Origin of the sequence: Streptacidiphilus sp. MAP5-3, assembly GCF_041262505.1 — a bacterium.
Taxonomy (GTDB): domain Bacteria; phylum Actinomycetota; class Actinomycetes; order Streptomycetales; family Streptomycetaceae; genus Streptacidiphilus.
The window spans coordinates 282879-340549 of sequence record NZ_JBGCCL010000004.1 but is presented as its reverse complement, the minus strand read 5'-3'; the positions used below and the strand labels follow the sequence as shown (position 1 = coordinate 340549).

Genomic DNA, 57671 nt, shown 5'->3' with positions numbered 1-57671 from the left:
GTGACGTTCCCGTTGTCGGCCTGCCCGGATTCGACCTGCCCGATGCCGGCGAGCACGGTCCACTCCATGCGGCAGCCCGGATCACTGGCAGCGACGGAATGCTGGGCAGACCGATAGGCGTCCCAGACGATCAGCGGAATCCGCGAGCCATCCGCGACAGTCGCGCCTCCGGCCGCGCCGGCCACCGCTGTCGAGGCGGTTGTCGCCGCGCCTGGGGCAGCAGTCGGGGACGGCGGAAGCGCGGAGTGCAAGGGGAGGCTGCCGCCGGTGGCCGTGGTGGGGCGCATGGACGCGGGGGTCGCGGCCGCCGCGGTAGCCGGGGCGGGTTGGCCGGTGAGGACGGAGAGGACGACCGCGCCAGCGAGCGCGGCCGCGGAGCACCAGAGCCGCGCCTGGTCCGGGGCGCTCCCGTGCCGCGTGAGCCGGACGGTTCGGCGGTGTGGCCGGTGGGTGTTCACGTGTTCCTGTTCTCCGTTGTACGGGGCGTCAGTTGTCATCTGGTGCCGCGGCGCTGCTTCCCTTGGCACGTTGGCTCAGGGGCAGCACGCGGCGGCGCTGCCCCTGGCGTCGGGGGGTGTCAGCCAATGGCGATGACGGGGTTCTGGGCGGGGTCGATCCAGTGCATGATGTCGTTCATCGTCGTGGCGGGGACGGCGACGCAGCCGGCGGTGGGTCCGGCCTCGGGGCCGAGGTCGTGGAGGAAGATGCCGGCGCCGCGCGTGTGGACGGCGGGGTCCATGTTGAAGTTGATGACCAGGGCGTTGTGGTACTGGGTGGGGTAGTTGATGAGGTGTTCGCTGCCGTCCGCGCCTTGCTCGGTGAGGTGGAAGCCGCCCTGGGTGTCGGTGCGCATCTGGTTGTAGTAGGCGGAGGTGGGGTCCTCGACCCACCAGTCGTGCGTCGTGACCTGGTGGTAGGGCATCTTCGTGCCCGGGTTGACGCCAACGCCGAAGCCCTGGGTGATGGTGTAGGTGCCGGTGGGGGTGGTGTCGGTGCCCTGGACGCGGGTCGCGCCGTTGGTGATGCCGTTGGCGCCGACGCGGGCGTAGATGGTGGTGTAGATGCTCTTCCAGGTCGTGCCGGTCTTCTGCCACAGCTGCACGGTGGCGTAGGAGCCGCTGCGGGCCTTGACCGTGATGACCTGAGTGGCCTTGCCCACGTTCACCGGCACGGGGAACGGAGAGGCTGCAGATTGTGTGGCCGAGTTGGCGACGTAGGAGCCGGCCGGCAGGACGAGCTTCTCGCCGGTGTGGAGCACGTACGGCGAGGCGATGTGGTTGAGGCTGGCGATGGCCTGGTAGCCGCCAGGGACGTGGTCCTTGTACGCGATCCCCGAGAGGGTGTCACCGGAGACGACGGTGTAACTGGACACCGGCGTGGTGCCCGCCGGGGTGGCGGCCTGGGCGGCGGTCGCCGAACCCAGCGCGGAGGCGGCGGCCGCGGCGCCGAGCGCGGTGGTGGCCGCGGCACGCGCGGTGGTGGAGGCGCGCGGCTTGGCGTGACGGCCAGTGGAACCGGACATGAGAGTAGGCCCTTTCTGCTCTGGGCTGGAACGGGTGGTGCGGCCCGGCGTCGTGCCGGGCCGCACCACAGTGGTCACGGTGTGATGGCTACTGGATCTGCTGGTACAGGGCGGTGACCTGGTTCGGCGTCAGGGCGTAGTTGAAGTCCTGGACGTCGCTGACCGATCCGGGGACGAAGTCGGTCATGGTCGCGTCGTACTGCGCGGCGCCGACGAGCAGGGGGCCGCTCGCCGCCCAGGCGGTGACTCCAGCCTTGGTGGCAGCGAGGTGGCCGTTGACGTACAACTGCGCCGTCTTGGTCGCGTTGTTGTACACGCCGACCAGGTGTGTCCAGGTGTTGGCGGTCGCCCCTGCGGCGAAGGCGTCGGCGAAGGCCGGGCCAGTGATGTCGGAGGTGGTTGTGTTCATGCCCCACCCGGGTGTTCCGCCGTTGTAGTTGTACTGCAGGTAGAAGGGGCTGTCGTTGGTCCCGTTCTCCGAGACGATGGTGACGTTGTGGTTGGGCAGGGACGGCAGTTTCACCCACACGGAAACGGTGTAGCTGGCGGTGGTGTTGATGACGCCGGTGTTGCTGGTGGTGGCGTCGCCGGCGGTGCCGTCGAGGGTCAGGACTTCGCCGCGGGTGGCGTCGCTGGTCCAGGTGGCGCCGGTGCCGCTGAGGTTGAGCGGGTTGTTGCCGGTGTTGGGGTTGTTGATGGCGTTCGGCGTCAGGACCTGGTTGACGCCGTCGGTGTCTGCTGTGTCCTGGGCGACGGTGACCGTGTTGCTGGTGTTGCCGTCGTTCAGTTGCCAGGTGTCCTGGGGGGACAGGATCGTGTTGCCGAGTGCGCCGTAGCCTGCCAGCGAGAGGTTGACGTGGTCGCCGCCGTCGGCGCCGGAGGCGAGCTTCTCCACCCCGGCGTTGTTCGGGTCGGGGACCGCGACGGCCGCGTCGTAGTCGGCGAAGTACACCGCCGGGGAACTCCACGGAGTGCCGAGGTTCATGCCGCCGAGGAACGCGTTGACGTCCATGCGGTTGGCGTCGACGGTGGACAGGGTGCAGGGGTCGTTCGGGGTGGCGCCGTCGCCGGTGAACCCGTCGCACGGAGTCAGCGAGGTCAGCACCACGTTGATGCCCCAGTTCTGGAGCTGCTGGACCAGGGCGGTGTAGCCGTTGGCCTCGAGGTCGTTGTTGGTGTCGCCGGCGAGGAGGTCTTCCAGGCCCTCGCTGATGACGACGGTGTTGATGCCGGGCTGGTCCAGGATGTCGCGGTCGATCCGCGACAGCGCGGCCGGGCCGCCGATGGTGGTGCCGTTGTAGGTCTCCGGATAGTCCTTCATCAGCTGGTTGGACTCGATGCCCTCGGCCAGCACGCCGAACGGCTGCGCGGTACTGGGCATCGCGGAGGAGAGGGCGTCGGAGACGCGGTAACCGTTGGAGTTGGGCAGCGTGGTGCCGGGCTGGAACGGGTCGGTGAGGTTGTCGCCGAGGACCGCTTCGGTGGGCACGTTGCTGCCCTGCACGTCCAGGCCGGTCACCAGGTCGGTGAAGCTGCCGTACGACGCGGCGTTCGTGGTGAACGGCGTGGCGCTGGTGCTGGTGGTCAGGTCCCCGGAGCCGACGCTGGTGATGTACTCGAACGAGCCGTTGCTGTAGGAGTGCTGCACCAGGTACGGCACGGAGTTGACGAGCTGGTAGGACACCAGCAGGTACTGGCCCGCGGTCACGTTGAAGTTGAGCGGGTCGCTGTAGATCATGCCGCCCTGGGGTATCCAGTAGCTCTGGCTCCCGCTGAAGGTCAGCGTCGTCGGAGTCCCCGACGGCACGGCCCCGATCGCATTCGGGGTCGAGCTGAGCGCGATGGTGGCGTGGCCGATGTCCAGGGCGCTGGTGCCCAGGCCGTTGTCCAGCTTGATGCGGACAGTCGAGCCGGACACGGACGGCTGCAGCGCGATGCGGATGGTCTGGTTGCTGTAGCTGCCGTTGTTGAGGTTGTAGTTGCCCTCGTTCGGGTTGCCCCACGCGCCGGTCCAGGACTGACCCGAAGACGCCGCGGCGTAGGTGCCGTTGGACTCCGGAGTGCCTGCGGTGGTGTTGCGGGTGGCCATGCCGAAGATGTGCAGCGCGTTCTCGCCGCCCGCCACGGCCTGGCCGACATCCGGAAGGGTGACCGAGGAGATGGTCAGGCCCTGGGTGACCGGCACCGCAAAGGGGAAGATCTTCGGGCCCAGGCCTGCGCCCTGGGTCAGCTGGCCCGACGGGTCGTTCCAGTGCGGCAGGGAAACCGCCGACAGGGACTGCGGACCGCCGATCCAGTCCGGCACGGTCAGCGTGAACGGGGTGCTGGTGCCGTTGCTGTAGTTGACGGTGCCCGTTGCCGCGCACACACCGTCCGGGGTGGTGCCGGTGAAGCAGTACGAGCCGGACACGCCGGTGCCCGCGGGCACGTAGGGGGCGGTCGCGTCACCGGAGATGGCACCGGGGTCGGACATGGTGGCGTTGGTGGTGGTGGCCAGGAAGACCAGGGCGTTGCCGCTGCCGGAGAAGGTGACGGTCTGGTTGGCGGCCAGCACGTTGTCCTTCTGGCCACTGCCGTAGGCGGGCAGGGCGAAGGTGGCGCCGTCGACGGTGATCTTGTCGCCGCTGCCCCAGCCGGCGTTGGTCAGGTCCGTTGCGGAGAAGCTGTGCACGCCGTCCGCGCCACCCAGCGACATGTTGCTGTCCGGGGTGATGGCGGTGTTGTCGTAACAGGCCGAGAGGCTGGTGCAGGTGCTCGCGGCGTGACCGGCGGCCAGGAACGGGTAGGCGGTGTCACCGGAGACATCACCTGCCGCGTCCACCGAGTACACGTACAGGGTGTGCGGGCCCGGGGACGGCGGCGTGACCGTGACAGTGGCTGCGTTGCTCGACGCCGTCACGGTCTCGCTGGCCGGCGGGTTGCTGGTGGCCGGCAACTGGTCAAGGCTGTAAATGAACTTGGTGGCGGTGGTGCCGTTTCCGGCCACCGAAAACTGCCCGGCAGTGCCGGCCGCAGCGCCGACGACGCCGTCGTTCTGGTCGGTGTTAGGGAAGGTGTTGTTGACCGAAGACACCGTCGGGTCGTCCGGCGCAGTGGGCTCGGCCGTGAAGTGGCAGGTCGGCGACTGCGCGTACGTCGTCGGGTCCATTCCGTCGGTGATCATCACCTGCCAGTCCACCGTCTGACCGTTGGTCAGCGAGGACACGAAGCTCGACGGCAGGGAGACGCTCGCGTACGTGCCGGAGGCCAGGTTGTCCGCGCTGGTGGCGGTGTACCTGGTGGAGGAGCCGTTGACCCAGTACTGGAAGGTGGCCTGCAGCTTGTCGCCGTTCGGATCGGTCACCTTCGCCTTGAGCGACGGCGGCGTCGAGGCGATGGTCTTGCCCATGTACGGACCCGGAGCTGTGGTCGAGCACGCGGCGTCATCCGCGCCTGCCACAGCCGACATGGTGTTCGCGGTCGGCGGGTTCGGCGGGTTGTTGAAGAAGATCTGCAGCGTCGGGTTGTGCGTGAACCGCTTGAACCCCAGGTCGTTCCACGAGGACTCATCCGAGTCCTCACTCAGCGTCACCGTGAACGTGGACGCGTGCGCCGCCGCCTCACTGCGGATCGCAGGGAGCACGTTGAAGCCCGCGGAAGGCTGGCTCTGGTTCGGGCAGTATTGCGGGTTGTAGGACGGGCCGACATTCGCCGAGGTCGAGTAGCTGTTGTAGCCGGGGCGGTTGCTCCAGTCCGTGCCCGAGCCCATGCCCTTGGACCAGTGCAGGTTCACCGTCGCCGACGCCGAGCACGAGGCCGAGTAGTAGTCCAGGGTGTCGACCTCGGCGCTGTTGATGTCCGCGCCCCAGATCGTCTTGGACAGGTTCCACTGGTAGACGGCATGCTCGTCACCGGTGTTGCATGCGCCCTCCGGCCAGCCGTTGTACCCGACTCCCAGGTAGCCGTTGTCCGCCAGACTGCTGGTGCTGTTGGTGAACGAGTCACCGGAGCAGCCCTGCTTGACCTCGTCGAACATTGGCGACCCGTAGCTGACCGGGTGCCAGTTCACCGACGGGTCCGCATAGACCGGCCACACCGTCGACTGGCTCGCCAGCATGCCCGCGTCCGGTATCAGCGTCACCGAACCCGAAGACACCCGGGTTCCCACGCGCGCCATACGAGCGGCCAGTCCTGGCTGCCCGGCCGTGGACGGGTCAGCCGCGACCTTGGCGCCACGCGGTGTGCGGGAGGCAGGAAGAACCATGTTGGAGTCCCACTGCATCGGAGTCGCCCCGTCGGCGATCACCTGCCCCGCGGTGTTGGTCAGCTGCAGTCCGCCGTCGGCCGCGGAGGAGAGGCGGCCGCCGTGCACGACCGTGCCCAGACGGAGCCCCTTTAGCGCGGGGTTCGCCGCGGCCTTCGCGGAGTGGATGACTAGAACATCGCTCAGACCGCCGTCCGGCGTGGCGGAAACCTCCAGGTCGACGCCGGGGAGTACCGACGGGTAGGTTGCCGTGGCCCCCTTGATCACCGGCGAGGGAAGCGCCGTTGGCCACGTCAACGAGAGCGAGGTACCGCCCGAGCGCGTCACCGCCAGCGGACCGGAACCACCACTGGAGAACTCGACCGACCCGTAAGCCGTCGCACCAGGAGCCCACATCCCGTCACTTCGCCGCGTCAGCTTCAAGTCCACCGGGACAAAGCCGCCGTCGCGTGCGACACGGACTGGCAGGGGGTTCGCCGACAGCAGGAACTTCCCCGAAGGCTCCGCCAGGACAGCCGTAGTAGGCGTCGTCAGCGAATCGACCGTCACCGCCGTCCCTGTGCGCCGGGCCTGAGCGGCGGCCTGGCTCATGTGCACCTGGTCCGCCGCCGTCAGACCAAAACCGCTCGGAAGCGGCGTCAGGCCCTTGTCCGAAGGCTTCCCTGCCGCCACCGGCTGGGTCGAACCACTCGACTCGCGTGTCTTGGAATTACTGGGAGTTGACGCGTGCGCGGGAACCAGACCCGCCGCGCTCACCCCCAACGTGACCAACGCGACCAGAGCCGCATGGCTCCGGCGACGCGCCACCTTGGTGCGCTGTCTCAACATTCCCTTGCTCTCTCTGAGGTTCCCCGGTCGAAGCCGGCTGCACCGAACTTAAAGGGATGCTCAAGACAGGCGCTAGATGACCATGTTCCGTAGCGGAGAAGGAATGTCATGGCCGGTCAGAACATGTACTGATGTGTCCAAATCATGAAGACGGTAAGGAGTGTTCGGCTCATGACTGCGCAGTGAAGGGCGCGGGGTAGCTTCATGCGGCCCCATGATCAAACCATCACAGTGCGGAGCGAGAAACACGTGAGACCACCAGGCCGCATACGCGCAGCAGCCACAGGCGGCTGGAGGGCGGGACTCAAACCCGTCGCCGCCGTCATCGTCACAGTCCTAGGTGCGAGCGTGCTCACGGCACCCGCGTTCGCCCAGGCAAGACCCATACCCGGGCTTCCCCACACGAAGCCCGTACCCGTCACCGCCGTAGCAACGCACTACCACCCGGCGCGCAGACTGGCGAGCCAGCAGATCCCCCGGCCCGCCTGGCCGACCGGAACCGCTTCGGTGAGCTTTCCCGCCCAGGCCGCCTCCGCCTCGGGCGCCCACACTGACTCCGCGCGTGTGAACTCAGGCAACACGGCTGCCCACCGGGCCGGCACCCTCCCGGTCTGGCTTAGCAGCACAGTGGGTGCGACCGACACGGTGTCGGTACTGCCCCAGTCCGCGGCACGCGCGGCCGGCATCAACGGCGTCCTGCTCACCCTCCGCGCGACCAAGCGTCATGCCTCACATGTCACCCTGGGTTACGGTAGCTTCGCCGATGCCTTCGGTGGGGACTGGGCCTCACGGCTGCGGCTGGTCGAACTGCCGGCCTGCGCCGTGACCACTCCCCAACTCCCGGCGTGTCGCATCCAGACGCCGCTGGCCAGCACCGACGCGGTGAAAAGCCAGCAGGTTTCGGCGAACATCGCCCTGCCCCCCGCTGCGGCGGGCGTCAAGCCCCCGTCTACCGGGGTGCACGCGGCCGCGACCATGGCGGGGGCGGCGGTTGCTGCGCCGATGGTGGTTCTTGCAGCGGACTCCTCCTCAGGCGGGGGCGGCGGCGATTTCACCGCCACCTCGCTCAAGCCGTCAGGTTCCTGGCAGGCTGGTGGCAGCTCCGATGCGTTCACCTGGTCCTACCCCATCAGCACCCCCAGCGTCCCCGGCGGGCTCGGGCCGAAGCTGTCCCTGGACTACGACTCGCAGTCGCTGGACGGGCTGACCTCGTCGACCAACAACCAGGCCTCAGTGGTGGGTGACGGGTTCTCCATGGCCGAGGGCTTCGTTGAGCGCTCCTACCAGTCCTGCCACCAGAACCCGGCGGGCGCCACCCAGACCTGGGACAACTGCTGGTCCTCGGACAATCAGCTGACCCTGTCGCTCAACGGGCAGACCACCACCCTGGTCAAGGACGACACCACCGGTGTCTACCACCCGGAGAACGACACCAACGAGAAGGTCAGCTACCTGACCGGTGCCTCCAACGGTGCACAGAACGGTGAGTACTGGCAGGTCACCACTGCCGACGGCACCCAGTACACCTTCGGCCTGAACAAGTTGCCGGGCTGGGCCGCCGGGGATGCGACCACTGACTCGGTGCTGACCGAACCGGTCTACTCGACCGCGTCCGGGCAGGGCTGCTACAACGCGACGTTCGCCAACTCCTGGTGCCAGGAGGCCTACCGGTGGATGCTCGACTACGTCAAGGACGCCCGTGGCGACACGATGTCCTACTTCTACACTCCGGACACCGCCTACTACGCCGCTGACCTGGGCAAAACCGCGACCACTCCTTACACTCGCGACGTCTCCCTGTCGAAGATCGAGTACGGTCAGCGCGATGGATCGGTGTACAGCACCAGCCCTGCCGGGCAGGTGCTGTTCACCTACAACGGCCGGTGCAACACCTCCTCCACCGGCTGCGCGACTTCGACACTGACAACCTCAACGGCCTCCAGCTGGCCGGACGTTCCCTATGACCAGTACTGCGCCAGCGGTGCCTCGTGCTCAGTCCAGTCTCCGACGTTCTGGTCGGAGAACGAGCTGACTGGCATCCAGACGCAGGCCTTGGTGGGGACGACGGAGACGAACGTCGACTCGTGGGCGATGACGTACTCATTCCCGGCGACGGGGGATTCGACGACGCCCTCGTTGTGGCTCTCGTCGATCATTCGCACAGGGCAGGACACCAGCGCCGGTGGTTCGACATCATCGATTCCGATGCCGCCGGTGACATTCTCGGGCACGCCGCTGGCGAACCGGGTGAACCTCTCCGATGGCTACCCGCCGATCACGCGTTACCGTCTGAACACGATCACCACCGAATCCGGTGAGGTGATCAGCGTTGGCTACTCCGCGCCGGCGTGCGGGACGTCGACGCCGAGCGACCCGAGTCAGAACACCACTCTGTGCTATCCGGACTACTGGACGCCGACCGGGCAGCAGAGCCCGGTCGAGGACTGGTTCAACAAGTACATCGTCACGGGTGTGACGGAGCAGGACCCGACCGGTGGCGGCGTCAACGACACGATCGCCACCACGTACACCCCGATCGGCAACCCGGCGTGGCATTACGACGACAACCCGCTCACCCCGTCCAACAACCGGACGTGGGACCAGTGGCGCGGTTTCCAGGGCATGAAGGTCACGACCGGTACCAGCCCTGACCCGGTCACCGAGACCGACAGCTACTACTTCCGTGGCATGGACGGCGACACGCTTCCCAACGGGGCCAAGCGCTCGGTCACCGTCACCGACACGCGCGGCGACCCTGCCGTCACCGACTCGAACCAGTACGCGGGCATGCCCTACGAGACGGTCGTCTACGACGGCTCGGGCAGCGGCAAGGTCGTCACCGACACCGTCAACGACCCGTGGACCTCGGCCGCGACGGCCAGTCACACCACCACGGTGTCCGGGCTTCCGGCGCAGCAGGCCTTCCACACCGGCACCGCCGACACCAAGGTCTACACGCCGCTCGCGTCCGGTGCCACGCGTGAGACCGAGACGGACTACACCCACGACTCCTATGGTCGCGTTACCAAGACCAACGACCTGGGCGACGTCTCCACCTCGGCCGACGACCTGTGCACCACCACCACGTACGACGACAACACCAGCGCCTGGATCCTCGACACCCCTGACGAGACCCAGACCGTCTCCGTCAACTGCCCGACCACGCCGACCCTCCCGGCCGACGCGGTCTCAGACACCCGCACGTACTACGACGGCTCCAGCACATTCGGCGCTGCGCCCACCGTGGGCGACGCCACCATGACCCAGGACGTGACCGCCTACACGGGGAGCACGCCGACCTGGACCACCATGGCGACGATCGCCACTCGGGACGAGTACGGCCGACCGACGTCCACCACCGATCCGGACGCGCGGAAGACCACCATCTCCTACACGCCTGCGACTGGCGCCGCGCCCACCAGCATCACGACGGTGGACCCGCTCGCACACGACACCGTCTCCAACTTCGACCCGCTTCGCGGTCTGCTCACGTCCACCACGGACGCCGGCGGCTACGTCACGTCCGCCCAGTACGACGCGCTCGGTCGCACGACCGCGGTCTTCAAGCCCGGCATCACCGCTGCGCTCAGCAAGTACAGCTACACGGTCTCCAACTCCGCCCCATCCGTGGTCACCACCTCGGCACTGAACAACGACGGCACCACGTACCGGGTCGCGGAAACCCTGTATGACGCGATGCTGCGCCAGAGGGAGACGCAGACGTCCACCGAGGACGGTGGCCGGGATGTGACCGACTCGGTCTACAACACGTTGGGACAGGTCGCGAAGACCACCGCGCCGTACTACACCACCGGTGCCCCTACCTCCACGCTCGTGCAGGCGCAGGATGGACAGGTACCGTCCGAGACCGGTTACAGCTACGACGGTGCCGGACGAAAGACCGCTGCCACCGCTTACGGACTCGGCACCCAGACCTGGCAGACCACCTACATCTACGGCGGCAACTTCACCACGACCGTTCCCCCGGCCGGGGGCACGGTTCAGACGGTGATCACCGACGCCCGAGGACACACCACCGACCTCTACCAGTACCACGCGGGCGTTCCGGCAGACCCGGTCAATGACCCGGCGTCCGATTACTCCGACACTCACTACACGTACACTCCGGCCGGGCAGCAGGCCGGGGAGACGGACGCTGCGGGAAACACCTGGACCTGGAGCTACAACCTCCTCGGTCAGCAGACCACCGCTACTGACCCTGATACGGGTAGCACCAGCAGTACCTATGACAACGCCGGACAACTCCTGTCGAGCACCAACGGCGACGGCGGTCAGACCAGCTACACCTACGACCTGGACGGTCGCAGGACCGCCGCCTACGACACGACCGGCGGAGCCGGCCAGAGCACCAGCGACGAGATCGGTGCCTGGACCTACGACACCCTGAAGAAGGGCTACCCCACCTCTACGATCTCCTACCAGAAGGGCACGACTAGCCCTTCCGAGACCAGCGCGGTGCTGGGCTACGACAGCTTCGCCGAGCCGGCTGCCACCAAGATCACGCTGGCGAACCTTCCCACCAATGAGGCAGCGCTAGCGCCGACCGGCGGCTACACCACCAGTTACGAGTACAACAGCGTCGGGAATCTGATCACGCAGCAAGACCCGGCCGCCGGCGGCCTGCCGTCGGAAAACATCGACTACGGCTACGACAACTACGGCCAGCAGACGAGTGTGACCGGTACCGGCGGAGCTTCTTGGGACTACGCCTCCGCGATCGGCTACGACGAGTTCGGCCATGTCGCCCAGTACACCATGGGCCCCTCCACCAACTGGGTCGACCTGACGCTCGCCTACGACCCTCAGACCAACGCCGTCACCGGTGCCCAGACCACGGACTCCACCAGCAAGACCGTGGTCGACAACACCACCTACACCTACGGCAACAATGCGGTCTCCAAGGGCGCCGGGCTGCTGACCTCCACCACCGATAGCCAGAACGGCGGTGGAGTCACCGACACCCAGTGCTTCACCTACACCGCCCAGCAGCAGCTGAGCCAGGCGTGGACCGCCACCGACAACTGCGCCGCCACCCCGGCTGTGGGCAGCAGCAGCACTGTCGGCGGTCCGAGTCCGTACTGGCAGTCGTGGACCTACACGGCCGACGGACAGCGCTCCACTCAAACCGACTACGACACCAGCGGCAACACCGCCAACGACACCACCACCACCTACAACTACCCCGCTGGCGGGTCCTCCACGGACCAGCCGCACACCCTGACCAGCACCACCGCGACCGGCCCGGCAGCCAGTGCCGACACTGCCAACTACACCTACGACGCCGCCGGGAACACCAGCAGCATCAGCGGCGGTGCCGCCGGTGAGCAGAGCATGGTCTGGAACGACCAAGGAAAGCTCGCCTCCGACACCACCGCTTCCGGCAGCACGACGTACCTGTACGCCACCAGCGGCAACCTGATCCTGCGGACCGATCCGGGCAATGCCACCTTGTTCCTCGGCGACACACAGATCGTCGAGACCTTGACCGGCAGCGCCCTGACCGCCACCCGCTACTACACCGCCAATGGCACCGTCATCGCGGAGCGCTCCAACACCGGTGACGTTCAGTACCTGATCCCCAACCGCCAGGGCACAGACACACTCGCCATCGACTCGACCACACAGGCAACCACCCGCCGCCAGTACACGCCGTTCGGCCAGACTCGCGGTACTGCCCCCACAACATGGCCGGGCGACGACGGATACGTCGGCGGCACAACCGACCCCGCCACGAATCTGGAGAACCTCGGGGCCCGCGAATACGACCCCGCCGACGGCCGATTCATCTCCGCTGACCCCATCCTGGAGACCACAGGCCCCACCCAGCTGTCGGGCTACGACTACTCCGGCAACGATCCTGTGACAGGTAGCGATCCAGCAGGCCTGATGTACTACGAGGACGGCATCGGTGCCGGCTCTGCTCAGGCCCTGGAACACCAGTTGGCGGAGATCGCTGCAGCAGCGAAAGCTGCTGCAGCACCCCCTGTCTACGTGCGGATCAGCCCCACCGTCTTCGTGCAGGACGACGGATCCGGCCTGGTGGCTCACCTCCAGAAGCTCTGGACCATCCAGTACAAGAAGGACTTCGGCTGGCTGGAAGGAGGCCCGCGGAACCTCACTCCTCTCGACGATGCCGATATCTGGAACGGCATATGCGACTCGAATGCGGGCCTTTGTGACAGCACGATCAAGGCCATCCTTCAGAATCAGCACTTCAGAACGGCGGGGATGGAAACCGGTTCACCGGGAGCTGGCGATTCAACGCTGCTGTTCGGGACATGCGGGTTCACCGGCGGTTGCAACGGGCAGTCTCACGGCATCGCCCTCACGCCCGTCGGGCGGCTGTCTGTAGCAGGGCAGACGTTCGAGATAACCGCCGGCGAGTGCATGAATAGTTTCTCCCCGGACACCAGAGTTCTCATGGCGGACGGGAAATCCAAGCCGATCGCCTCCATCGAGGTCGGTGACCGGGTGAAGTCCGCCGACCCGACGACAGGAAAGCCGCAGGGAAGTCGAACGGTCCAGGCCGTTCTCATCCATGACGACAGCAATCTCCTCACGGTGGAAACCCGCGATGCGCACGGCAGGGTGGCAGCTCTGAAGACCACAACGGAGCACCCGTTCTGGGACCCGACGGAGCACCTGTGGGTCGACGCCGGCCAACTCCAGGCCGGTGAAAGCCTGGAGGCGTCGTCGCCCGGTCAGGTAACCGTGGTTTCGGTTCATGCCACGCCCGGGTCCGCCGATCGTTTCAACCTCACCGTTGCCCAGTTGCACACGTACTACGTCGAGGCCGGGTCCGTTTATGTGCTCGTCCACAACGCCAAGTGCAAGAACGGGGCGGCGCCCCCCGGTGAGATGACGCTGTACCGATTCCGCAGCGGGCCGGAGACGACGGATGCGCTGCAGGAAAACGCTGCCGCTGCTGCTGCTACCGCGGACGGCGCGTCCGAGGCGGGTGCCAACTTCCCGTTCGGTATCTCGGTGTCGAGCGGACTGCCTTCCGGGTTTAAAGCGAGTGGCGACTACCGTGTCACCACGGTGCAGGAGCTGCTCGACGCCGGATTTACGGTGATCAAGACCGGAAAGAACGGCTCCCATTACACGGTCGGCCTACCTGACCCGGTGACCGACGAAACCACGGATATGCTGAACGAGATATTCGGCGAGCCGATGTCGAAGTAGGAAGGGGTTATTTGTGGATCCCGATGAAAAGACCGAACTGGCCCGATCGATCTCCGACCGGCTCACCCCGCTCAAGGAGCGGGTGGAGTGCGCTCGACGGCTGGCGCTCATGGACCCCGAACAGGCCCTGAAGTCAGTGATCGAGGTCACCGAGAATGACGAGGAGGAACCGGAGACGCTCAGGGCAATGGGGAGGCAGTTGGCCCTCATTGCTGAAACTCACCGCTATCCCAGCGAGTTCGAGACTCGTGATGTCGCGGACATAGCCTACGAGGCGTACTGCAACCCCCGCGATTGACGCTGGTGCGCGAGGGTGTCCAGAAGAGGACACCCTCGCGCGAGCAGCAGGACCAAGGCGAGCCGCGCGTGCTGCCGATCTTGAAACAGCCGTGGGTTCCGAAGCGAGCCGTGACGGCGTACGGAGCCCGGATCCACTGAGCATTGAGGGGTCTTGGAGAGGGCAGAGCCCCAGAGTTCCGCAGATGTCCGGTGCTCGCCTGGAAGACGCCTTCGCGCCGCTGGTGGTATGTGGTGGCATAGCATCAACTGGCCTCACATGCCTCTTGAGTCGTGGGGGGCCACGCGTGTTGGTCTCGTTCTGCATTCGAGATCCCTGGAACTCGCTCGCTTTCATCGGCGGCAAGCCCCACCCTGGGGAGCACCTCACGGTGACCGCGGCGCGGGAGGTCGAAGAGGAGACCGGGCTTCTCGTCGCACCAAGCGACGTGCAGCTCCTGGCCATGGTGGTGGACGAGCGCGGCGAACTGCCGCGCGCCACCGTCGTTGCTTACGTCAGCCGCTTCACCGGCACCCCGCAGGCGAAGGAGCCGCATCTGATCGAAAGTTGGGACTGGCACCCGATCGGAGCGCTGCCCTCCCCGCTGTTCCAGCCCAGCCTCGACGCGCTCGCCACCGCCTTCCCCCACGCTTACCAGTCCACGAACGCCGCGCACGCGTACCCGCTCGCCTCCCGGGCTGCCCTGATGCAGACCGCTCGGCAAGACAGGCAGGAATACCCGTCTGCGGGTCGGGCACCGCGCGAAGGCGGCTGCCAGTGTGGCCGCCTCCGCTACCTGGCCACCGGAAGTCCCGACTGGCCGCACAGCTGCTCATGTCGACATTGCCGTCACCTGTCGGGCGCGACGGAGATGACGTGGGTCAGTTTCGAACTGTCGGAGTTCGCCTGGACTGGCCCCGGTGGCGAGCCGGCCTGGCACGCCACGTGGTCCGACTCCAGGCGCGGACGCTGCCTCGATTGCGGAAGCCAGGTCTGCGCCCTCGACGACGGCGCGACGAGCATCGCGGTCACCCTCACCTCTCTCGACGACCCGAACGAACTCATGCCCGTGCACCAGTCCTTCCGCGACGATGCCCTGCTGTGGCGCGAGCCTCTCCCCACGGTGCCCGAGACATGAGCCCCACGACGCCGGCACAGCAGCCGGACCCAACCGCAGCAGCCCCCATCCGAGGTACGGCGGACGGACCATCGGTGATCCGGGGCTGGACGACCGTCACGTCACGAGAACTCCACCCTGGACGGATCAGCCTGCACCGGGACGAAGTCGTGCGCCCCAACGGCACCGCGGGCTCCTACAAGTACATCGAGCTGCCCGATGGAGTGCGCATCGCCGCGCTCGACGACGAACACTGCATCGCCCTGCTAGAAGAGGACGTCTACGTATGCGGCCATCGCCTCCTCATGCTGCCCGGCGGCGGTTGCGAGAAGGGCGAAGCGCCCGAACAGGCAGCGGAGCGAGAACTCGCCGAGGAAGCCGGCATCACCGCCGGCAGAATCCAACTACTCACACATATGCGGCGCATGCCCGCCAATGCCCGGACCACTGAACACCTCTACCTGGCCCGAGACCTCCACCTCGGCGCTCCCGACCGCGAGGCCAGCGAAGAGGACATGACCCTGCACTGGACGCCCCTCGAAGAAGCCGTTGCCATGTGCGGGGACGGACGGATCGCCGAGGCCGGCACCCTCGCCGCAATCCTGCTCACCGCCCAGCTTCTCTCCCGTGAGCGAGAGCCGCAGCCAACCGACACCAGGGCGGAGCGACGCAGTGGATGAAAGCGCAGCCCGGCACCAGCCAGGAAGTGTGCGCACAGAAAGTCGCGATGCCCCACTCAGCATCAGGTCCGCGCGGGCGCAGGAGACCGGGCAGCCCACCGTCCCGAGCGGGCAGCACGAACGCGACCCTGCCTGCACCTGCGTGCAACCGGCTCGCGAGCCATCGGACGAACTGGCGGACACGGCGGAGCAGCTTATGACCAGCACAACCACCGGGCAGCACATCGAGGAGACGATCCGGCGCTACCTGGACCGCCACCCATCCGACCGCGAAAAGCTGGATCCGGTCCTCGCTCTCATCCAGGGCGGGATCGACCTCGGCGACCGGAACGACCCGCGTCAACACGCCACCGCGGGAGCCGTTTTGTTCAATCGGGAGGGCAAGATCCTCCTGGTCCACCACAAAGGACTGGACATGTGGGTGCAACCGGGCGGTCACGTCGAGCACCACGACAGCCAGCTCACGGACGCAGCTCTGCGCGAGCTGACCGAGGAAACCGGCATCACCCGCGACCTGGTCAGGCCCCTACTCAACAGTCCCGTGCAGATCGACACCGGAAACTATCCGGCCGCTCCTGGCCACCCGGCACACCTGCACGTCGATTTCCGCTACGCGTTCGTCACGGACGCCGACGTGACGAAGCTCCAGGCGGAGGAGATCGCGGACGCCCGCTGGTACGACCTGGACGACCCTGAGGTGGCGAGGGCGGGCCTGACCAACTTCACCGCTCTCCTCCACACCATCGACACCGACCACTGACCAGCCCCTTCGGCCGGGCCGCCCGACTGCCCGGCGCCATCTGATCGAGATCGGAGCGGACTTGAGCCAGGACACCACCGCCGCAGACAGCCCCGACATCCAAGAGGAGGTGGACGAGGCGCTGACGTTCGTGCTGCAGGGAGAGGACCGTGTGGGCAACGCCCGGTCGATGACCACGGCTGGCATGGCCCGCCGCCTTCCGGCGCTCGTGCGCGAAGCCCTGTCGCTGGCCTGGCAGGTGGATCGCCGGTCCGTGGTCGCGCTACTGCTGTGCCAGCTCGTCTCCGCGATCTCGGCGGCCTTCGGGCTGCTGGCGACGAACCAGACCATCACCGCGCTCATCGCCTCCGGACACATCACCCAGCGGCTGCGCCAGGCCATGCCCGCTGTGGCAGTGCTCGCGGCGATGGCCGGACTGCGCGCGCTGCTGGGCATCGCGATCAACTCGCTGTCGAACCGCATCTCTCCAGCGGTAACCCGTCGAGCCCAGTTCATGCAGCTCGAAGCTGCCACGAGCGCTGAGCTTGCCGCTTACGACCACCCCGGCTTCAACGACCGCTGGGACCTGGCGGACCAAGGCGCGAGCGTCGCAGCCGACATGATCGGCCAGTCCCAGAACCTCATCGCATCGGGCGCGTCGCTGGTCGCGGCGGCGGTGGTCCTGGCAGTCATCCACCCACTGCTGCTGCCGCTGACCGTGATCGCGGCGATCCCGCAGGGCTTCGCGGCCGTCCGCGCGGCGCGCGTCTCCTACGAGTCGATGATCGATACCCGGGTCCAGCGGCGGGTGATGAACCTGCTGCGCTGGTACCTCGGCGACAAGTGGCAGGCTGACCAGGTCCGCTCCGACAGCATCGCACCCTTCCTGCTGACCAAGTACAGCGCCGCCTCCACAGACGTGGAACGACGGACCAACCTCGCGGTCTGGCGGTCGGCGAGGATCAGCCTCCTGGGCTCACTCGCGTCCGGGCTGACCTCCGGTGCCGTATGGCTGGCCCTCGCACTGCTGCTGTCGGACGGTCAGATTGGCGTCGCCAGCGCCGGCACCGCTGTGTTCGCACTCCAGCAGGCATCCCACGGCCTGCAAGGCATCGTCGGGTACGGGGCCCAGATCTTCCGCGACGGCCTCTACTTCGACCACTGGTCGAACTTCGTCACCGAAGCGTCCGGCATGCGCATGAACCGCGGAAGCCGCACCCCGCAGGCCCCGAAAGTGGTGTCGGCGAGGAAGGTGTCATTCACCTACCCCACCTCGGACAAGGAGACGCTGCACGAGGTGTCACTGGAGATCAGGGCCGGTGAGATCGTCGCGCTGATCGGCGAGAACGGCTCGGGCAAGTCCACCCTGATGCGCTTGCTGTGCGGGCTGAACCTGCCCACCGCCGGAGTAGTGGAGTGGGACGGTGTGGACACGCGCGAGATGGACCCCAACGCGCTGTGGCAGTACGTCGCCGTGGTGCCACAGAACTTCGCTCGCTGGCCGCTCTCCGCGCGGGAAAACATCAACCTCGGGCAGCCGCACGACGACGGCGACGCCTCGGTGTGGCGCGCCGCCCGCGCTTCCGGGGCGGATGAGGTCATCAACTCCCTGCGGTCCGGTATGAATACGCTGCTGGCCCGCGAGTTCTTCGGCGGGGTCGCCCTCTCCCCGGGACAATGGCAACGCCTCGCGGTTGCGAGGTCTCTACACGTCAAGTCGGGTCTGCTGGTCCTGGACGAGCCGACCTCCGACCTCGACCCGAAGGCCGAGCACCGGATCTTCACCGGCCTGCGCGAGTCTGCCGGGGACCGGCCGGTCATCCTGGTCACCCACAACTTGGCCAACGCCTCCGTGGCGGACCGGATCGTCTGCATGCAGGACGGGCGCATCGCCGAGCAGGGCCGTTTTTCTGACCTCGTTGAGCGTCCTGATGGGATTTTCGCGCGACTTTGGGCACTTCAGAACGATAGGAACATCCCGGGACCGAGGTACCGGGCCGAGTGAGCCACGGCAGGTAGCCCGGCCCTAGACGGGACAGGCCGCACTCCTGCACGCCGTGCAACTTGCACAGCAACCGGCGTCCCCCCAAGACCGGCGCCACCGCTGCACCGGGCGCACGCCGGCCCGAAGCTCTTGGACAACCTCCCCGTTGGAGGTGGCCGGCGGCGAACCCTCGGCAGCCTCCGACGAGATCACGCCTTGAAGGTCAGTAACGCTCGTACCTCGGAGGCCGATCCGAGTGCGGGGTGGCCCGCACTGTATTCCGGGCCACCCCCAACCGCTGGGGGTGGAACGGACGGTTCGGAGCTGCGCGACAACTGGAACAGGACGCGGGCTACCTCCGCGTGTGCGGAGCGAACGTCCTCATGGACCTGGACGAAGCTGGGAACGTCGGGCTACCTCCGCATGCGCAGAGCCGACCGATCCCCGGGCATCTCCACGAGCGCGTGGGACGGGCTACCTCCGTGTGTGTGGAGCGGACAGCGGCGCGTACTTCGAGAGCGCGAAGGACGACGGGCGACCTCCGCGGGTGCGGAGCGGACCACACCTAGGTCTCCCCGCGCCGTGGGACGTTCGGGCTACCTCCGCCTGTGCGGAGCGGACCAGTCCGACGAGATCAGCTTGCTCCTCACCGACGGGCAACCTCCGCGGGTGCGGAGCAAACAACGGGTCGGCGAACGCTAACGACTACGACGGCGGGCGACCTTCGCGTGTGCGGAGCGGATGTCCAACCACGGGTTCGACGCCGGGGCGCCCACGGGCTACCTTCGCATGTGCGGAGCGGACATCCCCGCCCGGGTGCCGATCTTGATGAGGTACGGGTTACCTCCGTTTGTGCGAAGCGGACCTGGTGGTGATCGGCTGGGGCAGCGGGCGACCTCCGCGTGTGCGGAGCGAATTTCGCTGTGCCGAAGACGTTTCGCGCCTGTTCCGGGTCACCTCCGCATGTGCAGAGCGCACTGCTCGAAGGTGGCCACGACCTGGACCTCCCACGGGCTACCGCCGCGTGTGCGGAGCGGACCTGATCCCTCCGTCGGTCCAGGACGCCTGGTCCGGGCTACCTCCGCATTCGCGGAGCGGACCTTTCCGCCGCCGCGTACGCCTCGCCGTACGCCGGGCTACCTCTGCGGGCGCGGAACAGACCTCAGCGGAGCGGCGATCCAGATCCGCGACTCCGGGCGACCTCCGCGGGCGCGGAGCGGACCGGCAAGTGGCGCTCGGCCGGCAGGTCGCCGTCGGGCTACCTCCGCGTGTGCGAAGCGGACATGATCGAGTCGAGTAGGGCGATGTACTGCTCCGGGTTACTTCCGCGCGTGCGAAGTGGACGCCCCCGGTCCACACGCACCGGTCGCACATGACGGGTTGCCTCCCCGTGTGCGGAGCGGACGACGGCGACGAACGTGTCCCTGGTGCCGTTGACGGGCGACCTCCGCAGGCGCGGAGCACACGGGTCACAGTCCGCCACGCGCTCGTAGGCAACCGGGCTACCTCCGCATGTGCGGAGCAGACCCGCTCGCCCGGCTTCGCCCGCCGCTACGGCGGGCAACCTCCGCGGGTGCGGAGCAGACCGTTCCCGACTGGAGACGGCCCCCCTTGAACAACGGGCAACCTCCGCGGGTGCGGAGCAGACCCTTCGCTACCTGTGGAGATGGGGAGCTTTGCCATTTTGTTATCAATGATCGGTGGGTGGTGGTGAGTTTATCGGTGTGGCCTGGCAGCGCTCTTAGCGTTCGCGGATGAGGCCGTCGTCGGGGTGGAGGTGGATGCGGTGGCCGGATGGTGCGGTCCACGGTGTATTGGCGGGGCCGTGGGGGGTGAGGGCGATGTCCCGTAGGGCTGGGGTGTTGGCCCAGGGGGTGGGCGGGTTGGTGTCGGGGCCGCGTCCGCGTGTCCAGTCGGCGTGTACCTGGATGGTGGACGCGATGATGCTGCGGGTTTGGTCGCGGTCCGGGCGTGCCGGTAGTGGCTCGGGGCCGGTGGCGGTGTTGTAGACCAGGCCGTCGGGGGTGGGGTGGACGGGTAGGACACGGATGGTGTCCGCGCCGAGCCGTGTGGAGGCGAGGTCGGGGTCGGTGAGGTCGGTCAGCGGGTGCAGGTCCTTCACGCGTTGGGGCGGGGGAATCATGGCCATGTCGGCGACGGCGGACATGGCCTGTTCGGTGGCTAGGCGCCAGCTGTCGTCCGCTTGGAGGATGGCCTGCTCGAAGGCGGCTCCGTAGACCTCCTCAATGAGCTGGGTTACATCGCCGGGGATCGCGATCGGCCCGGTGAGTCGGGCGAGTTGGTCACGGGTGCGGCGTAGCAGGGATGCGTCGTAGACCTCGCCCCATTCGCGGGGCGGAAGCGCGCCGGTGGGTGTGAGGACGTGGAGCACCGGTTCCCGCGCCCACGCCGGGCGGTGGGGGCGGGAATGGCGATGGCAGCGGCCGACCCGTTGCAAAGGCAGCGCGATGGGCGCGAGGTCGGACAGGAGAACGTCGAAGTCCACGTCCAGGGACTGTTCGATGACCTGGGTGGCCACGACGACGAACGGGAATGCGGGCCGGGGTTGGGGGTTGGCGGGGTCGGGTCCGCAACCCGCCCACTGTTCAACCAGGTTGGTGATCTGGTCGCGCTGCCAGGCTGGCATGCGAGCGTGCAGCAGTACCGTCCGCACGCAGGGGTAGGCAGCCTGGATCGCGCGGCGGGTGGCCTGGGCGGTGGCGACGGTGTTGCACACCACTGCCGCGCAACCATCCCCGCTGTCCGCGAGGGGCTGCAGTGCCGTGACGATCTGCTGGGTGCGCCCGCGCTGGTCGCGGTGCGGGAGGGTGTTGACGGTGATGTCGCGGGCACGGCTGGTCGGCAGCACCGGGCTGGCCGTCACCTCGCCCGTGGTTGCGGAGACGTGCGTCCAGCCCGGATAGGCGGGTACCACGCTGCTCGGCGCGGTGTGGCCCGCGCCGCGCCGGTACGCGTCCGTCAACTGCCTTGCGGTGCGTCCGGCCAGCGTTGCTGAGAGCACCACGACGGGGATGCGCAGGTGCCCGCACCACTCCAGCAGGCGGCATGTCAGGGCGTGCCCGTAGGCGTCGTACGAGTGGGCCTCATCCACGATCAGGGTTTTGCCCGACAGGCCCAGCCAGCGAAGGACGTTGAAGCGGAGAGGCAGCGCTGCCATCGCGGCCTGGTCCCACGTGCCGACCGCGACCCCGGCGATCAGGCCCCGGTGTCGGCCCCGCAGCCACTCCGTGGCCTCCGTCGACACGCACCCGTCCGCGACGATCTCGTCCTGCTCCGGGTCGTAGTCCGCGGTCAGCCAGGCCATGGAGTGCAGGAGCGTGACAGGCGTCGCCGTGACAGCCTGCCGGGCGGTGAACGCTTCGACGCGCCGCCACATCGCCGTCGTGGTCGCCATCGTCGGCAGCAGTACCGCCAACCCTGGCGCGCCTGATACTTGGCCGAGCAGCCGCGCGGCCAAAAGCGCGGACTCGGTCTTGCCGTCGCCGGTCGGGGCCGTCACCAGTACCATCCCCGGCCCGTCCACGAGCTCCGGCAGTCGGCTGGAGATGTCCGCCTGGAGGGCGTGCGGTTTCCGGATGTGGGGGAACAATTCCGCGAACGTCGCGGCGCTGCGCCAGCGCGGTGTGACCAGGCCGGCGTGCTCCACGATCCACCGCGCGCGCCGGCGAAGCTCCGCCGCGTGCCGGACAATGTCCCTGTCCCACATGGCCAGGCGGCCCGCGATCTGCCTGGTGTTGGACGCGAGCCAGTCCGCCAGCACGATCAGCCCCGTCACCTCCAAGCAGGCACCCGGCGGCGCGAGTTGCTGAGGCGCAGCCGGGCTTCCGCACACTTCCCAAACCGCCCGGACGTGCGCGCGCCGCTGGCCTACCCACCCCTGCGCCGCGCCCAAAGCTGGGACAGTGCCTGCCGGGTCCTTCGCCTCCACCGGGCACAACGCCACCCCGTACGTGCCGTGGTGACCGCCGAGGATCTGGGCGACCTGGTGCGCGACGGACCGCAACGGCCGATCATGCGAGGGATACCCGAGCTCGGCCAGCAGTTGAGGCAGCAGTAGATGCGAGGCGCGTTCGTGCCGAGGACCACCCTCGTGCATCCAGCCAGTCGCAGCCTCGAACCCCACTTCGCGCAGCAGGCCCACGTCCGCGCCCGCTGCGCTGGCTTGGAACGGAGGGGTGCACTTTCCCGTGTCGTGCAGCCCGGCCCAGAACATCACCAGCTGCCGTGCCAGCTGCTCGTCGACCGCCCAGCCTTCGGCGATTGTCCGCCGCTGCCCCGGCGACAGGTACACATCCCACAACGCGCCCGCGATCATCGCGGTATCCACCAGGTGACAGATCAGGGGATAAGGGCCAACAAGTCCCCTGAGCTTGCCCCACACACGGGGGTCCAATGCGTTGGACACAGAACTCCTCAAGGATTGGGTGCAGAAGAATGCTCCGCGTGCCGAGCCAATCGCCGACTTTCCTGCGCGGCGTACTGCGCCGCTGGGGTTACCTCCGCGGGTGCGGAGCCGATTCCTGTGCGGTGCCGTTCGTCTTGCGACGGTTCGGGTCCGACCGTCGCCTGGGGAGCCGACCAGTACTACGGGTCACCTCCGCGCGTGCGGAGCCGATTCCTTGCTGACCTCCGGGCTCGCGAGCAGGGCCGGGTCACCTCCGCGCGTGCGGAGCCGATTTCTGCAGGCTGTTGCTCAAGGCGACGCCGACCGGGTCACCTCCGCGCGTGCGGAGCCGATGCGGAGAACCGCTCGTCTTGAGTACGCAGGACCGGGTCACCTCCGCGCGTTCGGAGCCGATGCTGATCTGCTGGACCCCTCTGGGACGGCCACTGGGTCACCTCTGCGCGTGCGGAGCCGATTACCCGTTAAGGACGTCATCGGCTCCGGGGTTCGGGTCACCTCCGCGCGTGCGGAGCCGATGCTTCCTGACCTGGGGTGTTGTTGGTAGTTTGCCAAGTCGTGATCTAGGCGGGTGCGATGGACAGCAGGCCTGCGCCGTATGCGCGTCCTTGGCCGATGCCTCCCAGCAGGGCTGTCCGTAGCGCGGTGGTGTCGGTGACGGTGGCGATGCCTTCGAAGCGGGTCAGGGAGTGCTGGAGCCGTCCTGTATCGCGGTAGCCGATGGCGGGGGTCTGTGGGGTGTCGATGACGAGTTGCACGTCCAGGCCTGCTCGCTGTGCCTGCCGTTCCCACCAGGCGATGGCCGGTTCCCCGCTGATGGGGACGCGGCGGCCCCGGCGCCGCTGGCCGGACCGCGGGTGGCCTTCGGGGTACCGCTCCTCGTTGAGGACGGAGCGGGTCGGGGCGACGTCGATCCGGTAGCGCAGGGTGCGGCCGTCGGCGACCCAGTCGAGGACGGGGGTGAGGTCGCGGGTGTCGGCTGGGCGGGTCAGGTAGTCGTCAGGGAGGCGGCTGGTATCCGGGGCCAGCACGGACTGCACGAGGATCGTCGTGTCGGTCTGGCTCCGCTCGACGCGGTGCAGCACGCCGAGGGCGGAGCGTGCCTGTTCGCCGTGGCGCAGGACGTCGGGGTAGAAGTCCATGAGTCGCTGGTGCATGGCCTGGGCGTCCCGCAGGTCCCGCATTGCCTCGCGGGAGCGGGGGTTGATGCACAGGCGGGCAAGGTGAGCGGTGGCCGTGGCGGTGGTGGTCATCGTCTCTCCAGGGGTGGAGTCGGGCTTGTGAGGGGTGGCCCCCCGCGAGGGGCGGGGGCGGGCAGCAGGTGTCAGGCGGTGACGCGGAGCCGGTCCCGGTAGGCGGTGATCTCGGTCAGGTAGTGGGTGCCGTAGCCCGCGCACAGCTCGGCCGGGAGGGCGCGTTGTTCCTCCCAGAGGGCGCGGCTGCCGAAGTTCCGCGAGCGGTCTGGGGCGGGTACGTCCTCGACCACCCGTGAGGGCGGCATGCCCGAGCCGGGTTCTGCCTCGTGGATGAACCCGACCTGCACCACCTCGGCCTGTTGGTCAGGGGTGCGGTGGAGCGGGACGAGGTCGAGTGCGGCGACGGGGTCGGGGTGGGTGGTGATCAGCAGTGGGGCGGACGGCGGGCAGGACCTGCGTCCCAGGTAGGGGTGCCAGACGGGGGAGCGCAAGGCTTGCGCGGCGAGGGCGATGGTGGTGTCGGGGCCGGTCACCGCGACGGTGAACGCCGCGTCGGACAGGTACCACCGGTGCGACACCAGCGTGGCGGTGGCCTCCTTGCGCCGCTTGCCCTCGGCCGTGATGACTGTGCGCTCGCGCGGGTAGCCGCCGCCCACGGTGTGGTAGTCGCGCAGTTGGCGGCCTGGCCGGTCCACGCGCACGGTGTAGGCCAGTTCGGCGAGGTCGTCGACGGGTTGGTCCCGGTCCCGGCCGAGGGCGCAGGCGAGCAGGCCGGTGAGGGCGGACCGGGTGGGGTGTGGGTGCGTCAGCCGGGTGGAGAACTGGGACGGGGCACCCCAGGACTGGATGGGGCTTGCCAGGTGGAGGAGGAGTCCGCCCATCAGATCGTCGCCTTGGCCAGCGAGTCGGTCAGCCGCGACGTCAGCCCACCGAGGCCTTCTGTGCGTTCGCCGAGGTGGTCGGTCTCGACGGTGGTGATGTTGGTGTGTGCCGCGAAGGCGATGGGCTCGGTGCCGTAGAACGCGTTGGTGGCCTCTACGTGGCGGTCGAATGCGGTGATGCTGGGTTCGAGCCAGCCGGACCCGTTAGGGGCTGTGACGGGCTTCTCGAACGCGTCGCACAGGTTGACCGGCGTGTCCGTGCGCAGCACGGCGTAGACGAGGGCCGGTGCGGTGAACGGTGCGGTGCCGTTCTTGCGTGCCGTGGGCGTGGTGGTGGCGAACGCCCGCGCGAACTGAACTGCGAGCTGCTGTGCGGCCTCAGCGTCCTGGTCCAGGTTCCGGGTCAGCTCGGGCAGGTTGACGCTCGCAAACCGGTAGAACGTGCCGGAGGTCAGCTGCACGGTGCCCATGTGCGCCGAGCCCGACTCGTCCTGTTGCCCGTGGGTGATGTCGTCGACGGCCGTGAAGAAATCGCTCTGCACGGCTGTCGCGTGCGTGGTGACCTGGTGGGCGACCTGGATGGCACCGTCGACCAGGCTGCCGGGCTCGTTGGCGAGCATCCGGCCGAATGCCGCGATCGAGCTGGTGCGTCCCCGCAGGATCTCCAGCACGGCCTGGCCGGCAGCCTTGTTGAGCTTCTCCTGCGCCTTCTTCTCCTCCGCTGCCGTGGTCGCGACTTCGATCAGCGCACGGTGCTCCACGGCTAGGTCCGCCAGCGCGCCTACAGCGGACTTCGGCACGAGGAGCATGCTGTTCGTGTCGTTGGTCTTGGCCTCGATCTTCACGCCGTCGACCCCGCAGGCCAGCACGATCATCCGCCCGGCGCGGTCCGTCCATCCGGCGTCGGGGATGCGGCGTTGCAGCTCCGCCGATACGACCTCCGGCAGGCGGCGGGTGCGGATCGCCTGCTCGCCCAGCCGGGACTCCACGGCCACGCGGTTGTGGCGCTTGGTGGACTGCGACGACACCCGCCCGCGCGTCACCCCGCCGAACGTGGCGGACTTGGGGGTGTTGAGGTCGTCACGGTTCAGGCAGGACAGCGGGTAGGACTGGATCACGCTCAGGTCCAGGTACAGGCTCATGGTCAGTTCTCCTTGGAGGGTTCGGTGGTGGTCTGGTAGTAGCTGCGCATCCAGGCGCGGGCGGTGTCCTCGGGCCAGCGGTCCCACCGGATGAGGTCGTGCAGCAGTGTCGGCCAGGTGACGGGCACGTCCTGGCCGCGCAGGAACCGCACCAGCGCGGCGGTCTGCGCCTCGATGCCTGCCGTGTCCTGGCGGGCCAGCAGCGACAAGCGGTCTTGCGCGGTCTTGGCCTGCATCACCTTCGTGTCGACGGCACGGTTCAACGACCAGCCGAGGTTGCGCCACCCGTCGGCGGGGTCCGGGCGAGTCAACTGCCGTGGCGGGGCGGCCTCTTCGCCCAGGCGCGGGTTCGGGGCTTGCTCCGCGTAGAGGGCGGCCACCAGCAGGTGGGCCCGTTCGCTCGCGTGGGATGCCTGCCGGGGGATGCGAGCCAGCACGTACTCGTACGCCCGGTACGGACGGGCAAGGTCCGTCAGGGCCGACCGGATAGCGGCCCGGCCGCCGGGGTCGCCGCACTTCTGGTGCACGTGCAGCACGAACCCGCGCTGCACGGCCAGCCGGTCAACGACCGCGCTGGCAGGAGGGGACTCAGTAGACATGTCTCTCCAGCTAGAGGGGGGATGGGCGTCCTTGGCGGGCAGAGCTGGTGGCCCGCGCCACCCAGTGGGCGTGCGGGGCAGGGCCGCTCTGCGGGCGCGGAGCGCCTCTGTGTTGTGCGGTGCTGTCACGCCTTCGCCGGCTGCTTGCTGGCCTTGGGCAGGGCGAGCATGACGGCGCGGGCCAACTCGACGGCGTGCATGCCGCGTGTGGTGGACGCGGTCTCGGCGGTCGTGGCGTCGTAGACGGCGGTGGCGATGCGCTGGAACCGGGGCCGGGGCCGTTCGGCACCAGTGGCGTTGACCACGGCCCAGAACTCGGCCTCGGCCTGCGCCCAGTACAGGGACGTCGCGGGTTCGGTCCACGGGCAGTCGGTGGAGGCGTTGGTGGCCTCGCGCCACGCCTGGCGCAGCGCCGACCGCATGCGGGCGGCGACCGCTTCGGCGTGGGCACGGGCGGTACTGATCACCGCCGCGCCGTCGGGGTCGGTCTCTTCCAAATGCCCGAGGACCGGCGGTGTGGTGGCGCTATACCAGGCGGTGTTGTTGACCTGGCCGTCCTGGTCCAGGCCCAGCGCACGGACCCGCAGGCGCGCGGTCGTCTCGGTAGGCAGGTCCGCGATCGCCTGGAACGCGGCGGGGCGGCGGGCGGGGTTCACGCCGGGCCTGGTCTTGAGGAGGAGGGCGTCGAGGTCGCGCCAGAACGCACGGCTGATGCTGGCGCGGACTGGTCCGTTCTCCTGCCGGTAGATCAGGTAGGGGTCCTCGGCGTCGGGGATGGTGCCCTGCCAGCCCCACGTGATCCAGGTGTCGGTGACGGCGCTCATGTCCTTGTTGGGCTGGAGCAGGATGCCGTGGGCGTAGCGGGCGGTGAGGAGGCTGACGATGCCGGTCGGCGCGGCGGGTCGCATCGGGTCGGGCAGCTGGTCGGTCTCCCACGGGGCCAGGTCGGGGCCGGGGTTGGTGGGCCAGGTGTCGGGGGCGGGGATGGCGATGGCGAGGGTCTCGAACAGGTTGCTGCCGAGGGGGAACCAGCTGACGGCCGACCGCACGGGGCCGGCCACCATGGATTTGCTCGCCTTGGGCATGGTGGGGTGCTGGCGGTTGGACGCGGTGCCGGACGGGCCGCTGTACAGCCAGGTGAGCAGGCTGAGCACGGCGGTCTGAGAGGGCACCGCGGACGCCTTGGCCGCGGCGTCCTTGTCGATGGGCCACCACAGGTGGTTGTTGCCGGACGGGACGGTCATGACGAGCCGTCCGGTACCCGAGCTTCCGGTGCACTCGTCGCGCATGCGCGGGTCCTGCAGCCATGGCCGCACGGGGTCGTAGAGCACCCAGCGGCCTTCGTGCGCATCGAGGTAGGCCCGGATACGGGTCGGGTCGAGCTTGCCCGCCTCCAGGACGTCCCAGCGGCAGTCGCCCCAGTCGCCGGAGGTGTCGGTGTCCAGGCCGGTGACGCGGGCGGTGACCGCGATGAGGATGCGCAGCAGGGCGGTTTCCGCGCCGGGGTCGAGGTTGGCCAGGTGCTCCAGCAGGTGTGCGGAGTCGAGAAGTTGGGTGAGTGACAGCCGGATGGTCTGGCCGGGGCGCGCGGTCGTGTCGGTGAGCCGGTGTAACTCGGCGAGCTGGTCGTGATCGAGATCGGCGCGTGCGGTGGCCGGGATCCACGGTCGGACCGTCAGGTCGTATCGGTCTTCGGGCACGCTGACTTCCTCCTCTCCTAAGTCATTGACGTGCAGAAACACGACAGTTATCACGTTCTGGAGTCAGTCCGTGACTGTCGGTGTGGTGGAACCATAAGCATTGGGTTGGAACGAACTCAAGTCCGCCCGTCAATACTTGACAGCCCGTCAATGTGCGTGCACTGCAACTAAGGTGGAACCACTCCGCACCATGCGGGGGTGGCCCGCATTGAGTCGGGTAGAGCACAACGCCACTGGCGACGCCCCGCACTCGCGGGGGAAGCCGGGGCAGGACGGTGCAGTCGTGGATCCGCTGACTGCACCGTCCTACACCCAGCCACTGACAACCCCCGCCTACCAGCCACAACCGCCCCCGCCTGTCAGCTCCGAGGCGTTCGTCGGACGCTTCTCCCGCTTGCGGTCTCGGCGTGCCCGCCACGGCGCCCACGACTTGGCCCGTGCTCTATCAGGCTCGCCATCTCCGCCTAGTGGACAATCGCGGCCCTCGGCCGCCACATACACATCGTGGATGTGTGAAAGACGGCGTTATTCCGCACCCTCGGCGCCAAGCCAGCCCCCAGGGGGACGGAGCAAGCTCACCTGTCCAGTTTCATGTCTAGAGGGATGCTGGCGGAGGGCTCACGAGGCTTTCCCCCCACGCGGCCGGCGGCGCACCCGCGTGATCGGGGGAACGGCCACTCGGGCGGCTGCGCAGATGAGGTCCCGGAACCTGGCCGGGCTCGTAGGCTGGGCCTGTCAACGCTCTCGCAGAACTGGTTCTGGATCACTTTTGGTGCTCGGGCCACGGAGCGTCACCGGAGTCGAGACCATGAACGGTCGTGACTGACGCTCTACTTCAGGACCTCTGGTTCCACCACGCCGACGACGTCGCGCTCAACTCGATCACCATCACACCCCGCCGCGTGACCCTCCACGCCACCGTGACCAGCAGCGCGGCGGCCTGTCCGGCGTGCGGCACGGCTTCGTCCCGGGTGCACAGCCCCTACACCCGCCGGCTCGACGAGGCCGCGGCGGCCGGGCGACGCGTCCTGATCGAGTTACAGGTCCGCCGGTTCCGTTGCTGCGAGGCGGCCTGCTCGAAGTCCACGTTCGTCGAGCAGGTATCCGGGCTGACCTTCCGCCACGGTCGACGGAGCCAGGGCTTGCAAGCGTCCCTGCAGCGGGTGGCCCTGATGCTGGCCGGCCGCGCCGGGGCGCGGCTCTCGGACGCGCTGGCCGCGCCGGTGAGCCGGTCGACGCTGCTGCGGCTGATCCGCGCCGTCCCGGAGAGCTCGCCAGCCACGCCGCGGGTCCTGGGCATCGACGAGTTCGCGCTGCGTAAGGGCCACGTCTACGCCACCGTCCTGGTCGACATCGAAACCCGGCGCGTGGTCGACCTCCTGCCCGACCGCACCATCGAGACCGTGTCCGCCTGGCTATCCGCCCACCCCGGCGTCGAAGTGATCTGCCGCGACCGCTCGGCCTCCTTCGGCGAAGCCGGTCGTCTCGGAGCACCCGACGCGATCCACGTCGCAGACCGCTACCACCTCTGGAGGAACCTCGCCGAGGCCGTCGAGAAGACCGTGGTCCAGCACCGTGCCCTGCTTCCGGAGCCAGCACCCGAACCCGAGCCCGCGGAACTGCCGGCCGCGCCGTTGCCGCCACAGTCGGCTCGACCGCTGAGCACGGGACGCCTGGCCTAGCGCGTTCGCGAGCAACATGCCGCCGTCCACGCGCTCCTGGCCGCGGGGGTCGGCCTGAAGACGATCGCCCGCCAGTTGGGGCTGGCCCGCAACACCGTCCGCCGCTACGCGCAGGCAACCGGCACGGACGAGCTGCTAGTGGGGCGTTGGACCGGCCGGGCCAGCATCCTCGACCCGTTCAAGCCGCACCTTGACCAGCGCTTCGCGCAGGGCTGCACCAATGCCCGCCGCCTGTTCGAGGAGATCGTCCAGCGTGGCTACCCCGGCAAGGAACAGATCGTCCGTAAGTACGTCCACCGGCTCCGCCTCGCGTTCCCGGGCCAGGACCCGCCCCGCCGTAAGCCCTCGGTCCGCGACGTGACCGGCTGGCTCACCCGTCACCCCGACCGCCTCGACGCCGACGACGCTCAGCGGTTGAAGGAGATTCTCGCCCGCGTCCCGGCGCTGGCCGCCACGTCCCGGCATGTCCGTGCCTTCGCCGAGCTGATGAACAACCGCCGCGGGCGTCAACTCAAGGGGTGGATCGCCGCTGTTCACGCTGACGCGATCCCCGCCCTGCACACCTTCGCCGCCGGGCTCCTCCAGGACCTCTACGCCGTCGTCGCCGGGCTGACCCTGGACTATAGTTCCGGAGCGGTCGAGGGTCACAACAACAAGATAAAAATGCTCAAACGGCAGATGTTCGGCCGAGCCGGCTTCGACCTCCTGCGCAAACGCGTCCTCAACGCCGCATGACATGACTTCGACGGCAGCACCTCCAGGCGCGAGCCGAGGAAGCTCGTCACGTAGTCTCGGCGCCGAAGGCGCCGGACGGTTGAGGGGCATCGAATGGACGAGGAGATCATCGGCCAGGACGTGTGCTTCGCAGGCGCCTGTCCCGCCTGCGGCCGGAACGTTCCCTGTTCGGGCGGCCAGACCCTCGTGGGGCACCGGCTGCACTGGGGCATCGAGAGCAACTGCTCAGGCTGTGGTCCTGCCTCGATATGTGGACGCGATGATCTTCCTGCTGACCTCCGTACCCGCTTGCTGGCCGAGCATGGGTCTGCCCGGCTGGAGATCACCGGCGGGGATCTGCCCTCGGTGGCCGTCATGAAGATCATCCGCAGTGAGACGGGTGCCACCCTGCCGGAAGCGAAAGCGATCATGTGCGACATCAAGTCAGGCCGCTATGCGGGCACCGGCCCCGAGATTGAACGCCTCGCCCGGATCCTTCGCCTGGCTGGCGTCGATGCCCACGCTCTCGGCCCGTCTGCACACTGATCCCGCGCTGCTGGTCACGGTGGCGTGGAGGGTCACGTGGCGGGGTGTGATGGTGATCGAGTTGAGCGCGACGTCGTCGGCGTGGTGGAACCAGAGGTCCTGAAGTAGAGCGTCAGTCACGACCGTTCATGGTCTCGACTCCGGTGACGCTCCGTGGCCCGAGCACCAAAAGTGATCCAGAACCGCAGAACTGAACACCCACCAGTCCCGCAGAGTTGACCCCCTGGGTCGTGCGGTTCGGTCAGGTAGCTCCGTCGGCCCGGCATCATGGGCGGATGGAAGACGATCTCCCGACCGTGTCGGTGAGCCTGTGGCGGGCGGATGCCATCGTGTTGTTCGACTGGCTGATGACGACGGATCTCGACTCGGTGCCGGTCACCCACCCGGCCCAGAAGCAGGCCCTGGCCGATCTGCTGTCACGACTGGAGTGGGCCGCTGACGTCGATGTGACCGGGGCGACCGCTGAGGACATCGCCGCGGCTCAGAGCGAAGTCGCCCGGGACATGAGCTGGTAGTTCAGCCGTGATGAGCGCGGTTCTCCTTTGCCAGCAACTCGCGCCGCTGGCGGGTCCGGTAGGAGTCTCCGGTCAGAGTGAGAACCTCCGCGTGGTGGACCAGCCGGTCGATCATCGCGGCGGCGACCACGTCGTCGGAGAACGTCTCTCCCCAGCGCCCGAAGGGCAGGTTCGAGGTCACCATCACGGAGCCCTGCTCGTAGCGCGAGGCTATGAGCTGGAAGAACAGGTTCGCGGCGTCCTGGTCGAACGGGATGTAGCCCGCCTCGTCCACCTATGCCGATATCCGCATAGGTCGACGAACTGGGCTACATGGAACTCGACCGCCGCGGGGCCGAGCTGCTCTTCCAGGTTTTGACGGAGAGGGAGGAGAAGAACAGTGTCGCGATCGCCTCGAACGAGTCGTTCGGGGGCTGGACCAAGACCTTCACCGACCCGCGGCTCTGCGCGGCCATCGTCGACCGCCTCACCTTCGGCGGCAACATCATCGAGACCGGCATCGACTCCTACCGACTCGCCACCACCCGAGCCCGACAGGATCAGACGGCCTGACCAGCGCTAGGGTCATCCGACCAAGCGAAAGGGCAGGACATGGCGATGCACCCCGCGATCGAGGCACTGTCACGGATCATGCCGACCGACACCGGCGTCGACGAGCAGATCGACTGGGCGGCAGCTGAGCAAGAGCTCGGGACCCGCCTGCCCGCGGACTACAAGTCCTTCATGGAGACCTACGGATCCGGCGGCATCAACGCGGTCACCTACATCCTCCGCCCGGTCGAGGCCCCGAACCGCCTCTTTGCGCAGGGAAGCATCGCCGAGGATACCCCCGGAGCCCAGGCCACCTGGCACCACACCCCAGAGCGCTGGCGCCCGGAGGTCAACCCCAACGACATCATGATCTGGGGCCGCACCCCCGGCCCCGACATCCTCTTCTGGGTCACCACCGGAGACGACCCTGACCAGTGGCCCGTCCTCGTCTGCGGCCGTCACACCAAATCAGACTGGACGCTCTACCCCTGCGGCATGGCCGAGTTCCTGATCAACCTTGTGACGAACCAATACGACGACGCCATCAGCATCAACGAGACCCGCCCGCCACGGTTCCTGCACTGGCGCGAAGACGAACGGCTCAACGAGGCGGGAATCTACGAGTACTACCCCGAAGACTGAGAAACCGACGCAGCCACGTCAGGTGCTTTCGTTTCTCACCAACATGAAGAGCGCTGGAAACACCCCAGCGCTCTCACCACTCGCCGACAAGCGCTCTCACAGCTCACCTACGCAGCCAGGGCCATCGACTCTGCTCAGGCCCCGAATGGCAACAGCGGACCTTGGAAGGCCACCGGCATCGGAGCTGCGGAGGGAGAACCGGAGCTGCCGCGCTGCCTTCGCCCTGTACGGTCAGGGCTTGACCCCTATGCCGCCGAACAGGGCGATGTCGCCGTCCGGTGGACAGTGGCCCTCTTGCCGCCGCCATCGGGAGACGGGGACAACCCCGGGATCCAGCAGCTCTACCTGGCCGAACAGCTCGGAGATCTCCTGGTTGCTCGCCCACGCGCCCTCGATGCCGCTCTGCCTGTACAACTGAGCGACGTTCTGGGCGGTTTCGGGGGCCAGATTGTCCGCGCAGCCATGGGAGATCACGACCGCGCTGCCACTGGGCAGCGGTCCCAGATAGCTGGCCACCAGCGCCCGGACCTCCTCCGGGGCAGGCACGAAGTGGAGGACCGCCAGCATCAGCACCGCCACCGGCTGGCGCAAGTCCAGGACCTGAGCGGCGCGGGAGAGAACCGTCTCCGGGTGCAGCAGGTCCTCCTCGACGTAGCGGATCGCACCAGGCCCGTTCCCGGTGAGCAGCGCCCGGGCATGGGCCAAGACCATCGGGTCGTTGTCCACGTAGACGACCCGGGCATCCGGATCGACCCGTTGAGCGATCTCATGGGTGTTGGGGGCCAGCGGCAGACCGGTGCCCACGTCCAGGAACTGGCGGATCCCCCGCCGCGCCAGCAGACGCACCGCGCGGTGGAGGAATTTGCGGTTCTCTCGGGCGGACGTGCGCACGCCGGGCCACTGAGCGACAACCCTCTCGGCCACCTCACGATCCGCTGGGAAGTTGTCCTTGCCGTCGAGCCAGTAGTTGTAGACCCGGGCGGAGTGCGGCCGGTCGGTGCGCAGCTCCCGCGAGGTCGCCTGAGCCAGGTCGGTCGGCCCGCTCGTCCAGACCTCGCGAGTATCGAATAGTCGGCCTGGCGCCAAGGAAGTGGGGTCGGTGACCACGGCATCGCTGAGAGGTTGTCCAGGGCTTGCCTGTGCTTGGTAGCTCTTGATGCCGGAAGCGCGCCGAGGTGGAGGGTGATTGCCGGACGTGGTCACGAGCGGTCTCCGGTTTGGTTGAGGCTGACGCTGGGTGGTGCCGCTGCCCGGCTCCGACGGGGGAGGCAAGGCCGGACAGCGGGCTGATGGGATGCGACCAGGAGGTTGGAGGCCCGCGAAACGGGACTGTTCAGGCCTCCCTGCGCAGCCGGGTTGGTCGGATCAGGACGGTGACTTGCCGCTGGCCAATGAGCGGGCGGCGACCTTTTCCACGCGCTCTTCGAAGACGGTCTGCGCCTGGGGGTTGACGGTGCGCAGGGCGACCATCGCGGTGAGGATTACGTCGACCAGTTCGTTCTCGACGTCGGTCCAGGTGTGGCTGTTGCCTTTGCGGGGGTTGGTCCCAAGCGCGCCCGCGGCGGCCTGGGCGACCTCGCCGACCTCCTCGGTGATCTTGTTGATCCGCAGCAGCCGCTCCATGTCCTGCGGGCGGTCGCCGGCGTTGGCGTCCAGCCACGCGACGAGGGTGTCGATGGTCGACCAGGTATCGGTCATGGTGGTTCTTCTCTCTCAGCAGGTGACGGTGGAACGTGTGGCCGTCATGGTGGCCACGGTCTGGGCGACCTGGTGGGCCATATCACTGGGGCAAGCAGAGCTGGCGTCCAGGACGAGGACGGGGATCTTGCGGGCGTTGAACATCACGGCGGCCTCCCGGTACAGCTCCACCTCGCGGGCAAGGAGGGCCGGGTCGCGGTCGAACCGGTCGAGTGCGCCCCGCGCGGCTATTCGCTCGGTGAGGATCTGCGGCGTGGCGGTCAGGAAGACGGCCAGGTCGGGGGCGCGCGCGGCCGAGTTGATGCCGGTGATGAAGTCGAGCGGTACCTCGTCCAGGCGCTGTAGGACGAGGCTGGAGGCGATGTAGCGGTCGCAGACGACGGTGGCGCCGTCGGCGAGCTGCGGCAGCACCTCGGTGGTCAGGTGCTGATAGCGGTCGGCGGCGACGAGGCAGGCCAGGGCGTTGCCCTTCACGTTGTCGACGACCTGCCGGGTGAACACACCGATCGGGCCTCGCGAGGGCTCGGCAGTGCTATAGACCCGGCGCCCCTGGGTGGCGAGCAGCGCGGCCAGGGTCGGGGCGAGCGTGGACTTGCCGGTGCCGTTGGGGCCGTCCACGGTGAGGAAGAAGCCGGTCACCGCGCCACCACCTGGGCGTTGCGCTGGTGCTGCTCGCGGGTCAGCTCGGCGAGGTGGCGGCGCAGCTCAGACAGCGGCGTATCGGTGAACTGGATGCCCACGCTGAAGTTGAACTCGTCGCGCTGGCGCATGCTCTCGTCGGCACCCTGGTCGGTGAGGTCGACAGCGCCGTAGTCCATCAGGGTCTGAGGGTCGTGGCCCTGGGCCACGAGCCGGTCGTAGATCGGAGTTCCGGGATAGGGGCGGAACTCGAACGCGCTGGCCCGGAAGGTCCCGACAGCACGGTCGGAGGTGTGCCACAGGTCCCGGACGTGCCGCATGGTGGCGGCGAGGTCGTCAGCGGTCTCGCCGGGGTAGCCGAGGATGAAGTAACCCTTCACGCCGATGCCGCGCTCCATGAGCCGGCGAGCCACGCTGAGGGTCATGTCGCAGGTGATGCGCTTGTCCATCGCCGCCAGGACGCGGTCGCTGCCGGACTCGATTCCCAGCGCGACTTCCCGCAGACCGTTATCAGCCAACCGGTCCAGCACGGAATCCTCCGCGCGGTGCAGGACGTTGATCCGCCCCGTGGCGTCCCACACGAAGCGGTCGCCGATCCGCTCCTGGGCGAACGGGTCCATGAACTGGCGGATGATTCGCTCAGCTCCGAGGAAGAGGTCGTCGACGAAGCGGAACGCGGTGGCCCCGAAACGGGTCTGCAGGTCGAACAGCTCGGAGAGGACGTGTTCCGGGCTGCGGGTGCGGATCTTGAGGTCGCCGTTCTTGCTGACGGCCGCGCCGCAGAAGCCGCAGTCGTAGGGGCAGCCCCGCGAGCCGACGATGTTGCACTCGGTCCGGCCGTCACTGGCCACGTAGGGGTCCTGGGGTAAGAAGTCGCGGTCCAAAGTCAGCTTGTCCACGTCCGGGCTGAGCCAGTGGTCCGTCTCCATGCGGATCGGCTCCGCCGAACGGCGCTGCCCCGGCATCCCCATGTTCACCGCCGGCGCCCCGGTCTGCTGGTCCCACAGGATCCGGGGCAGCTGCTCGCGCGGGCAGCCTCCCAGCAGCGCGGCGACGCGGGTCTCTCCTTCGCCGACGACTAGGGCCTCAACGTGCTTGAAGCGCTCGTCCGCGAGGATCTCGTTCGGCATGGCCTTGGCGTGGTGGCCGCCCACTATCAGCCGGGCCCGGTCGGGGCCGGAGACCTCGGAGGCGATCCGCGCGGACAGCTCGTAGGTGGGGGCCAGCAGGTTCATCCCGACCCAGCGCGGCCGGGCCGTGTTCACCGCGTCGACTGCTTCACGCACGCTCAGCCCGTGGGCCTCGGCGTCCAGCAGGCCCACGTTCAGGCCCTGCTGCCGCGCGTAGGTGGCGATGTAGGCCATCCCCAGCACGGGCAGCGTGTAGTCGTTCACGCGCGGGCGCTTCTCGTAGTCGCGCAGGGGCGCGTTGACGAACACCGCGTCTAGGAGGCGGGTGGGGTCAGCCCCGGCGATCAGATCCGTTCGGGGCTCGGGTTGCTCCGGCATTGCTCCCCCAGGTGAGAGTAGCGAGTGTCAGGGTGTGCAGGGCGGTGCGGTCGGTGCCGGCCCAGCCGGTCCACAGCGGCCCGAACGTCTTGTCCTTCTTGTCGGGCCACGGGTAGGACGGGGCGATCTTGGCGGCCCAGGTCCGGACGGCGAGGTCGTCGTGCGGGTAGCTGGCGAAGTCGCCGGTGTAGTCGCACGCGGCAGCCGCCGCCGTCCACGGGCCGATTCGGGGCACGCTGGTCAGGGCCGCGATCAGGTCGTCGGCTTCAAGGCGGCTCCAGCGGTCGGACTCCCTCAGGTAGTGGCGGGCGGACGCCTGGAGCGCACTGCGGTGGAACTTTGCGCCGACGGCAGCGAACTGTTCATCGCTCAGGTCGAGGACCTGCTCCGGCGTGGGCGCGAGACCCAGGTCCGCGCCCGGTCCCTCCAGCGCGGTGCCGTAGGCGCGGCACCAGGCCCGGTACAGCTTGCGGGCCTGGTCCGCGCGGACGACCTGCCGCAGGATCGCGGTGGTGATGGCGTCCCATAGCCAGGGGTTCGCCAGGCGCTGAGTCGCGCCGAGGTCGAGCAGTCCGGCGCGCAACGCCGTCGGGGCCGCTGTCGGCAGGTGGTCGGGATCGGTGGTGACGAACTCAGGCTTCACGTCCTCGGTGCCGTGCGCGCAGGCCGTGTGCAGCCCGTCGTGGTCGAAGGTGATCACCCACGTCCCCGACTCGGTCCGCACGGCGCGTACCCGTGCTTCGTCGGCTTCCTGCCAGGCGGGGTGATCGGTCGTCAGGACGGTCCTCATGGGGTGCTCCTCGTGTCGCACGTGTGGTGCTCCGTAGCCTCTCGTGCCTTCGGGGTCCCATGTGGGCCGCTGCGGGAAAGGTCAGTCGATAAGGGAGCGTTCGAGGAGGTACCGACGCATGTCCTGGTACTCCGTGAGGGTCGCGGACCGGGACTCGCTCGCAGGGCCCCCGCCAGCTGCCGGCCAGGACTCCTTGGGCGGCATCAGTTCGGTCACCGCGTGCGACGTCGTTTTGCGACGTGGCCCGCGGATGAACAGCGTCACCGTGTCTGGCTGCATGATCGCCTGGTGCACCATCACGTGCCCAAGCGTGTAGGCGCTGCCTGGCCGCTCGATGGTCACCATCGCAGGCTCGATGTCCTCGCCGCTGAACTCGCCGGTCCAGCCGTTCGTCCGGCGCCGCACGACGTGCACGTACCCGCCGTACAGGATGCGGGTCGCGAAGGGGTAGCAGTGATCGTGGGGGACGAGCTGGTTGTCGACCCGCGGGTTCAGGTTCATCCGGATCTCAAAGCCGTCGTCAGCGGCCTGGAAGAGCGACAGCCGGTTGAGAAGGAGGGTGACGCGGCTTTTTGCCAGCCGCTTCGGGTCATCTGGAATCTCGTTGACGAGCTGCGACAACAGACCGCGGTCCCCGGCGAGCCGGTCAAGAACGGAGCGGCTGATGTGCTGCATCTCCCGAAGCGTGCTGCAGTCCCGCAGGTGCACTTTGTCGAGCCAGCTCATCGGGCACCGTCCAGGATCCGTTCAAGGGACCGTTCAGCCTGTTCATAGAGAGCTGACGCGTTGGGCAGCGGCCGGATTCCGGTGGAGTCACGCCCGGGTCGAGGAGTCGCAAGGACTTGCAAGGAGGTTGAGCGGCTCCGTAGCGCGCACACGGTGCCCACGTGCGTCGCGAAGACCTCTTCGGGACCGAAGCTGCGCGCGTACTGCGGATGACCCATGCGCAGGTCCTCCTGGTTCGGGTACACCTCGACGTCGACCTCGCCCGCTACGACCAGGACGACAGTGGTGGTATCGATCGGCCAGGCCGTCCACGTGCTCCGCAACGGGACCCGGAGAAAAAGCCCCTTTCCGTCCGCGCTGGGGAGAGGGATGTGGGCGCAGTGGTGGCCGAGGAACACTCCGCATGGGGCGTCTGATTCTCTCTCCCTTAGCCAGGACAGCAGTGCCTCGGTGAGCGGGAGCAGCCAGTCGGCGGCCTCTTCCTGTGCGATCCGAGGGATGTCGTCGGGTGCTCGGGTCTGTCCGAGGAGTCGGCGAACGAAATCTGGTAATGGCACAGCTTTGTCGGTGAGCTGGATGGTTCCGCTGGGCGGTGTGCTGGGCATTCCCGTGTCTCCTTGAGCCGGGCAGGTTCGGAGCGGTGGTCGGCGCGCGGCCGAACGGAGTCGGAGCACGATCTCCAATTGCGACTGCTGTAGGCACGCCCCGGATTTGTGCGGACGGTCAGGCGGCTACCGCTGTAGGCGGACGATGAGGGGCGACGCCCTTCCCGTCCGGCAGCACCTCGCCGGTGTCGTCGAAGACGAGTACGCCGTTGCACAGCCGGGCCCAGCCTTGGGCGGGGTGGCTGGCTACGACAGCGGCGGCCTGCCGGTCGGCGCTGTCCGGGCTGGGGCACGAGGGGGTGTGCTGGCACATTGTCAGACCTTCCGGGATCGCTGCTGACGGGTTGTCGGAGAACCACTGTGCTGGCTTGGCTTCGACGTCTGCGTTTCATTAAGCAACCACACGAGCGAAAGGTGTCCGGCATCAAAGCGGACCAGTTCCGGTGTCCGCTTGAGTAGCCCGGCGTAGCGGCGGCACCAGCGGAAACGAGGGAAGATCACGGTCGCAAGCGGACACGGACCGACTTGAAGCGGACAGACCATTCGACGAAGTGAAGCGGGCGAAGAAGGCTGCTATGCACGCCTCCCTGCCACGAGACGGTGCAAACGGTCAGGGTGGCCTGAGTCGAGCACGTCTATGAGGCCGGAGCGCGGGCGAGAGTGCGGCGGTCAGGCAGCCTGGCCCGCCAACGGCAGGGTGGCTATGGACCAAGGAACGATGCGGCGTACCTTCCGGGCAGCCCGGCGAATCGATGCTTCCCGACGTCGGACAGGCGAAGGCTTATTCAGGCTGAGCTCGAACCAGACCCGCTTGCCTCGCGGCGAGGGGTACCAGCCATATCGGGCAGCGAGCACGGCCACCAGCTGGAGCCCTCGGCCCTGTTCGGCGTCCCAGGCCGCCCGATCGCCGTCCGCGGGCCAGGGTGGCGCTGTCGCATTGTCGTCCTCCACCTCGACCCGCAGCCTCTGTTCCTCCAGGCGGACCTGAACGGTGATCATCGCGCCGGTCGTGTGGACGACCGCGTTGGTAACCAGCTCGCTGACCAGCAGGTCCAGGGTGCCTCTCAGCTCATCGTCCAGCGGCTGGCCCCAGGACTGGACGTGGGTGGCTACGCGGTGGCGGGCGACGGCGACGAGGCGGGGCCGACGGGTCAGGAGGAACTCGATCTGGTGCGCGGGCATAGCAGCGGGCCTCCGGCCGACATAGGGGAGTGCGATTGGCCAGGCCAGGCGGGGGGACGAGTTGGCGAAAGCGCCGGTCCGTAGCGCCTCGCATGGCTGATAGTTAGTCAACGGCCTGATGCTGGCCGAAAGGAGCTGCCAGGCTGTAGGCCAGGTGTAGGCCCGTGTAGGCCAGGGAGCGGGGGTGCCATGCCATCGGATTTGACGTTCGGAGAGCGGATCCGAGCCGCCCGGATCGCCCGGGGATGGAGCCAGCCGCAGTTAGCCCGCAAGCTCGGCATCGCCGAAGGCCGAGGTCATGAGGGCCTTGATCGCGGATCGGTGTATCGATGGGAGCGCGGGACCCGGGTCCCCGACTACTGGAAGCCGTGGCTGATCCAGGTCCTCGATCTCGACGAGGAGCCGGAGCCGGACCCTCAGGCGGCGCCTGATCTTGGTGCCGATCACGACCTGTCCGGCGATACCGTGGCGTCAGTCGTCCAGTTGGGAGGCATGGACTTGGAGCGACGGCAGTTCCTCGCCGCCACCGGCGCGTACGCGCTGGCAGCTCTCGCCTTGCCGGACCTGGACGCGATCACCCGCCGCACCCGCGCAGCCGCGTCCGGAGCCCCGGTCAACGTCGGCCACGGCGAAGTGCTGGCGATCCGCCAGATGACCTCCGTGCTGGGTGACGCCGCCTCCGAGCTCGGTGGCGGACACGCCCGCCACCTGGCCGTGCGCTATCTCGCTCAAGACGTCGCCCCGTGGCTGAACGGCAACTACTCCGAGGCGACCGGCCGCGACCTGTTCGCCGCGACCTCCCAACTGGTCCACTTGGCCGGGTGGATGGCGGGTGATGAGGGCAACCAGGGCCTGGCCCAGCAGTACTACGCACACTCGTTTCGCCTCGCCGCCGAGGCCGGCGACCCCGAACTCTCCGCGACCGCCCTGCGCGGCATGGCGGTGCAGGCGATTGACCTCGGACACCGGGCCGCAGCCGTCCGACTATCGGAGGAGTGCGTGCACTACGCCACCTCGATCCAGGACCCGCGAGCGGTGGCCTACTACCAGGCAACACTGGCCAACGCCTCCGCACTGGACGGCGACCGCCGAACCGCGAGGGAAGCGCTGATGGCTTCGGAGTCGGCGATCGAGAACGCACCGAAGACACCTGGGGAGTCCTGGGCTGCCCACTATTCGGTGGGCCGCTGGGCGCACGAGACCGGCATGATCCTGGCCCAGCTCGGGGACCTGGATGCCGCGCAGGACCACCTCCACCATGCGCTCGCCATTCACGGCCTGGACCGGCGCCGGACCCGCGCAATCGTGCTGGCCGACCTCGGCCAGGTCCACCTCCGCCGTGACGACACCGACGCGGCCCTGGCCACCTGGAGCGACTTCCTCGACACCGCCGAAGGCATCCGCTCGGTAAAGGTCACCGGCGCCGTCGACGAAATGCGGGCCCGGCTCCACCGGCTCCGAGAGATCCCTGCGGCCCAGGAACTTGATCAGCGAGCCGGTGATTCCGAAAGACGACCATCGCCCGGAACTTGACGCGATGTAATGGACAGAGCACAGCCGGGCCCCGGACAGGGACAGGAGTGCCGGGAGGAGGAGACCGTGCCGTATCCACGGAGACCACTGGAACCGACCAGATCAGCCACTGACTGGCTCGGTGCGGAGATCCGGTATTGGCGTGAGGCGCGTGGGCTCAGCGCAGCAGACCTGGGGCGCAACGTTGGGCTCAGTACGGACGCGGTTGAGAAGATCGAGAAGGGCGACCGCCTCTGCTCGGCTGAGCACGCAGGCTTAATGGACAAATTCCTCAACACTGGCGGTGTCTTGGCCCGATTTCAGCCCTTTGCCAAGTCTGAAGCGGACAGACGACGACGCCAAGCGGACAATCAGCCCAAGCGAGTCGCCCCCACGGCGGCGGGCGGCATCCTGGCCATGAGCCGATCGATCAAGGAGTCGCACCCCGTGCATCGCCGTACGTCGGGCGCACCAGGCGCCCTCGGCCTGGCCGCAGGGCTCGCCTCGCTCGGCGAAGAGCAGGGATTCGGAGCAAGGATCAGTGCAGCTGACGTCCGGCGCGTCGAAGAGACGGCGACACAGCTGCGCGAGTGGGGAAATCTACACGGCAGCTCTGGCGCGATCTTCCAGACCTCCTCCTTTGACCTTCTCCAGCAGAGCGTGGAGCGCGCAGGCGACTGCTCTCCCCGAATCCGTCCACAGCTCCTCGCAGCTGCGGGCCGACTGGCTCTGACGCTGGGTTCCAACCAATTTGACGGATTCCACCACGAGCAAGCCAAGACGTTGTTTGCCCTGGCCACTGCCTGTTCCGAAGAGGCTGATGACTGGACTCTGCGAGCCAGTGTCATGAACTGGCGGGCGCGGCAGGCCATTTGGCTGGGCCGACCGGATCAGGGCCTCACCTTCGCCGAAGTGGGCCTGGTACGGCCCGATCGCATTCCGCCCCGTGCTCAGGCTGCCCTCCACAACTGCCGCGCTCGGGCCTACGCCCTCCTCGGTCAAGCCAAGCCATCCCTCTCTGCCGTGGATGCCTCTGACCGCCTCTTCGACTCCGCCTGGAGCCAGGACGAGCCAGCATGGCTGGCCTACTACGACGCGCCCCAGCACCACGGAGACACTGGCCACGCCCTTCGGGATCTCGCCATCGCCGGCATGTTGTCGCCGGACCGGGCCGCTGACCGCTTGCGTACAGCAGTGGCCGGGCATCCCGACGCCTATCGGCGGAGCCGCGCCATGTCGATCAGCCGACTCGCTACCCTCCTGCTGGTGACCGGCGATCCGCAGGAGGCGATGACCGTGGCCCACCAAGCCCTGGATGATGTCGGCCAGGTGCGCAGCCACCGCGCAGCAGCCGACCTCAGCGAATTCGCCACCCTTGCCGCTCGGCGCGGAGCCCCCGGCACCGCCGCCATCCGGGAACGGATTGCAGCGGCGGTCGGCCGGTGATGGCCCCGGCGATCATGGCGGTGGAAGCCAGCCGGGAACACCTTCGTGAAGCATGCGAAGCGGTCGGCCTGCTCAGGCACTCTGACCAGGCTGAGCTGATAAGACTTGGCGAGAACGCGATGTGGCGCCTGCCCTCCCTTGGCCTCATTGCCCGGATTGCGAGGGACGGTCAGCAAAGTGCAGCCGCCCGCGAGGTGAGGGTCGCCTCTTGGCTCGCGGTCAACGGCATCCCCGCGGTGAAGCCCGCCGAGGATCTCGAACAGGCATTGGAGGTCAGCGGCCGAGCCGTGACCTGGTGGCTCGACCTTGGGCCACACCGCCCAGGGACCGTGGCCGAACTAGCAGCCCTACTCCGACGACTCCACGCACTCCCCGTTCCTGACGGCCTCACTCTCGGGCACACGGACCCGTTCGTCCGCTTGGATGAGCGGATTGGTCAAACTGACCTCGACGCAAGCCAGCAAGCCTGGCTGCATCAACGGCTGGCGGAACTGCGCCAAGCCTGGGAGGAACTACCGAGCGCTTCGGCCGAAGTAGTCGTCCACGGTGACGCTTGGGCTGGGAACGTCGCCGTCACTCCCAACGGCAACGCTCTCCTGCTGGACTTCGAGCGGACTGCCATCGGCCCCCGGGAGTGGGACCTTGCCAGTACTGCGGTCGCCTTCCAGACATCCGGCACCGTCAGCACTGGCAGCTACCGAAGCTACTGCCGCGCCTACGGATTCGACGTCACGGACTGGCCTGGCTACCCAGCTCTGCGCGGCGCCCGCGAGCTGCGGCTCGTCTGCTTCGCGGCGCAGACAGCAGTGCAGCACCCAACTGCCCACGCCCAGGCCGTCTACCGCCTGGAATGCCTTCAAGGCAAGCACGGCCCACGACCGTGGTCTTGGAGCCCTGTCCCATAAGCCCAACGCTGTGTGAATCAGACGGGTGGGATGGATCCATCCTCCCCTTTGCCGGCATCTCGACTCGTCAACCTCATCCGCAACGGCACCTGTGCCTCCGGCGGGTCCTCTCTCGGAGGGGGAGCGGGCAGTGTCTCGGCGCTCCCGCCGTCGTGGCTGGGGTTGGAGGTGGGGGGTTCCCTCCTCGGTCGGACGACACAGCAGGGCGCACCGCGCCGCAGGGGTAGAAGGTCGTACGTCCGGGTCCGCGAACTACTCCGCTCCTGCGTCGCTGCGTACTTCCCGGCTTCCGGGCGCTCCACCTTCCACCCCTGCCCCACGGCACGCTGGGGCAGGGCCGTCCGACCGAGGAGGGAACCCCCGCCGAGGCCCGTTGTGGGCTGACGCCCGAGTCCGTTTCCGCCGCCAGTTCTGCCGAGAAATCGCAGGTCAGGGGTGGACGGGCAGCTAAAAACATGGTTTAATTAATGATGTTGGAAGGGGAGGGCAACCCCCGGAAGACGCTCCCACCGCCGGGCCGCCCGGCGGAGCCTCTCACCACGAAGGACCAGAACGACATGACCGACCAGGCGAACGCCAAGCTGGCCACCATCCGCGCGCTCCTTGCCCGCGCCGAGCACCCCACGACTCCCGAGGCCGAAGCCGAGCTTGCCCGCAATCGCGCGTTCGCGATGATGGCCAAGTACGGCATCGAGCAGGCCATGGTGGACGCGGCGAAGGGTACCGGCACCCCGACGGACCGTCGGATCACCTGCGAGGCCCCGTGGGCGATGGAGCGCGCGAGCCTGGTCAACGTGATCGCCCGCGCCCTGGACTGCAAGGCCATCTTCATGCCGCGTGGCAGCGGATCGGGGCGCGTGCTGCACGTCTTCGGCTATGCCGGTGATCTCGACCGCGTGGAACTGCTCTACACCTCGTTGCTGCTTCAGATGGCCAGCGGGCTCGCGGCTCAGCACGTCCCGGCCGGGCAGGGAGTGCGGGCGTGGCGCAGGTCGTGGCAACTGGGGTTCGTCGGGCGCGTCGGCCGCCGCCTTGAGGAGGCCGAGCGCGGAGCACGCGAGGAGGCGCGCGGCGAGACGACCGCCACCGGCCGCAGCGTCGCTCTCGTGCTGGCTGACCGTCAGTCCGCCGTGGAGAGCGCGTTCCGCACCGCCTACCCGAGGGTTCGCACGAGCCGGACCACCATGACCGGCAACGGATACGGCAGCGGTTGGGCGGCAGGGGGCAGTGCCGACATCGGAGGCCGCCGCATCGGCCGCAGCGCGGCCAGGGTCCTCTCCGCCTGACCGTCCGTCCGACCAACCGGGGGCGGACCGTCTGCCCGCCCCCGGCCACCTTGAAGGGAACTCCCAATGGCCCAGAGCCCCGCCGTCCGCATACTCAACGCCGCCGCCCGCCATATCGAACGCGTCGGCCTCTATCAGGGGGGCGAGCATCTGTGGCAGCCCGGTCGCATGGGCGACACCGCCCCGTGCGGCACCCTGCATGCGTGGGACAGGGGCGTATGTGCCGCCCGCCCCGCGCGCAGTGTCACCGACGAAACGCAGTGGGAGGCGTTCCGGCACGGCCACGCCCGCGCGCTGAAGGCTATCAGCGACCTTGTGAACGGCACGCCGATCAATCCGGTCCGTTGGCGCATGCTGCGGATGAGCGCGACCTCATGCAGGCAATCCGTGCTGTGGGAGTGGGGCGATCAGCCCGGCCGCACCGCCGAGGAGTGCGCCGCCGCGTTCCGCGAGGCCGCCCGCCTGGTCCAATGTGACGACGATTACATCTCCCTGCTTGCCCATCAGCTCCAAAACATGGTTTAATTAATGGTGCCGGAAGGGGAGGGCAACCCCCGACCGGCACCCCGCCCCCGGGCCGATCGGCCCGGCGGCCCCTCTCACCGAGAAAGACTCACGAACATGAGCGCCACCACTGTCGAGGCCCAAGCCGGCATCCAGGTCACCCCTGCGCCGTGGCCGACCATCGCGGTCGCCGAGCTGCTGGCCCACCCCGGAAACGTCCGCGAGACCGAGATGCCCGCCGAGCTGCTGGCCAGCATCGAGGCCGAAGGCATCGCCGAACCGCTCTACATCGTGCGCGGCAGCGCCGAGGCCCCGCAGATCATCGACGGGTTCGAGCGACTGGCCGCCGCTAGCGCGCTGGGACTGGAGTCCGTCCCCTACACGCCGCGTCCGGTGATCCGGATCGACGCGCTCACCCCGCACCCGAAGAACGTCCGCGACGAACTGGACTTTGAGGAACTCGTCCCGTCGCTCCAGGAGTTCGGCTGCCGGGACCTGATCAAGATCCAGCGCATGCCCGATGGCGTGATCCAGGTCAACGACGGCAACCGTCGCCTGTTCGCCGCGCCGCTGGCGGGGCTGACCCACCTGCCCTACGAGTGGGACGAGGAGCAGGACGAGGCCGGGCAGATCCTCGGCATGATCACTAGCGCGCAGCACCGCCGGGGACTGACCCAGGCCGAGACGATGGCCGCGATGTTCACGGCCGCCGAGGCAGGCGCGGACGTGCGCAGCATCGCCACGGCCGCAGGCGTCAAGCGCCGGGACGTGAAAGCGCTGGTGAAGTCCCGTTCCGACGCAACGCTCAAGCAGTCGTTGGAAGCCAGTTCCTACGCGTGGACGTTCGAGCAGCTGGCCGCGCTCGGCGAGTTCGCCGATGACCCGGACGCGGTGGCGGCGATCACCGCAGCCGCCGACAACTACCGTCCCGAAAGCTCCATCGAGTGGCAGATCAGCATTCAGCGCGCCAAGCGGGAGACCCGCGAGCAGGCCGAGGCCCACCGCGCCGAGCTCCAGGAGGCGGGCCAGCAGATCCGCGAGCGGCCCGAACTGTCGGACCGCGCAACCCCGGTGTGGCGACTGCGCACCACCGAGGGCGAGCGCATCGGCCCCCAGGAGCACGCCGGATGCAAGGGCCAGATCTGGGTGCTGGACAGCGACGACGACTCCAAGCTCACGCCCTACTGTTCCGCGCCGGTCCTGTACGGCCACGCCGAGCCCGGAACCGCTACCGGCAAGGTTAGCGGCGACGAGGACCAGGAAGCGGAGAAGAAGGCGCGAGCCGCCGTCAAGGTCGGGAACCTGCATTGGGATGCCGCCGAGACCCGCCGCCGCCGGTGGATCAGCGACCTGATCAAGCGCCGCACGCTCCCCAAGGACACCGCCACCGCGCTCACAGGCCACATCAGCACCGCCCTGCTTGACGGTACGTGGGACGTGGGCGGCAGCCTGAACAGCGACCGCACGACGGAGATCCTCGCCGCCCTGCTGGGACTCCCGCCGAAGCAGCACGCCCACCGCAGCGGTTTCACCGACCAGGTCAGCAAGGACCCGCGCCGCGCCGTGCAGCTCCAGTTCGCCGCCATTGCCGCCGTCCGCGAGCGCAGCGCGGGCCGCTACGCCTGGCGCACCGATCACATGCGCTGCGCCGAGATCCGCAGGCCAACCGCCAAGTGGCTGACCATCCTTGAGGCACTGGGCTACACCCCGAGCCCCGTCGAGCGGGCCGTCATGGATGACGTGGCCTACGACCCGGACGCCCGACCGCAGTTCACCGACGACGCGGAGCCGGAGGCCGACGACGACGGCCAGGGCGACGACGCCGAAGCCGCAGCCTAAGACCGCCCGGACGCCGGGGGCAGGCACCGCGCTTGCCCCCGGCAGCCCCTCCGAGGAGCCCCGATGCCCCGCTATGCCACCCACGATGCGGCCGAGGACGTCTGCGGATGCTTCCGCGCCCCGGCCGACGAGTACACCGCCACCGCCGCCGACACCATGCAGGCCCGCGCGATCGCGGCCGGTTTCGCCGAGTTCGGCATCACCCCCGCCCACTGGTCCGCCGCCTACGACGCCGAGGCCGCCGCCGTCCTGCTGCGCGTGGACACCCCGCGCGGACTGTTCGCACTGGCCATCCCCGCCCTCGGTCAACCGTTCCCGGTCTACCACCGCCGCCAGCGCATCGGAGCACTGGACTGCCGCCGCACCTACGGCACCACCGACAGCTACGTAGCCGCCCTGTTCGCCGCCTACCTCCGCGACCGAGGCGCGCTGGACTTCCCCGGCAAGGACCGTTGCCTCACCGCATAAAACATGGTTTAATTCATTATGTCGGACGGGGGAGGGCAACCCCTCGACCGGCACTCCCGCCGCCGGGCCGACCGGCCCGGCGGCCCCTCTCACCACAGAAGATCGAGCGAGAATCATGAGTGCAGGTATCAGCTTCAGCGTCCCCGCCACCGCCGAGCGCCGGGTCCGGCAAATGGTCGAGGCCACCAATGCTCGCGCGGCCCTGCATGGGCTAACCGGCTACCAGATGAGCGTCACCGCACCGTTCCTTAGCGACTACACCGACCCCTTCTCCGGCGGAGTCATCGGCCAGCGCCCCACCGTCACCGTGCAGTTGACCGGAGCTGTCCCGCGCCACCAGGGATGGACCGTGCTCGCCCGCCTGGACCACGAGGAGGAAGGCGAGATGATCATCAGCCTGTTCCCCGGGCTCAGCGACGAGCAGGCCGCCGCCGCGAACGGCTACCGCGCGGTCGCGAATCTCTGCCACGGCTGCCGCGCCGCGCGCCACCGCACCGCCACCTACCTCGTGCGCCACGACAGCGGCGAGTTCCGGCAGTTGGGCAGCACCTGCGTGGAGCCGTACACCGGACTGCCGATCAAGGGACTTCTTGCGCTATGGCGCATCCAGGCCATCAAGGATTCCGATTGGGACGAGAAGGACGGCGGGGTGCCCGCCGATCTGCGGGTGCCGGTGGCCGAGGTGCTGCGGGTGGCGGCCGCCGTCGTCGCGGCGGACGGCCGCTACTACAGCCGCGCCGACGAGTGGCGACGCGTGATGCCCACGGCCCACGCCGTCGAAGACTACTTCTTCAACGCCAAGGCCCCGCAGGAGTGGAAAGCCGCGCTGGATGCCGACCCGGACGCCCGCACCACCGGCGAGGCGATCCGCGCATGGGCCGCCCAGGGCTACGGCGACGACGACGCGTACCGCCACAAGATTGGTCAGCTGGCGAGGGTCGAGACCGTATCCCCGCGCCATCTCTCCGTACTGGTGTCCGCGATCGCCGGATGGCGCAGGGACCAGGAGCGCGCCGAAGCCGAGTGCGCCGCCGAGCAGTCCACCGCGCAGGGCATCATCGGCCAGCGCCACACCGTCCCGGCGACCGTGACCGCCGTCATCCCGCTGGAAGACCGGCACTACGGCTACCGCGTCCAGAGCCGGAACCTGATCAAGTTCCAGGACGTCAACGGCAATGTCTTTGTTTGGTTCAGCAGCGCCGCCAAGCTCCCCGCGCGGGGCGACCAGGTCGAGGTGACCGGCACCGTGAAGGAGCACGGCAGCCACAGCGGCACCGTTCAGACCGTGCTCACCCGGTGCCGGATCAGCCAGCCGCAGCCCGTCGCCGCTTAACCCCCGCCGCTGGCCGGGCGGAACCCGCCGCCCGGCCCCACGTCACCCCCAGTCGCGCACCCCGCGAGGAGAACTCCCCATGGGCGCTGACCTGTTCACCATCACGCCTACCTGCACCGGCCAGGCCACCCACGTCCGCAACCTCCTGCGGATCGCCGTCAAGGGCACTACCGACCCCGACGACAGCTTCGCCGAGCACCACACCAACGCACAGGCCATGCTCCGGGCCGGAGACATCACCGACCACGGCCGATGGACGCTCACCGCCGCCCAACTCGGCACCCTCGCACTCATGGTGGCCATCGAGCGGGCATGGCGCACCCTCGCCGAGGTCGACACAGTGCACGTGCCCGCATGCCTGGCGGCCATCGAGAAGGAGATCACCGACGTGCACCAGGCTGCCCGCCAGGGCGAGGATGCCCACGGGTAGAGGGTTGCTACGCATCCAATAACATGGTTTAATTAATGACATCGGAAGGGGAGGGCAACCCCCGATCGACACCGCCGCCAGGCCGGTCGGCCCGGCGCCACCTCTCACCAGAAGGACAAGTCATGGCCCGCAACACGATGACCCCGGAAGAGCGCGCGGCGTACGGAGCGCAGATGCGCGCCGAGCTGGAATCGATCATGGACCGCGCCTACGCGGCGATGACCACCGACCCGGAGTTCTGGGCGGCCGTGATGCGCACCGCCGCGATCCTGCCCGACCGCAGCACCGGCAACGCGATCGCTATCACCGCCCAGTGCCCGCAGGCGACCTGCGTCAAGGCCGCCGCCGACTGGCGCAAGGTCGGCCGGGGCCCGGCCAAGGGCTCGCGCTCGCTGCGGATCTGGACCCCCATCAAGCGCCGCGTTGACGCCGAGCAGGGCGAGGGCACCGCCGCCGAGACCGGCCGCCCGGCCGACGCGCCTGCCGAGAGCACCCAGCAGCGGGTGTCCGGCTTCAAAGCCGGGCCGGTCTTCGACCTCTCCCAGACCGACGGCGACGCGTTCACCCCGCCCGCCCCCGAGGTGTTCGCGGCCGAGGTGCTGCGCGATGTGCTGGTGACCCAGTACCGCAAGAAGTACAACGAGGACCCCGAGGCGTCCAGCGGCATCGCGTTCCAGCAGGAGGCCCCGGACGATGCGGTGCGGATCCTGCTCTACGGGCACGCGTGGAGGCGCATCCCGGCCGCCGAGTCCATCGCCACCGGCCAGCACGAAGCCGAAGTGACGTCGGCCGCGCACGTCGCCGCGCTCATCCTCGGGATCAACCCCGGCCCGGCCGTCATGCCCCCGCTCGCGGGCATCCTCACCGACGGCAAGAAGCCCCCGGTCTACGGGGCGGCCGTCCGCGCCGTCGAGGCTGGCCGCCTGATCGCCGCCGCCGTGACCGCCGACGCCCGCGAACTCGCCGGGGCGGGCCAAGCCGCAGCCTGACAGACCGTCTGACCCTTCGGTGTCGGTGGAGGGAGGGCAACCCCTCCGCCGACACCTGCCGCCAGGCCGCGCCGGGATCTGGCCGGCCCCGGAAGCGGACGTGCCCCGCGGGGGCACGGCTGCCCCTGTCGCCGCGCTGGGCGCGGCGACCGCGGCCCGCTCGTCCCTCGCGTCCCGCGCCGGTGGGCACCCGCCGTCGGGACGCGGACCTCCGGGCCTACGGCCGGACGAAACGCCACTCTCACCAGAAAGACCAGCACCACCATGACCATCGAGATCATCCACACCCGCAGCGACGGAACCCTGATCCACGGCACCCGCAAGGGCGAAGGCAGTGCCGAGGTCCTCAGGACCCGCGACTACTCCACCGGCTACACCCAGCCTGCCCGCTACTCCCGCACGCTCGGTTGCTGGTACCTGCCCAACAGCCGAGACAAGCGCACCTCGAAGCCCATGCTCGAAGCCTTGGCCGAGCGCCTGCGGACGGAGGGGTTCACCGTCACCGTGACGATCCGTGAGGCCGACCGCCGCACCTTCGCCGAGGCCGAACGCGATCGGGTCGAGCGCGCCGAGGCCCGCGCCGAGCGGTTCGCCGGATACGCGGGCAACGCCGCCGCCCGGTCGGAGGCCGCATGGGAAGCAGGGAAGCGTATCGCGGACGGTATCCCGCTCGGACAACCGATCCTCGTCGGCCACCACTCCGAAGCCCGCGCCCGCCGTGACCAAGAGCGTATGGAACGCGCCGCCCGGACCAGCATCGCCGAAGCCAACAAGGCGGGGTACTGGTCGGGCCGGCATCAGGCCGCCGAATCCTACGAGCGGCACCGCAACAACCCCGGCCGCACCCTGCGCCGCCTCGACAAACTCCGCGCCGACCTGCGCGCCGTCGAGAAGTGGCGGCGCGGCGATCCGGCCAAGGGCTACCACCGTGACCACACCGACCCCGACACCATCGCCGAACTCGCCATCCGGCACGACGAACTGACCGAAGAGATCCAGCACTGGGAAGCCGTCATCGCCGAAGCCGAGGCCGACGGCGTGAAGATCTGGGGCAGGGCGGACTTCCAGCGCGGACAGTTCGCCCGCTACGGCGGCACCTGGTACGAGGTGCTGCGCGTCAACACCAAGTCGTTGACGATCCCGCACATCCACAACGGCATCGGCCGCAAGGTCGTCCGCGCGACGGACGCTGCCAACGGCTGGACCTGGACTCTGCCCTACCACGAGGTCACCGGGCACACGACCGCCGACGAACTCACCACCCAGCCCGCCTCCTCCTGACCCCACCACCCCAGGGGGCGGCGCCAACACACCCGGCCGCCCCCGGGGCCGTCGTCCCCGAACGGACCCGAAGATCCCCATGCGCAACAGCATCCAGGCGTACGCCCACCTCGTGCTCACCTTCGTCCGCGAGATCAACGACTGGCGCGACGAGTACGACCCCGGCACCAACGAGTGGCTCACCCTCTGCGCACTCTCCGAAGCTGCCGAGCAACTCGCCCTGTCCGTCACCGACCACCCGCAACCCACCACCCGGCCGGGCTCCCCGCACGCCCGCACTCTCGACGCCCTGTTCACCGCGTTCAGCACCCGCAATCGCCCCATGGGCACGATCACCTGCGGCAGCTGCGGCACCGGACAGTTCCAAGCCCGCCCCGACGCCGTGTTCGCGTGCGACACCTGCCCGAACACCCTCCACGCGCAGAACCTCAATCTGGACAGCGGCGAGATGTGGGCCGTGGACACCAGCGGCACCCTCGGCAAGGTCACCGACCCCGACCACACCCATCAGGCGATGACCGCAGCCCTCAGCGCCTGGCTCACCGCCGACGACCCGTACACCGAGCGCCGAGCCTTGATCGAGTTCCACGCCACGGCCCTCGACCTGCACACCGCCCTCGCCGCCGGCATCCCCTTCCCCACCGGCAACCGAAGGGAGCGGTCGTGACCGTCCGCTACAGCCCCGACAGCGTCATCGTGCCCAGTGACCCCGCCGACATCCTCGAATGGGCCGCCTGCCACATCGAACATGTCGGCATCCACCAAGGCTCACACCTGTTCGACGGCCCCGGACGCACCGTCACGCTCGCCTGCTGGCCCCGCGGAGCAATCCGCGTCGCCGCCGGAGACGGCCGCTTCACCAGCCACCGCCACTACGACCACGCCGCCATCCGACGCGGCGAAGCCGACGCCCTGCGCATGCTCGCCGAACACCTCGCCGGCCCCCTGATCGACGCCGACCAGGATCCGCACGCCCACCGCCGCGCCGTCGACCAATGGAGCGCCGTCCCCGGCCGCACCGCCGCCGCGGCTGCCCAGAAGATGCGAGCCGCCGCCCGCGCCGACCGCCTGTTCTAACCCCTTGCTCTGGTGGGCGGCAGCGACACCGTTGCCGCCCACCAGCCCGTTCCCGACCACAAGGCACCCGACCATGCCAACCACCACGCGCACCACCGCCCGCCGCGGAGCCGCCCAGCTCAGCGGCGACGGAACCGCCCGGATCACCGTCCCGGTACAACTGCGGCTCAGCGCCGCCGAACTCGCCCGCGCGCTACTCGCCGCACCCGAAGCCGCCGACCCGGCAGTGCTCAGCCCAGTGCAAACCCGAGCCGTAATCGCCGCCGTCCTCGCACGGCACGGCTACGCCGCGCTCGACAGGACCATCTACGACGGGGACAAGGACCAGCACCAGGCCGCCCGCCGCGCGATCCGCGACGCCTACGGCACCCGGTTCCACGGCCACCACCAGGAGCAGCAGTTCCTCGCTGACCCCCTCATCCACAGCGTGAAGAACGGAGACTGGAACTGGAACGAGTAGCGCGCCCGGTCGCGCGAGCAGGCGACGGGACGGCGGGCCGGTCGGCCGCACCCCAGCCGTTGGCGAAAATAGGTGATGGCCAGCGCACATGGGCAACGGCGCTGGCCATCGGTTGTCCTCTCACCAGAGAAAGACCACACCATGGTATTTGATCCACAGCAGCGAAACCCCCGACCCGGCGACCACGTCACGCTCCGGCCAGGTAACAGCCTCGGCACGGACGAGCATGAGACCTTCGTCGTCGTGGACGACAACTCACCCGCCGACGGCCACCTCGTGCTCAACCTCCCGCCCGCAAACCCGGGCCGGGCGGACTGGGCCGCCGCCGTCCAACCGGACGAGGTCGCGCACTGCCAGCGCATCACCGAGGAAGGGGCCGCCAGCTGGACCGTAGGCGCAGGCCCGACAGCACGGCAGTAGCCGCACAGGCCCCCACCGACCGAGGACGAACAGGAGCACCCCCGTGCACCGCGAGAACGGCCGCACGCTCTATTCACGCGCCGACCTGAGCCGCACCCACGGCATCAGCGAGTCCACCCTCCAGAACCTGTGGACCGACCGGGAGAACAACGGCCACCCACCCGCTGAGACGATCAACGGCGTCATGCACTGGGACGGAGCCGTCTGGGTTCCCTGGCACCGAGAGTTCCAGCGGCAGCGCGCCATCGCCGCAACCACGAACGAGCCCCGGTTCGACGGAGACCCCGACGAAGAAGTAGCACCTGCCGAGGCGGCGCGCATCTGTGGGTTCGCCGACAGCAGCACCGTCTCGGGCTACGTCAAGAACCCGCCTGCCGGATGGCCCGAGCCGGACGGCTGGGACGAACTCCCCACCCGACGGCGACCGCGCTGGAAGCGCTGGCGCCTATGGGCGTACGTCTCCGAGCGGCCTGGGCGCGGCCACGCCGGGGGCCGGCCCAAGGGCCGGAAAGCCCTCGCCTACCCCTACCAGGGAGACCCGCGGCTCACCCTTGCGCGCGAAGCCCTCGCACAGCACCCCGGCCTGGCGAACGCCGAGTTGATCCCGTTGCTCCAGTCCCAGACCGAGCGCGATTACTCCCGGACGGTCTGGACGCTCATCCTCAAATCCGCACGCGAAAACCCGGAAGCAGAGGGCTGACCGTGACCCACACCCACTGCCCACGCTGCATGGGCGCGCTCGGCACGAACCCCGCCCGCTCCCGTGTCACCGTGAGCCGGGAGATCCTGATCTGCACCACCTGCGGCACTGACGAAGCCGAGCGCGACTACCGACGCGAACCCCCGATCCCTCCCGAGGACTGGCCGCTGACACGCTGACTTAGTGGTCGACTTCGTAAGTCTTTCGGGGGTTGATCAAGCCGCGAGGGCGCCGGAGAATTCTTCCCCTTGACCGGTGATGTGCCGGTCGAGTCTGTCCAGCAGTGCGTGCAGATCGGAGGTGGTGAACTTCCACTGGAACGGCTGTGCCGTGGCGTTGTAGCGGTCTTCGAAGGCTCGGAGCCGGTCCCTGACCTGGGCGAGATCGATGAAATCGTTGGGCGAGACGACCTTGCGTTGCACCACGGAGAAGTAGATCTCCACTTGGTTCAGCCAGGAGGCGTGGATCGGGGTGTGCACCATGACCGCGTTCGGGAAGGCAGCCGACAATCGGTCGGCGGCCTTGTGGCCGCGGTGGGAAGAGCCGTTGTCGACGATCCAGAACACGCGCTTGGCGCTGGCGTAGGGCTCCTGACTCATGACCTGGGCGACCAGGTTCGTGAAGGGGTCGATGCCGGTGGTTTTCTCAGAGCGGCCGAACACTTTCGCGCGGTGGACGTCGTAAGCCGCCAGGTAGGCCAGGGCGCCGCCGCGTCCATATGTGTGGTTCACCCGCATGGCCCGGGCCCGTCCCGGTGCCAGGGTGGGGTGACAGCGGCAGCGGGCCTGGATCGAGGTCTTCTCGTCGGCGCTGATGACGTACTCGTCCGCGGCCAGGGGCTGGCCGTCCCAGGTGCGTGCGTACAGCTCCAGCACCTGCTCTGCCTTGACCTGGAAGTCGGGGTCGGTGATGAAGATCCAGGACCGATGCTGCCAGGGCTTGATCGCGTCCTGGTGCAGCCAGCGCCGCACGGTGGAGGCTGAGACCGCACCGGCGATCTCGCGGGCGACAACCTCACGGGCCAACTCGGGCGCGGACCAGCGCGAGAGCGGGATGTCCGACTCGGCGGGCAACCGACAGGCCAATGCCTTGACCTGAGCAGCCTGCAACGGGCTGAAGGCGGGTGGGCGACCGGTGCGCCTGCGGTCCGCCAGCCCCGGTACGCCCAGCTCGGCGAACCGGTCCCGCCAGGTCCGCACGGTGTCCAGGTGCAGCCCGGTCTCGCGCGCGATGCGTGCGTTGGAGCGCCCATGCGCGGCGTGCAGGACGACCTGCGCGCGCATTCGCATCCGGTGCTGGGTCTTGTGACCGTAGGCCATCTTCTTCACTCGCTCGCGCTCAGCGGCGCGCAAGACTATTTGGCGGGCAGCGGGAATGGGCAAGACGGGCAGGCCGATCGTGGTTGCTCGGGGACGCCGGAGGTCATCAGGCGTGTGGGCTCGCGGCGAACGAGCCCCTGGAATCTCGTGTTCGCGCAAGAACGCGAGGCACGGGGCTGGGCCTGGCCGCCCGGGGCGCGGGCGGCCAGGTTGTCATCTTGGACGGTGCGTCATGCGTTGCTGTTCGGCGGCTTCTTGCCTCGGTGACGTCGGACATAGAGGACGACGCCGATGGCCAGCAGGATGACGATGACGGGGAGGGCGGGGCCGATGTTGCTTCCGAGCAGGAGTCCCACGGGCGTGTTCCCTTCGTTGGTTGAGCGAGGTGGTCCGGTCAGGCGTCGCGGGTGGCGGACTTCCAGGCGCCGATCGCCGACCAGCCGATGATCCAGCCGGCGATGACGGTGGCCATCGCCCAGGTGGGCATGGGCGGAAGCTGGAACTTGCGGGCCGGCCAGCAGCGACGGTTGCAGTTGGTCCATCGCGACCCCGACGAAGAGGCGCTCGACGTTGACGAGGTGGGGCAGCGCGTGGTCGGCCAGTGCCGGAGTGATGATGATCTGCAGCACGACGAGCAGGATCACCGGCACGGTCCGTTGGCCCATCAACGCTGCAAGGCCGTGGCCGACCGTGAACCCGACGATGAGGTAGAGCTCCAGCCACAGCCCGGCGCCTGCCAGTGCGCCGGCCGAGGGAGCGGGCGCGCCGGGGCTGTGAGGGCTGCCCAGGTACGCGGTCGCAAGCGCCGCCAGCGTGCAGCCGACGGCTGCGAGTGAGAGCAGGAGGGCCAGGCCGGCCGGGATGCGGGCGAGGTAGAGGGCGATCCTGGACCGGCCGGTGATGACGAGGTGGCGGAACATGCCGTCGCTCAGGTCGCCCGTCGCGGCGGTGGCGCCGAACGCGACGGCCACGATGAAACCGAACTCGCTCATCAGCGTGCCGGCGGTCGCCAGGGCCCCCGGGTCTCCGGCCGGCCCGTAGTGCGTGGGGTCGCTCAGGTGGTAGATGAGCCTGATGCCGTAGAAGACGACGGGCAGGGCCACGGTGAACGCCACGGTGACGGTCATCAGGACCGTCCGCTTGCGCAGTTCAAGGATCTTGGCGCCGATCAGCGGCATGGGCGGCAGCCACGAGTCGCGGTGGACGGCGGTGGAGTCGAGCGGGGTCATGAGTCTTCCCCAAGGCGGCTGGTGACGGACAGGAACCACTGCTCGAGACTGGTGTGGACCGGCCGGACTTCGTGGACGGCGATGCCGGCCTCGACGAGGCGGCGGTTGATCTCGGCCGCGCGCCGGCGCACCGGTCCGGCGCTGAGGATGATGTTCAG

Annotated in this window: 50 protein-coding genes and 1 pseudogene (2 of these 51 cut by a window edge); 29 read left to right on the top strand and 22 right to left on the bottom strand. The window is 68.6% G+C overall.

The features are described 5' to 3' along the window. From ABH928_RS10070 to ABH928_RS10060, 3 genes are all read right to left on the bottom strand, one after another. Window positions 1-458, bottom strand: partial view of a lytic murein transglycosylase gene (locus ABH928_RS10070; RefSeq protein WP_370064391.1) — the beginning only. The gene continues 814 nt to the left of window position 1, outside the view; 458 of the gene's 1272 nt are visible here — the first part of the coding sequence; the start codon lies at window positions 456-458; the stop codon falls past the left edge of the window. A 119-nt stretch (window positions 459-577) separates the two neighbouring features. Beyond that, window positions 578-1522, bottom strand: a complete 945-nt coding sequence (locus tag ABH928_RS10065; RefSeq protein WP_370064389.1) for a L,D-transpeptidase family protein — start codon at window positions 1520-1522, stop codon at window positions 578-580. Window positions 1523-1610: 88 nt separating this feature from the next. After that, window positions 1611-6062 (bottom strand): LamG-like jellyroll fold domain-containing protein, encoded by a 4452-nt coding sequence (locus tag ABH928_RS10060; protein ID WP_370064387.1) that lies wholly within the window; start codon window positions 6060-6062, stop codon window positions 1611-1613. Window positions 6063-7157: 1095 nt separating this feature from the next. On the opposite strand from ABH928_RS10060, the gene ABH928_RS10055 reads away from it, so the two are divergent. From ABH928_RS10055 to ABH928_RS10030, 6 genes are all read left to right on the top strand, one after another. Then, window positions 7158-13799 carry a polymorphic toxin-type HINT domain-containing protein gene (locus ABH928_RS10055; RefSeq protein ID WP_370064385.1) on the top strand — a complete coding sequence of 2214 codons (6642 nt, stop codon included), beginning with the start codon at window positions 7158-7160 and terminating at the stop codon, window positions 13797-13799. Window positions 13800-13812: 13 nt separating this feature from the next. Beyond that, window positions 13813-14097 carry a hypothetical protein gene (locus tag ABH928_RS10050; RefSeq protein ID WP_370064383.1) on the top strand — a complete coding sequence of 95 codons (285 nt, stop codon included), beginning with the start codon at window positions 13813-13815 and terminating at the stop codon, window positions 14095-14097. 286 nt (window positions 14098-14383) lie between these two features. After that, window positions 14384-15214 carry an NUDIX domain-containing protein gene (locus ABH928_RS10045; protein ID WP_370064381.1) on the top strand — a complete coding sequence of 277 codons (831 nt, stop codon included), beginning with the start codon at window positions 14384-14386 and terminating at the stop codon, window positions 15212-15214. Next, on the top strand, window positions 15211-15873 hold the full coding sequence (locus tag ABH928_RS10040) for an NUDIX domain-containing protein (protein WP_370064379.1): 663 nt from the start codon (window positions 15211-15213) through the stop codon (window positions 15871-15873). The genes ABH928_RS10045 and ABH928_RS10040 overlap by 4 nt, the downstream gene beginning before the upstream one ends. A 196-nt stretch (window positions 15874-16069) precedes the next feature. Then, window positions 16070-16633 (top strand): NUDIX hydrolase, encoded by a 564-nt coding sequence (locus ABH928_RS10035; protein ID WP_370064377.1) that lies wholly within the window; start codon window positions 16070-16072, stop codon window positions 16631-16633. A 61-nt stretch (window positions 16634-16694) separates the two neighbouring features. Beyond that, window positions 16695-18617 (top strand): ABC transporter ATP-binding protein, encoded by a 1923-nt coding sequence (locus ABH928_RS10030; protein ID WP_370064375.1) that lies wholly within the window; start codon window positions 16695-16697, stop codon window positions 18615-18617. A gap of 1720 nt (window positions 18618-20337) precedes the next feature. On the opposite strand, the gene cas3 is transcribed toward ABH928_RS10030, so the two are convergent. The 6 genes from cas3 to casA all read right to left on the bottom strand — a co-directional run bounded on the left by cas3 (window position 20338) and on the right by casA (window position 28537). Continuing rightward, the gene (gene cas3 / locus ABH928_RS10025) at window positions 20338-22998 is read right to left on the bottom strand and encodes a CRISPR-associated helicase Cas3' (protein ID WP_370064433.1); all 2661 of its coding nucleotides are present in this window, start codon (window positions 22996-22998) and stop codon (window positions 20338-20340) included. Window positions 22999-23582: 584 nt separating this feature from the next. Next, window positions 23583-24272 (bottom strand): type I-E CRISPR-associated protein Cas6/Cse3/CasE, encoded by a 690-nt coding sequence (cas6e, locus tag ABH928_RS10020; protein WP_370064373.1) that lies wholly within the window; start codon window positions 24270-24272, stop codon window positions 23583-23585. 71 nt (window positions 24273-24343) lie between these two features. Further along, entirely contained in the window at window positions 24344-25096 is a 753-nt protein-coding gene (cas5e, locus tag ABH928_RS10015; protein ID WP_370064371.1) for a type I-E CRISPR-associated protein Cas5/CasD, read from the bottom strand. Continuing rightward, window positions 25096-26238 (bottom strand): type I-E CRISPR-associated protein Cas7/Cse4/CasC, encoded by a 1143-nt coding sequence (gene cas7e, locus ABH928_RS10010; protein WP_370064369.1) that lies wholly within the window; start codon window positions 26236-26238, stop codon window positions 25096-25098. The genes cas5e and cas7e overlap by 1 nt, the downstream gene beginning before the upstream one ends. A gap of 2 nt (window positions 26239-26240) precedes the next feature. Next, window positions 26241-26837: a type I-E CRISPR-associated protein Cse2/CasB gene (gene casB, locus ABH928_RS10005; protein ID WP_370064367.1), complete on the bottom strand. Its 597-nt coding sequence runs from the start codon at window positions 26835-26837 to the stop codon at window positions 26241-26243. Window positions 26838-26962: 125 nt separating this feature from the next. Beyond that, window positions 26963-28537 carry a type I-E CRISPR-associated protein Cse1/CasA gene (gene casA, locus ABH928_RS10000; protein WP_370064365.1) on the bottom strand — a complete coding sequence of 525 codons (1575 nt, stop codon included), beginning with the start codon at window positions 28535-28537 and terminating at the stop codon, window positions 26963-26965. Between the two features lie 818 nt (window positions 28538-29355). Between casA and ABH928_RS09995 the strand changes: the two genes are divergently transcribed. The 4 genes from ABH928_RS09995 (at window position 29356) to ABH928_RS09980 (ending at window position 31994) form a co-directional block, all read left to right on the top strand. After that, a complete protein-coding gene (locus ABH928_RS09995) occupies window positions 29356-30219 on the top strand; it encodes an ISL3 family transposase (RefSeq protein WP_370064363.1) in 864 nt (287 codons plus the stop codon). Window positions 30220-30294: 75 nt separating this feature from the next. Further along, the gene (locus ABH928_RS09990; protein WP_370064361.1) at window positions 30295-30954 is read left to right on the top strand and encodes a transposase; all 660 of its coding nucleotides are present in this window, start codon (window positions 30295-30297) and stop codon (window positions 30952-30954) included. 93 nt (window positions 30955-31047) lie between these two features. Beyond that, window positions 31048-31479, top strand: a complete 432-nt coding sequence (locus ABH928_RS09985; protein ID WP_370064359.1) for a hypothetical protein — start codon at window positions 31048-31050, stop codon at window positions 31477-31479. Between the two features lie 275 nt (window positions 31480-31754). Beyond that, complete coding sequence (locus ABH928_RS09980; RefSeq protein WP_370064357.1) at window positions 31755-31994, top strand: hypothetical protein; 240 nt, start codon at window positions 31755-31757, stop codon at window positions 31992-31994. Window position 31995: 1 nt separating this feature from the next. On the opposite strand, the gene ABH928_RS09975 is transcribed toward ABH928_RS09980, so the two are convergent. Next, complete coding sequence (locus ABH928_RS09975) at window positions 31996-32268, bottom strand: ATP-binding protein (RefSeq protein ID WP_370064355.1); 273 nt, start codon at window positions 32266-32268, stop codon at window positions 31996-31998. Between the two features lie 20 nt (window positions 32269-32288). On the opposite strand from ABH928_RS09975, the pseudogene ABH928_RS09970 reads away from it, so the two are divergent. Together ABH928_RS09970 and ABH928_RS09965 are read left to right on the top strand one after the other, a co-directional pair. Then, window positions 32289-32546 (top strand): annotated as a pseudogene (locus tag ABH928_RS09970) (ATP-binding protein); the annotation flags it as partial. Window positions 32547-32585: 39 nt separating this feature from the next. Further along, the gene (locus tag ABH928_RS09965; RefSeq protein ID WP_370064353.1) at window positions 32586-33167 is read left to right on the top strand and encodes an SMI1/KNR4 family protein; all 582 of its coding nucleotides are present in this window, start codon (window positions 32586-32588) and stop codon (window positions 33165-33167) included. A 231-nt stretch (window positions 33168-33398) separates the two neighbouring features. Here the strand turns inward: ABH928_RS09965 and ABH928_RS09960 are convergent, their stop codons facing one another. The 9 genes from ABH928_RS09960 to ABH928_RS09920 all read right to left on the bottom strand — a co-directional run bounded on the left by ABH928_RS09960 (window position 33399) and on the right by ABH928_RS09920 (window position 40315). Next, window positions 33399-34370, bottom strand: coding sequence for an SAM-dependent methyltransferase (locus ABH928_RS09960; protein ID WP_370064351.1), 972 nt, complete (start codon window positions 34368-34370; stop codon window positions 33399-33401). A 162-nt stretch (window positions 34371-34532) separates the two neighbouring features. Further along, on the bottom strand, window positions 34533-34865 hold the full coding sequence (locus ABH928_RS09955) for a MazG-like family protein (protein ID WP_370064349.1): 333 nt from the start codon (window positions 34863-34865) through the stop codon (window positions 34533-34535). A 15-nt stretch (window positions 34866-34880) separates the two neighbouring features. After that, window positions 34881-35504 carry a dTMP kinase gene (gene tmk, locus ABH928_RS09950; RefSeq protein ID WP_370064347.1) on the bottom strand — a complete coding sequence of 208 codons (624 nt, stop codon included), beginning with the start codon at window positions 35502-35504 and terminating at the stop codon, window positions 34881-34883. Beyond that, window positions 35501-37012, bottom strand: coding sequence for a radical SAM protein (locus ABH928_RS09945; protein ID WP_370064345.1), 1512 nt, complete (start codon window positions 37010-37012; stop codon window positions 35501-35503). The genes tmk and ABH928_RS09945 overlap by 4 nt, the downstream gene beginning before the upstream one ends. Next, window positions 36966-37802 (bottom strand): hypothetical protein, encoded by an 837-nt coding sequence (locus tag ABH928_RS09940; RefSeq protein WP_370064343.1) that lies wholly within the window; start codon window positions 37800-37802, stop codon window positions 36966-36968. The genes ABH928_RS09945 and ABH928_RS09940 overlap by 47 nt, the downstream gene beginning before the upstream one ends. Before the next feature lie 81 nt (window positions 37803-37883). Further along, on the bottom strand, window positions 37884-38528 hold the full coding sequence (locus ABH928_RS09935; protein ID WP_370064341.1) for a hypothetical protein: 645 nt from the start codon (window positions 38526-38528) through the stop codon (window positions 37884-37886). Further along, window positions 38525-39133, bottom strand: a complete 609-nt coding sequence (locus ABH928_RS09930) for a hypothetical protein (protein ID WP_370064339.1) — start codon at window positions 39131-39133, stop codon at window positions 38525-38527. The genes ABH928_RS09935 and ABH928_RS09930 overlap by 4 nt, the downstream gene beginning before the upstream one ends. A 118-nt stretch (window positions 39134-39251) precedes the next feature. Beyond that, on the bottom strand, window positions 39252-39446 hold the full coding sequence (locus ABH928_RS09925) for a DUF5999 family protein (RefSeq protein WP_370064337.1): 195 nt from the start codon (window positions 39444-39446) through the stop codon (window positions 39252-39254). 356 nt (window positions 39447-39802) lie between these two features. Then, window positions 39803-40315: an ATP-binding protein gene (locus tag ABH928_RS09920; RefSeq protein ID WP_370064335.1), complete on the bottom strand. Its 513-nt coding sequence runs from the start codon at window positions 40313-40315 to the stop codon at window positions 39803-39805. 189 nt (window positions 40316-40504) lie between these two features. Here ABH928_RS09920 and ABH928_RS09915 point away from each other — a divergent pair, with 189 nt between their 5' ends. The 17 genes from ABH928_RS09915 (at window position 40505) to ABH928_RS09835 (ending at window position 55144) form a co-directional block, all read left to right on the top strand. Then, a complete protein-coding gene (locus ABH928_RS09915) occupies window positions 40505-41848 on the top strand; it encodes a helix-turn-helix domain-containing protein (protein WP_370064333.1) in 1344 nt (447 codons plus the stop codon). Between the two features lie 9 nt (window positions 41849-41857). Continuing rightward, entirely contained in the window at window positions 41858-43273 is a 1416-nt protein-coding gene (locus tag ABH928_RS09910; protein WP_370064331.1) for a helix-turn-helix domain-containing protein, read from the top strand. Continuing rightward, window positions 43273-44178, top strand: a complete 906-nt coding sequence (locus tag ABH928_RS09905) for a phosphotransferase enzyme family protein (protein WP_370064329.1) — start codon at window positions 43273-43275, stop codon at window positions 44176-44178. The genes ABH928_RS09910 and ABH928_RS09905 overlap by 1 nt, the downstream gene beginning before the upstream one ends. 557 nt (window positions 44179-44735) lie before the next feature. After that, entirely contained in the window at window positions 44736-45464 is a 729-nt protein-coding gene (locus tag ABH928_RS09900; RefSeq protein WP_370064327.1) for a DUF2786 domain-containing protein, read from the top strand. Between the two features lie 66 nt (window positions 45465-45530). Next, the gene (locus ABH928_RS09895; RefSeq protein WP_370064325.1) at window positions 45531-45989 is read left to right on the top strand and encodes a DUF6197 family protein; all 459 of its coding nucleotides are present in this window, start codon (window positions 45531-45533) and stop codon (window positions 45987-45989) included. 96 nt (window positions 45990-46085) lie between these two features. After that, window positions 46086-47807 carry a ParB N-terminal domain-containing protein gene (locus ABH928_RS09890; protein ID WP_370064323.1) on the top strand — a complete coding sequence of 574 codons (1722 nt, stop codon included), beginning with the start codon at window positions 46086-46088 and terminating at the stop codon, window positions 47805-47807. A gap of 63 nt (window positions 47808-47870) precedes the next feature. Further along, window positions 47871-48275 carry a hypothetical protein gene (locus ABH928_RS09885; protein ID WP_370064321.1) on the top strand — a complete coding sequence of 135 codons (405 nt, stop codon included), beginning with the start codon at window positions 47871-47873 and terminating at the stop codon, window positions 48273-48275. A gap of 115 nt (window positions 48276-48390) precedes the next feature. Then, window positions 48391-49608, top strand: a complete 1218-nt coding sequence (locus ABH928_RS09880; RefSeq protein WP_370064319.1) for a hypothetical protein — start codon at window positions 48391-48393, stop codon at window positions 49606-49608. Window positions 49609-49687: 79 nt separating this feature from the next. Next, window positions 49688-50038: a hypothetical protein gene (locus ABH928_RS09875; RefSeq protein WP_370064317.1), complete on the top strand. Its 351-nt coding sequence runs from the start codon at window positions 49688-49690 to the stop codon at window positions 50036-50038. Window positions 50039-50160: 122 nt separating this feature from the next. Further along, window positions 50161-51027, top strand: a complete 867-nt coding sequence (locus ABH928_RS09870; RefSeq protein ID WP_370064315.1) for a hypothetical protein — start codon at window positions 50161-50163, stop codon at window positions 51025-51027. Window positions 51028-51291: 264 nt separating this feature from the next. After that, window positions 51292-52308, top strand: coding sequence for a DUF3560 domain-containing protein (locus ABH928_RS09865; RefSeq protein ID WP_370064313.1), 1017 nt, complete (start codon window positions 51292-51294; stop codon window positions 52306-52308). A 79-nt stretch (window positions 52309-52387) separates the two neighbouring features. After that, the gene (locus tag ABH928_RS09860) at window positions 52388-52975 is read left to right on the top strand and encodes a hypothetical protein (RefSeq protein WP_370064311.1); all 588 of its coding nucleotides are present in this window, start codon (window positions 52388-52390) and stop codon (window positions 52973-52975) included. Then, window positions 52972-53385 carry a DUF6197 family protein gene (locus tag ABH928_RS09855; RefSeq protein WP_370064309.1) on the top strand — a complete coding sequence of 138 codons (414 nt, stop codon included), beginning with the start codon at window positions 52972-52974 and terminating at the stop codon, window positions 53383-53385. Before ABH928_RS09860 ends, ABH928_RS09855 begins: the two co-directional genes overlap by 4 nt. A 73-nt stretch (window positions 53386-53458) precedes the next feature. Continuing rightward, entirely contained in the window at window positions 53459-53845 is a 387-nt protein-coding gene (locus ABH928_RS09850; RefSeq protein WP_370064307.1) for a DUF6181 family protein, read from the top strand. A gap of 141 nt (window positions 53846-53986) precedes the next feature. Then, complete coding sequence (locus ABH928_RS09845) at window positions 53987-54265, top strand: DUF6211 family protein (protein ID WP_370064305.1); 279 nt, start codon at window positions 53987-53989, stop codon at window positions 54263-54265. Between the two features lie 43 nt (window positions 54266-54308). Then, window positions 54309-54965: a hypothetical protein gene (locus tag ABH928_RS09840; protein WP_370064303.1), complete on the top strand. Its 657-nt coding sequence runs from the start codon at window positions 54309-54311 to the stop codon at window positions 54963-54965. A 2-nt stretch (window positions 54966-54967) separates the two neighbouring features. Continuing rightward, on the top strand, window positions 54968-55144 hold the full coding sequence (locus ABH928_RS09835; RefSeq protein WP_370064301.1) for a hypothetical protein: 177 nt from the start codon (window positions 54968-54970) through the stop codon (window positions 55142-55144). Window positions 55145-55180: 36 nt separating this feature from the next. Here the strand turns inward: ABH928_RS09835 and ABH928_RS09830 are convergent, their stop codons facing one another. The 3 genes from ABH928_RS09830 to ABH928_RS09820 all read right to left on the bottom strand — a co-directional run. Beyond that, on the bottom strand, window positions 55181-56347 hold the full coding sequence (locus ABH928_RS09830; protein WP_370064299.1) for an IS630 family transposase: 1167 nt from the start codon (window positions 56345-56347) through the stop codon (window positions 55181-55183). 167 nt (window positions 56348-56514) lie between these two features. Beyond that, on the bottom strand, window positions 56515-57513 hold the full coding sequence (locus ABH928_RS09825; RefSeq protein WP_370064297.1) for a hypothetical protein: 999 nt from the start codon (window positions 57511-57513) through the stop codon (window positions 56515-56517). Continuing rightward, window positions 57510-57671, bottom strand: partial view of an ABC transporter ATP-binding protein gene (locus ABH928_RS09820; protein ID WP_370064295.1) — the end only. 822 nt of this gene lie beyond the right edge of the window; the window shows 162 of its 984 coding nt (coding positions 823-984); its start codon lies off the right edge, out of view; the stop codon is at window positions 57510-57512. Before ABH928_RS09820 ends, ABH928_RS09825 begins: the two co-directional genes overlap by 4 nt.

What these genes read in the sequence shown, in the direction of transcription:
- ABH928_RS10065 (WP_370064389.1), bottom strand. Translation starts at nt 1,522, where the DNA reads ATGTCCGGTTCCACTGGCCGTCACGCCAAGCCGCGCGCCTCCACCACC.
- ABH928_RS10040 (WP_370064379.1), top strand. Translation starts at nt 15,211, where the DNA reads ATGAGCCCCACGACGCCGGCACAGCAGCCGGACCCAACCGCAGCAGCC.
- ABH928_RS10035 (WP_370064377.1), top strand. Translation starts at nt 16,070, where the DNA reads ATGACCAGCACAACCACCGGGCAGCACATCGAGGAGACGATCCGGCGC.
- cas6e (WP_370064373.1), bottom strand. Translation starts at nt 24,272, where the DNA reads ATGACCACCACCGCCACGGCCACCGCTCACCTTGCCCGCCTGTGCATC.
- cas5e (WP_370064371.1), bottom strand. Translation starts at nt 25,096, where the DNA reads ATGGGCGGACTCCTCCTCCACCTGGCAAGCCCCATCCAGTCCTGGGGT.
- cas7e (WP_370064369.1), bottom strand. Translation starts at nt 26,238, where the DNA reads ATGAGCCTGTACCTGGACCTGAGCGTGATCCAGTCCTACCCGCTGTCC.
- casB (WP_370064367.1), bottom strand. Translation starts at nt 26,837, where the DNA reads ATGTCTACTGAGTCCCCTCCTGCCAGCGCGGTCGTTGACCGGCTGGCC.
- ABH928_RS09985 (WP_370064359.1), top strand. Translation starts at nt 31,048, where the DNA reads ATGGACGAGGAGATCATCGGCCAGGACGTGTGCTTCGCAGGCGCCTGT.
- ABH928_RS09980 (WP_370064357.1), top strand. Translation starts at nt 31,755, where the DNA reads ATGGAAGACGATCTCCCGACCGTGTCGGTGAGCCTGTGGCGGGCGGAT.
- ABH928_RS09965 (WP_370064353.1), top strand. Translation starts at nt 32,586, where the DNA reads ATGGCGATGCACCCCGCGATCGAGGCACTGTCACGGATCATGCCGACC.
- ABH928_RS09955 (WP_370064349.1), bottom strand. Translation starts at nt 34,865, where the DNA reads ATGACCGATACCTGGTCGACCATCGACACCCTCGTCGCGTGGCTGGAC.
- ABH928_RS09945 (WP_370064345.1), bottom strand. Translation starts at nt 37,012, where the DNA reads ATGCCGGAGCAACCCGAGCCCCGAACGGATCTGATCGCCGGGGCTGAC.
- ABH928_RS09940 (WP_370064343.1), bottom strand. Translation starts at nt 37,802, where the DNA reads ATGAGGACCGTCCTGACGACCGATCACCCCGCCTGGCAGGAAGCCGAC.
- ABH928_RS09935 (WP_370064341.1), bottom strand. Translation starts at nt 38,528, where the DNA reads ATGAGCTGGCTCGACAAAGTGCACCTGCGGGACTGCAGCACGCTTCGG.
- ABH928_RS09930 (WP_370064339.1), bottom strand. Translation starts at nt 39,133, where the DNA reads ATGCCCAGCACACCGCCCAGCGGAACCATCCAGCTCACCGACAAAGCT.
- ABH928_RS09925 (WP_370064337.1), bottom strand. Translation starts at nt 39,446, where the DNA reads ATGTGCCAGCACACCCCCTCGTGCCCCAGCCCGGACAGCGCCGACCGG.
- ABH928_RS09920 (WP_370064335.1), bottom strand. Translation starts at nt 40,315, where the DNA reads ATGCCCGCGCACCAGATCGAGTTCCTCCTGACCCGTCGGCCCCGCCTC.
- ABH928_RS09915 (WP_370064333.1), top strand. Translation starts at nt 40,505, where the DNA reads ATGCCATCGGATTTGACGTTCGGAGAGCGGATCCGAGCCGCCCGGATC.
- ABH928_RS09910 (WP_370064331.1), top strand. Translation starts at nt 41,858, where the DNA reads ATGGACAGAGCACAGCCGGGCCCCGGACAGGGACAGGAGTGCCGGGAG.
- ABH928_RS09905 (WP_370064329.1), top strand. Translation starts at nt 43,273, where the DNA reads ATGGCCCCGGCGATCATGGCGGTGGAAGCCAGCCGGGAACACCTTCGT.
- ABH928_RS09900 (WP_370064327.1), top strand. Translation starts at nt 44,736, where the DNA reads ATGACCGACCAGGCGAACGCCAAGCTGGCCACCATCCGCGCGCTCCTT.
- ABH928_RS09895 (WP_370064325.1), top strand. Translation starts at nt 45,531, where the DNA reads ATGGCCCAGAGCCCCGCCGTCCGCATACTCAACGCCGCCGCCCGCCAT.
- ABH928_RS09890 (WP_370064323.1), top strand. Translation starts at nt 46,086, where the DNA reads ATGAGCGCCACCACTGTCGAGGCCCAAGCCGGCATCCAGGTCACCCCT.
- ABH928_RS09885 (WP_370064321.1), top strand. Translation starts at nt 47,871, where the DNA reads ATGCCCCGCTATGCCACCCACGATGCGGCCGAGGACGTCTGCGGATGC.
- ABH928_RS09880 (WP_370064319.1), top strand. Translation starts at nt 48,391, where the DNA reads ATGAGTGCAGGTATCAGCTTCAGCGTCCCCGCCACCGCCGAGCGCCGG.
- ABH928_RS09875 (WP_370064317.1), top strand. Translation starts at nt 49,688, where the DNA reads ATGGGCGCTGACCTGTTCACCATCACGCCTACCTGCACCGGCCAGGCC.
- ABH928_RS09870 (WP_370064315.1), top strand. Translation starts at nt 50,161, where the DNA reads ATGGCCCGCAACACGATGACCCCGGAAGAGCGCGCGGCGTACGGAGCG.
- ABH928_RS09865 (WP_370064313.1), top strand. Translation starts at nt 51,292, where the DNA reads ATGACCATCGAGATCATCCACACCCGCAGCGACGGAACCCTGATCCAC.
- ABH928_RS09860 (WP_370064311.1), top strand. Translation starts at nt 52,388, where the DNA reads ATGCGCAACAGCATCCAGGCGTACGCCCACCTCGTGCTCACCTTCGTC.
- ABH928_RS09850 (WP_370064307.1), top strand. Translation starts at nt 53,459, where the DNA reads ATGCCAACCACCACGCGCACCACCGCCCGCCGCGGAGCCGCCCAGCTC.
- ABH928_RS09845 (WP_370064305.1), top strand. Translation starts at nt 53,987, where the DNA reads ATGGTATTTGATCCACAGCAGCGAAACCCCCGACCCGGCGACCACGTC.
- ABH928_RS09825 (WP_370064297.1), bottom strand. Translation starts at nt 57,513, where the DNA reads ATGACCCCGCTCGACTCCACCGCCGTCCACCGCGACTCGTGGCTGCCG.